Source organism: Pseudomonas sp. NPDC088885 (assembly GCF_044750025.1).
Lineage (GTDB): Bacteria > Pseudomonadota > Gammaproteobacteria > Pseudomonadales > Pseudomonadaceae > Aquipseudomonas > Aquipseudomonas rustica.
Genome location: NZ_JBIVJB010000027.1, coordinates 1177 through 57359 on the forward strand (window position 1 = coordinate 1177; position 56183 = coordinate 57359).

A 56183-nucleotide genomic window follows, 5' to 3' on the forward strand; every position below is an offset into this window, starting at 1 on the left:
CATACGCTTGGGTCATGGCTTCTACGCTCGATCTTGTGAATTTCTTGTAGTGAGCTGGCAGTCATCCTTCGGTAGAAGAAATCTTGTCCTACAACAATCATAGGCCGGGCCAAGAAGAATATTTATCTCTGTTTCGTTGCGCTGGAGACGATTTGCAGATAGAAATTCTGCATAAACATAAAAAACAGGTGGTTTTGTCTCATGCGCAAACTGGATCGTACCGACATCGGCATTCTCAATAGCCTGCAAGAGAACGCGCGCATCACCAACGCCGACCTTGCGCGTTCGGTGAATCTGTCGCCGACGCCGTGCTTCAACCGGGTGAAAGCGATGGAAGAATTAGGCCTGATTCGCGAGCAGGTGACGCTGCTGGACGCCGATCTGCTGGGGCTGCACGTGAACGTGTTTATTCACGTCAGCCTGGAGAAACAGGTGGAGTTGGCGTTGCAGCATTTCGAAGAAGCGATTTCTGATCGCCCCGAAGTGATGGAGTGCTATTTGATGGCCGGCGACCCGGATTATCTGATCCGGGTGCTGGTGCCGACGATTCAGTCGCTGGAGCGCTTCATGATGGACTTTCTGACCAAAGTGCCGGGCGTGGCGAATATCCGCTCGAGTTTTGCGTTGAAGCAGGTGCGGTATAAAACCGCGCTGCCGTTGCCGGCGAATGGGTTGACGTTGGGGGGGTGATCCCCAAATCAACCCGGATCGAATAAAAGCATCAAGGGGGCGTTATGTAGAAAGTGCGCGTGACGATTGTGGGTTCGAGTGCGTTTTCCTGGAATATGGTTATGCTGTTTTTGCCATATTGAAAAGCTTTTCCAGAACGACCTTTCCAGTTGCCATTGTCGTCGACCTTGGCAATGACTATCGGAATGTCTCCTTCAAATTCATCTATATAAACCGCTCTTGCACCCGGCTGTCCTGTTCCGGCGAATTCAGGGTCAAGTTGATGAACCGTCGAGCCTTCATCCGGGTACTCAATAGTGAATGGTACTTGTGGTTCGACATTAAACACCACGGTCGCTTTGCTGGTTGTTCCGTCCTCATAAGTCTGAAGCGCGGTCCATTTTTTTTCTCCAGCCGATAGGCCTTTAACGTCGATCATCCAATTGTGCGATGTATCAACAGTAGCGTTGCCTATCGGGTGCGAGTCTTCAGTCAGGAGTATGTGAGCCCCTACGGTGCCAGTGCCGTAGGTTGAAAAAATTGATCCCGTTGTTTCACCGTCATGAGGATGGAAGAAGGTCACCGGCAATTTCTCGACAACATTGACCTTAATGGTTGCGCTGGACTTCAACCCGTCATGCGTAATTTGTGTCGCGGTTATGAATTTTTCGCCTGGCGTGAGCTTCTTGTCTGGAATCACATACCAATACGCGTCACCTATTGGATTTAAGCGGTCGACTACTCCCTCTCCGAGGACCTCATTTCCATCCGAAAGCGTAATTTTTGCGCAGCCCTCACCATTTCCGGCGAATCCCACTCCTGGCGAAACATTGGAATCTGGATACGGAGCATAAATAGAAACCTTAATATGCCCTCTGATAACGCTAAAAGTTACGGACGTGGTTTGGATTGAACCCTCCAACTCCTGCATTACTTTGACCGTTTTTTCACCGAGTGAAGTTGCATCGTAGGTAAATAGCCAGTGTCCATAGATGTCGCTTCGACCTTGAGCTATGGATTCGCCATTTTCCGTGGCGATCAGTGTTGCATTGGCCAAAGCTTCAATTTTGAACTCGTGGCCAGAAAATACTTCCTCACCCTCTACAGGCTGCTTGATGTGCAACGGCCGGCCAGCATTACAGATGATGTTCACAATGGTTGATGAAACCTCGCCATTAATAGAGCGTTGCTGTACGGCTATTCGCTGGTCCCCGTCAGGCAGAGGGCCGATCGAGAGGTTGAAATAACCCCAGTCCGCCGTCGCGCTGGCAACGCTTTTACCGTTGATAAACGCTTCGATGATTGCCTCCGGATCGCCTTCGCCATTCACCAGAACATGAGAAAGAACCGAGTCGTTTTCGAGAGGTGAACTGATTTTGACTTCCCTTGTTGTGACGTAGAGTGTGACGGCGTGGCGGGTGACATTTCCAAGCAGGTCGGTCTGGGTTGCAACAATGTTTTTTGCGCCATTGCCAAGCAATGCGAAATCAATGTGCCAGGAACTTTCTTCTGTCACGACAGTGCGACCAATCTCAACGGTGTTTGCCGTCAGGACAACAGTCGCTCCGGTTGCGCCTTTTCCCTGAAACAGAATATCGTGGTGGACAGTTGCGTGGTTTTTGGGAAAAAGGATTGTCACTTCGTCAGCTACTGCGCTCATGAGAAAACTCCTTTTCACTCGATCGGTCGGGAGTTTTGACTCTGCGCAGTGGGCGCTTTGGCGTCTACTGTCAGAAATTACAGGTTCACGGGTGAAAACCAACCGTCTGTCGGTCAGTGCTGTCGATCAGAGTTTGTTGATCGGAATCTTCAGATAAACCACACCATTGTCCTCAGCCGCCGGCAAATTCCCCGCCCGCACATTCACCTGAATCGCCGGCAGCAACAGCGTCGGCATACCCAACCCGGCATCACGCTTCGTGCGCATCTCGACAAACGCCGCCTCATCCACCCCGTCATGCACATGAATGTTGCTTTTGCGCTGCTCGCCCACCGTGGTCTGGCACTGCGACTCGCGACCTTCAGGCGGGTAGTCGTGGCAAACGTAAAGCTTCACGCTCGCCGGGAAGGCCAGCAGTGTGTGGATCGAGTTGAACAGTTGATTGGCGTTGCCGCCGGGGAAGTCGCAGCGCGCCGTGCCGACGTCAGGCATGAACAAGGTGTCGCCGACCAGAATCTGCTCGCCATCAATCAGGTAAGCCATGTCCGCCGGTGTGTGGCCGGGAACATGCAGCGCCGTAGCTTTGAGATTGCCGATGCTGAATGACTCGTTCGGCGCGAACAGGTGATCGAACTGAGAGCCGTCGACGCAGAACTCCGGCTCCAGATTGAACAGCGCCTTGAACACGTTCTGCACTTTACTGATCGACTCGCCGATGGCGATCTTGCCGCCCAGTTCCCGGCGCAGATACGGCGCGGCGGACAGGTGATCGGCGTGGGCGTGGGTTTCCAGCAGCCACTGCACTTGCAAGTTGTGTTGGCGGACGAAGGCAATGATTTTGTCGGCTTGTGCGGTGCAGGTGCGGCCGGCGGCGCCGTCGTAGTCGAGCACCGGATCGACGATTGCGCAGTGCCCGCCGTCGGCTTCATAGACCACGTAACTGTAGGTCGAGGAGGCGGGGTCGAGGAAAGCTTCAATCAGCGCGGGCATGGACACAAACCTGTACGAGTGGGCGAAAAGTCATTCGGGGTTGCAACACTTTATGTAAAAACATAATGTTCGCAGCTTAAGTGACGTTGAAGGCATCGTGCAAATGCAATCCAGTCTGACCGAATGTGAAGTCGCCCAATTACGCGCCTCGGCCACCAAGGCCTGTGCGCTGCTCAAGGCGTTGGCCAATGAAGATCGTTTGTTGATCCTCTGTCAATTGACCCAGGGCGAACGCAATGTTGGCGAGCTGGAAACCATGACCGGCGTACGCCAGCCGACGCTGTCCCAGCAATTGGGCATTTTGCGCGACGAAGGCATGGTCGCCACTCGCCGCGAAGGCAAATACATTTTTTATGGGCTGGCCAGCCCGGAAGTGATTCAGGTGATGAAGACCCTGTCGGGGCTTTATTGCGGGGCCGTCCTAAAAAGCTGGGAACACCCATAAATGCCAGCCATCACACCAATCCCCTGTAGGAGTGAGCCTGCTCGCGATAGCGGTGTATCAGTCGATAAACATGTTGGCTGACCCACCGCGATCGCGAGCAGGCTCACTCCTACAATGGATCTGTGTGATGGCTGACGAAATCCTTGCGTGCAGCAAAAGGAACAAGCAATGAACGATCAACACTGGGGCCCATCCATCAGTGCAGACATTGTGGTTATCGGCGGCGGCACGGCGGGCATCGGCTTCGTCGCCAGCCTGCTCAAGCGTGATCCTGACCTGAAAATCACCGTGATCGAGCCGAGCTCGCAGCACTATTACCAACCGGCGTGGACGCTGGTCGGCGGCGGTGCTTACGACGCAAAAGACACCGCCAGACCCATGGCCAAGGTGATGCCGCGTCAGGTCAACTGGCTGCAAGCCACCGTCACCGGCATCGATCCCGACAAGCGCCAACTCACCCTCAATGATCAACGCACGGTCAGCTATCAAAACCTGATCGTCTGCCCCGGCCTGCGTCTGGCCTGGGAGAAAATCGAAGGCTTGCAGGAAAGCCTCGGTCAGCACGGCGTCACTTCCAATTACAGCTATCAGCACGCGCAATACACCTGGGATCAGGTGCAAAAACTGCGCGGCGGCAAAGCGCTGTTCACGCAACCGGCGATGCCGATCAAATGCGCCGGAGCGCCGCAAAAGGCGCTGTATCTGTCCTGCGATCACTGGCTTAAAAGTGGCGTGCTGAACAATATCAATGTCGAATTCAATCTCGCCGGCGCCGCGTTGTTCGGGGTGGCGACGTTCGTGCCGCCGCTGATGAAGTACATCGAAAAATACAACGCGCAACTGGCGTTCAACTCGAATCTGGTCAAGGTCGACGGCCCCGCGAAGACCGCGTGGTTCGAGATCAAGGACGCTGACGGCAACGTCACTCGCGAGGCGAAAACCTTCGATCTGCTGCACGTCGTGCCACCGCAGGTCTCGCCGGATTTCATCGCGAACAGTCCGTTGGCCGACGCCGCCGGCTGGTGCGAAGTCAATCAACACAGCCTGCAGCACCCGCGTTATCCCGAGGTGTTTGCACTCGGCGATATCTGCGGCACCAGCAACGCGAAAACCGCTGCAGCAGTGCGCAAGCAAGTCGTGGTCGTCGCGCAAAACCTGCTGGCCCAGCGCAAGCAACAACCGCTGCCGTTGAAGTACGACGGCTACGGCTCGTGCCCGCTGACGGTGGAGAAGGGCAAGGTGATCCTCGCCGAGTTCGGCTACGCCGGTAAGTTGCTGCCGACGTTTCCTCTTGATCCGACCGTGGCGCGTCGCTCTGCGTGGTTGCTCAAGGCGACGTTGCTGCCGTGGTTCTACTGGAACGGCATGCTCAAGGGCCGCGAATGGCTGACTAGTCTGTCCAAGGTCGACTGAGAAAACCCTATGTTGCTGGCAAGTCTGTTTGGCGTGGTGATGGGGTTGGTGCTCGGTTTGACCGGGGCTGGCGGCGGCATTCTGGCGGTGCCGGCGCTGGTGCTCGGGCTCGGCTGGACGATGACGCAAGCGGCGCCGGTCGCGTTGTTCGCGGTGGGCAGTGCGGCGGCGGTTGGAGCTATCGATGGATTGCGCCATGGGCTGGTGCGTTATCGCGCGGCACTGTTGATTGCGGCACTCGGTGCGGTGTTTTCGCCGCTGGGGATCTACTTCGCGCATCAATTGCCGGAGAAGATTCTGATGATCCTCTTTAGCCTGCTGATGGTCATGGTTGCTTGGCGCATGTTGCGCCGCGAGCGTCAGGAAGAAGGGCCGAGCGATCACGGGCATGGCAGTTGGGGTCAGAAGAATTGCATGCTCGATGAAGAAACCGGGCGCTTCGACTGGACCGCGAAATGCACCGCAACCCTTGCGGCGTTGGGCGCGGTTACGGGCGTAGTGTCCGGGTTGCTTGGCGTTGGCGGCGGGTTTTTGATTGTGCCGGCGTTCAAGCAACTGACCGACGTGCAGATGCGCGGGATTGTCGCCACGTCGTTGATGGTGATCAGCCTGATTTCGGCGATTGGGGTGATCGGTTCGTTTCACGCCGGGGTGCGGATTGACGGGCAGGGCGCGGCGTTTATCGTGGCCAGCATTGTCGGCATGATCATCGGCCGCAAGCTGTGCGCGCGAGTGCCGGCGCGGGCGTTGCAGGTGGGGTTTGCCAGTGTGTGTTTGGTGGTGGCGGGATATATGTTGTTGCGTGCTTGAGTATTTGAAGATCAAAAGATCGCAGCCTCGTTTCACTCGACAGCTCCTACATGGAATGCGATTTCTGTAGGAGCTGCCGAAGGCTACGATCTTTCAGGTTATTACAACACCAAGTGCGGTAGCCACAGGGAAATGGCGGGAATGTAGGTGACCAGCATCAACACCAGAAACAGCACCGCGTAGAACGGCAGCAACGCTTTTACCGTGCTTTCGATACTGACCTTGCCCACCGCCGACCCGACAAACAGCACCGCACCTACCGGCGGTGTTATCAATCCGATCCCCAGGTTCACCAGCATGATCATGCCGAACTGCACCGGGTCTACGCCAATGCCGAGAATCACCGGCATCAGAATCGGTGTGAGGATCAGAATCAGCGGGGCCATGTCCATCACGGTGCCGAGCAACAGCAGCATGACGTTGATGCACATCAGGATCACGTAGCGGTTGTCTGACAGGGTCAGGAACATCGTGGTGATCTTCGCCGGGATCTGCATCAGGGTCATGATGTAGCCGAAGCTCGCCGCGAAACCGATCAGGATCATCACGATCGAAATCGTCCGCACTGTGCGGTGCATCAGCTTCGGCAACTCACTCCATTTGTAGTCGCGGTAGATGAACATGGTCACGAAAAATGACCAGAGCACAGCGATGGCCGCTGATTCGGTTGCGGTGAAAATCCCGGATAGAATCCCGCCGAGAATGATCACCATCGCCATCAGGCCCCACAGCGCTTCACCGCAGATTTTCAGCGCCTGGCGCAGCGGAATGACTTCGCCTTTCGGGTAGTTGCGTTTACGCGCGAAAATCAGGCACAGCACCATCAGGCACGCGCTCATCAACAGGCCCGGCACCACGCCGGCCATGAACAGCGAAGCGATGGACACCGTGCCGCCGGCCGCCAACGAATAAAGCACCGAATTGTGGCTCGGGGGTGTCAGCAAGGCTTGCACCGAACCGCTGACCGTTACTGCCGTGGAGAAATCGCGCGGATAGCCTTTGCGCTCCATTTCCGGAATCAGTACCGAGCCCACCGACGCGGTGTCCGCCACTGACGAGCCGGAGATCGCGCCGAAGAATGTCGAGGCCATGATGTTGACCAGCGACAGACCGCCACGGACGAACCCCACCAGCACCCCGGCGAACGCCACCAGCCTGCGCGACATGCCGCCCTCGGCCATGATCGCCCCGGCGAGCACGAAGAACGGAATCGCCAGCAGGGAAAATTTGTTCACGCCGCCAGCGACCTGAATCATCAGCGCCTGAAAAGGAATGTCGATCCACCACGCGCCGATCAACGCCGACAGCCCGAGGGCGTAAGCGACCGGCATGCCGATCAGGATCAAGGCGATAAAACTGCCCAGCAGAATCAATGCGTCCATCAGGCAGCCCCTTCGTTTTCTTCAACCAGGTCAAAGCGCACCACGCGGCGATTGCTCTGGTCGCCGAGAAAGAGTTTTTCCAGCACAAAAATCAGCGTCAACGCGCCGCCGACCGGGATCGGCATGTAGGTAATGCCCACCCGCAGAGTGGGCAGGGCGCTCATGAACTGGTTCCAGGTCGACAGGCAGAGTTTGCTGCCCCAGATGGTCATGAACAGGCAAATGGTCGCCATCAATACCTGCGAGACAATGCTCATGGTTCTGCGCATGTCGGGCGCCAGGCGATCGGTAATCATCGCGACGGCCATGTGTGCGCCGGCGCGATAACTGGCGGCGGCACCGATGAAGGTGAAGACCATCATCAGCAGAATGGCGGTGGGTTCCGGCCAGCTGGAGCCGGTGCCGAGGACGTAACGGGCGAATACGCCCCAAGGGATGATCAGGGAAATGGTCAGCACCGATAGACCGGCGACCCAGATGCAGGTCATGTAGATCCGGTCGTTGATGCGCAGCAGCAAATTCTTCATCGGGTTCCACCGTAACCGGGCAGCCGCCGACCTTCGGCGAGGTCAGCGTTGCCGGGCCTTTCGTTGAGGGCTGGGAGGGTTACTGCACGGCTTCGATGCGTTTGATCAGATCGACGTAAGGTGCGCCGTACTTCTCGCGTATTGATGCGGTGGCCTCATAGAACGGTTTCTTGTCGACGGTGATGAACTCGACGCCGGCCGCTTTGAGTTTTTCTTCGCTGCTGGCCGACTTGGCATCCCACAAAGTGCGCTCTTGTGCTTGGGCGGCTTTCGCGGCTTTTTTCACCAGGGTCTGCTGGTCGGGGGTGAGTTTTTCCCAAGTGATTTTCGACATCACGATGGGCTCTGGCAGGATCAGGTGTCCGGTCAGGCTGTAGAACTTCGCGTTCTGGTAGTGATTATGTTCGAGCAGGGTTGGCGGGTTGTTTTCCGCGCCGTCGATCACTCCGGTCTGCAGGGCGCTGAAGATCTCGCCGGTGTCCATGGCGATGCCGTTGCCGCCCATTGCGTTGATGGTTTCGATGAACATCGGGTTGCCTTGCACGCGGATCTTCATGCCTTTGAGATCTTCGAGTGTGCGCACCGGTTTCTTGGTGTAGATATTCCGTGTGCCGCCGTCCATCCAGGCCAGGGCTACGAGGTTGAATTCCGACTGGGTGATCTTGTCGAGGATTTCATCGCCGATTTCGCCGTCGATGACTTTACGCATGTGCGCTTGGTCGCGAAATACGAAAGGCATGTTGAACACGTTCACGTCAGGCACCACCGGGCCGACGATGCCGAGGCTGACGCGAGCCATTTGAATCGCGCCGACTTGCGCCTGTTCGACCACTTCTTTTTCCGAGCCCAGCACGCCGCCGGCAAACATCTTGAAAGTCAGTTTGCCGTCGCTGTCGGCGACCAGTGTTTTGCCCAGTTGCTCTTCAGCCACCACCGTCGGATAGCCGGCCGGATGGATGTCGGCGAATTTGATTTCCAGTGCCTGAACGGCGCTGCTGAGGGTGAACGCGAAAGGGAGTGCAGCGACGAGCAACGTGCGTTTGAAGTCCATGAGGGGTGTCTCCAGTCTTGTTATTTTTGTGTTCAAGGCACAGCGGTGCAGCAGAGGCGGGTTACAGCAAATCGTTGAACAGTGGTTCCGGCAGGCCTTTGACGCCGGCGTTCAGGGCGAACACACCGCCGGCCAGAGATTGCGGATCGTGGTCGTCACCGGGGCGGATCGAGGCGACGAACAAGGTGTCCATCTGGCTGCCGCCGAACGCACACATGGTCGGTTTCTTCACCGGTACAGGCAGTGAGTAATCGAGGCGCCCGTCAGGTGTGAAGCGATGCACGAGACCGGCGTCGTTGGCGCAGATCCAGTAGCAGCCATCGGCGTCCACTGCCGCGCCGTCGGGGCGCCCGCAGTGGTTGTTCATGTCGACGAAGACACGGCGATTCGATGGCGTGCCGCTGTCGGTGTCGTAGTCGAAAGCCCAGATCAACTGCACATTCGGGTGTGAGTCGGACAAGTACAGAGTTTTGCCGTCGGGACTGAAGCCGAGGCCATTGGGGACGATGAAGCCATCAAGTTGCGCTTCGATCGTCCCGGTTGCGCCGGCACTGTAGCGATAGAGCCGTCCTTCGGGCGCATTCAGGCCCATGTTCAACACCATGCTGCCCGCCCAGAAGCGCCCCTGACGGTCGCAGCGACCATCGTTGAGGCGCATGTCCGTGCGTGCGTGTTCAACGCTGGCGAGCCGCTCGGCGTCGAGGCTGCCGTCGGTGTGCGGATGCAAATGAAAGAAGCCGCTCTCCATGCCGGCGATCCAGCCGCCACGCTGGTGCCGCGCGATGCAGGCGAGCATTTCCGGGGCTTTCCAGGCATGCACCTGGCCGGTATCGGCGCTCCAGCGTTGCAGCGCGCCGTTGGGGATATCGACCCAGTACAGCGCATTTTCCTGCGCCACCCAGACCGGGCTTTCGCCCACGGCGTTGCGGGCGTCGACGATCAATTCGGCTTGCATACTCATTCCCTTGGTTTTTATTGGGGGGGATCAAGTGAGTCGGTCAGTCGCCGAAGGGGCCCGCCGCGACGAAGGCGCCACCCTGATAAATCCGCGCCGGGTCATCGGCGGCCGGCATCGGTTGCGCCTCGACTTTCTCGCGGAATACTTCGGAGCTGTCCCGGGCTTCGAAACCGAGGTGGCTGGCGAATCGGTTGTCCCACCAGACGTCTTTGTTATCGGACATGCCGTAGACCACGGTGTGACCGACATTGGCCGTGTACAGCGAGTGCTCGAGCAGTTGCGTGAGGTCGTCGAAGCTCAGCCAGGTGTGCATCATTCGACGGTTTTGCGGCTCGGGGAACGAGGAGCCGATGCGGATGCTGACGGTCTCGATGCCATAGCGGTCGAAGTAGAAACTGGCCATGTCTTCGCCGTAGGACTTGGACAAACCGTAGTAGCCATCAGGGCGGCGCGCAGAGCTGGCGTCGAGTTGCTCGTCCTGTTTATAGAAACCGATGACGTGATTGGAACTGGCGAAAATCACTCGTTTGACGCCATGCCGGCGCGCCGCTTCGTAAATGTGAAAGACCCCGCAAATGTTGGCGCCGAGGATTTCCTCAAACGGCCGCTCCACGGACACACCGCCGAAATGCAGGATCGCGTCGACGCCTTCGACCAGTTGGTGCACGGCCTGTTTGTCGGCGAGATCGCAGAGCACGATTTCTTCGCGATCATCGACAGCGGGCGTGAGCGCGGCGATGTCGGACAGTCGCAGCACGTTGGCGTAGGGGCGCAAGCGTTCGCGCAGGACTTTGCCCAGGCCACCGGCAGCACCAGTCAGCAGCAGCCGGTTGAACGGGGCGCGGGAAGGGGTGGTAGACGTCATGGCATTCCCTTACAAATTGTTATTGGTTTGTTGTAGGTTGTCGTATGACTGCGCTGGAGTATCGGTAGGGTTTCCGGGACTTGTCAACGCGACTTTTGGTGTAGATGACGGAAGGGCCAATTGGCATTTCAATCGCCCAATGGCTGCTCTGCAATGCATTCCCCTGTAGGAGTGAGCCTGCTCGCGAAAGCGGTGTGTCAATCAACATCAATGTTGGATCTGCCGCGGCCATCGCTGGCTTGTCAGCGATGGGGCCGGTGCCGCAACTTTTGCATCGACTGACAGGACGCCTTCGCGAGCAGGCTCGCTCCCACAGGGGATTTGCGGTGGCTCGGGGCTTACAACAACGAAATCGGATAACTGATAAACACCCGGTTCTCATCGAACTCATTGGTGCTGAAGTCCCTGCGAATGGTCGCGTTGCGCCATCTCACGTTGAGGTTTTTCAGTGGGCCGCTCTGTACGGTGTAGGCCAGTTCCGACTCGCGGCCCCATTCCTTGCCGTCAGTGATCAAGCCGGTGTGGACGTTATCGCCGCTGATATAGCGGTTCATCATGGTTAGGCCGGGGATGCCCAGAACGACAAAGTTGTAGTCATGGCGCAACTGCCACGAGCGTTCCTTGGCATTGTCGTAACTGGCGTTGTAACTGTCGTTGGCCAGGGTGCCGCCGCTGGTGCCGTTGACCCGCATCCACGCATCGTCGCCGCCGAGTTTCTGCAGGCCGACATAAAAGGTGCTGCCGCCGTATCTGGCCGAGAGCATGGCGAACGCGGTCTTGTTGTCGAGTTCGCCTGCCTGAGCGCTGCCGTCTTCCTTGCCCGTGAAGAAACCAAGGTTGGCGCCGAGCGTCCAGTCGCCCATGGGCTGGCTGTGGCTGAGGTTGAAGTACTGCTGCTGGTAGATGTCGCTGAGTTCGGCGTACCACACGCCGACCAGGGTTCGCTTGTCATTGAAGCTGTATTCGCCACCGCCGAAGTTGAAACGATCGGAGGTGAAAGCGCCCCGGCCGTTCATCGACATGTCTTCCATGCTTGCGTCGTTGCGTGGGCTGTTGCCGCGGAACTGGCCGCCGTAGACGGTCAGGCCGTTGATCTCGGTGGACGTGATCTGCCCGCCACGAAAGGTTTGCGGCAGGGAGCGGCCATCGTCGGAGCGCAGGATCGGCAGGACCGGCATCCATTCACCGACCTTCAATTCGGTCTTCGACACCTTGGCTTTCATCGCCACGCCGAGCCGGCCAAAGTTGTCCGCCGGACGCCCGTCATCGTGGATCGGCAACAGCTGCGTGCCGCCGGTGCCTTTGCCGCCATCAAGCTTCTGAGAGTACAACCCGAGCACGTCGAGGCCGAAACCGACGGTGCCTTGGGTGAAACCGGATTTGGCATCGAGGATGAAGCTTTGCGTCCACTCTTCAGCCTTGCCTTGTGGGTTGGCCGGGTTGACGAAATTGCGGTTGAAGTAGGCGTTACGCAGGTTCAGCGTGGCTTTGCTGTCTTCCAGAAAGCCTTCAGCGTCGGCGCTCATGGGCATGGCGAAGGCGAGGCTGCTGCAACCTATCAGGCTCAGAGTAGATCGCGGGCGAATAACGGAAAAGCGGGAAGGGCGGGCGGAATTGCGGACAAGTGTGCTCACTGTGACGCTCCCTGTTTCATTGTTGTTTTTATTATTTGTCATACGTCGTCGTACAACATGGTTGCGGATATTTCCTATGTTTTGCGGGAATGTCAACAGCAAGTTATACGATGACTCCCGGCCATCACCCCGACTCCTTGTGGGAGCGAGCCTGCTCGCGAATTCGGACATTCATCCAACCCAGTTGTCGATTGACACACAGCCTTCGCGAGCAGGCTCGCTCCCACAGGGGGAAAAGTGTTTTAACCGTGAATTTGCGGCAAACTTCATCCACCTTCAGCACAAGGCTTTTCAATGGATCAATACGCCCCGCGCCACTGGCAGCCGCACGAGAAGCCCAGTCTGCCCGGTTCCCCTTCGACGCCGCTGCACTCCAACCCCAAGCGCCTGGCCTATGCGCTGGTCGGTTTGCTGGTGGCGCTGACCGGTGGTTTGGGCAACTCGCTGGTGGTCGCCAACCTGCCTTATCTGCAAGGCGCCCTCGGCGCGACCACGGCGGAAATGGCCTGGCTGCCGGCCGCGTATGTAATGACCAACGTGTCGATGAACCTGTTGCTGGTGAAGTTTCGCCAGCAGTTCGGTTTGCGCGCGTTCACCGAAGTATTCCTCGTGTTGTACGCGCTGGTGACCTTCGGCCACTTGTTCGTCAACGATCTCAATTCCGCAGTCGCGGTGCGGGCGGCGCACGGCATGGTCGGCGCGGCGCTGAGCTCGCTGGGCCTGTATTACATGGTGCAGGCGTTCCCGGCGAAGTGGCGAATGAAGGCGCTGGTGCTCGGCCTCGGCACGTCGCAGTTAGCCTTGCCGCTGGCGCGATTATTCTCTGAAGACTTGCTGCAAATCGCCGAATGGCGCGGCTTGTACCTGTTCGAATTGGGCATGGCGTTGCTGTCGCTGGGCTGCGTATTGATGCTCAAGTTGCCGCCCGGCGACCGCTTCAAAACTTTCGAAAAACTCGACTTCCTGACCTTCGCCATTCTCGCCAGTGGCGTCGCATTGCTGTGCGCGGTGTTGTCGTTGGGGCGGATCGACTGGTGGCTGGAGGCCGACTGGATCGGCGTCGCTCTCGCGTCGTCGATTGCGCTGATCATCACCGGTCTGGCCATCGAACATAATCGCAGCAACCCGATGCTGATGACCCGTTGGCTCGGCAGCGGGACGATGATCCGTCTCGCGCTGGCGGTGACCCTGATTCGAATGGTCACCTCCGAGCAGTCCACCGGTGCGGTGGGGTTCATGCAGAACCTGAACATGGGCTATGAGCAATTGCACAGCCTGTACGTGGTAATGCTGATTGGCAGCGTCGCGGGGTTGTTGACCAGCGCGCTGACGATCGACCCCAAACACCTGCTGATGCCGTTGATCATCTCGCTGGGTCTGATGGCCACCGGGGCGGTGATGGACAGTTCTTCCAACAACCTGACCCGCCCGGAAAACCTCTATTTCAGTCAGTTCCTGTTGGCCTTCGGCAGCACGTTTTTCCTCGGGCCGACCATGGTGCTCGGCACGCGCAACGTGTTGACCAATCCGCGCAACCTGGTGAGTTTTTCCGTCCTGTTCGGGATCTGCAATAACCTCGGCGGTTTAATCGGCGCGGCGCTTCTGGGCACCTTTCAGATCGTCCGGGAAAAATTTCATTCCAGTCACATCGTTGAGCACCTGACGCTGTCTGACCCTTTGGTGGCCGCGCGCGTGCAGAGTGGCGGCTCGGCGTATGGCTCGCTATTGGCCGACCCCAGCCTGCGCAACCTTGCGGGTATTCGTAGCCTGGCCAACGCCGCGACCCGAGAGGCCAACGTGCTGGCCTACAACGACGTGTTCATGCTGATCGCCGTGATCGCGGTGCTGACCATGATCTGGCTGTCCATTCGTGCGCTGTGGCTGATGAGCACCACTAAAGCCGTCGCCCCTGCGCCATCCACACCTTCGAGCGGTGCCACTTCTTCATGACCGAACCGACCACCACAACCACCAACGCCATTGCCGCCACGCCCGAAGGTGTGGCGCCGCCGTCATCGCCAAATACTGAGCCACGCTCGCTGCGGGTGCGGATTATTTCGTCGCTGGGCTTTGCCGCGATCGCCATCGTCGGCGTGTTGATCGTGTTGTATGCCTGGCAATTGCCGCCGTTCAGCAGCGCGGTCGAGACCACTGAAAATGCGCTGATTCGCGGGCAGGTGACGATCATCGGCCCGCAACTCGCCGGTTATGTCTATGAAGTGCCGGTGCAGGATTTTCAGTATGTGAAGGCCGGTGATTTGCTGGTGCGTCTGGATGATCGCATCTATCAGCAGCGTCTCGATCAATCGCTGGCGCAACTGGCGGTGCAGAAAGCCGCGTTGGCCAACGTCGTGCAGCAACGCAACAGCGCCGAGGCGACGATCAAGTTGCGCCAAGCGGTGCAGGCCGACAGCGAAGCGCAGTTGCGCAAAAGCGAGGCGGATCTGCGGCGTAACAAGGAACTGGTGAGCGACGGTTCGGTGTCGAAACGTGAGATGGACGTGGCGCTCGCAGCCAATGCGCAAAGCATTGCCGCGGTGGCGCAGGCCAAGGCCAATGTCGAAATCGCTCGTCAGGATTTGCAGACGGTGATCGTCAATCGTGGTTCGCTGGAGGCGTCGGTGGCCAGCGCGGAAGCGGCGGTGCAACTGGCGCGGATCGATTTGTCGAACACGCGCATTGTCGCGCCGCGTGACGGGCAGTTAGGGCAGATTGGCGTGCGCCTCGGCGCCTACGTCAACTCCGGGGCGCAGTTGATGGCGTTGGTGCCGAACCAGAAATGGGTGATCGCCAACATGAAGGAAACCCAGATGGACAACGTGCGGGTCGGGCAGCCGGTGCGTTTCACCGTCGATGCGCTGAACCACCGTAAATTCACCGGGCATGTGCAGCATATTTCACCGGGCACGGGGTCTGAATTCGCCTTGCTGCAAGCGGATAACGCGACGGGTAACTTTGTGAAGATTGCCCAGCGGGTGCCGGTGCGGATCACCATTGATCCGGATCAGCAGGAAGAGGAACGGCTAAGGCCGGGGATGTCGGTGGTGGTTAGCATCGATACCGCCGCCGGCAACACCCAACCCCACTGACACCACACAAATCAAAAACTGTGGGAGCGGGCTTGCTCGCGAAAGCGGTGTATCAGCGATATATATTTGTCTGACACACCGCCTTCGCGAGCAAGCCCGCTCCCACAGTTTGAACTGCGTTTATCCAGTGATCATCGGGGGCAGGGTGCCAAGTAGCGAGACGGCGGCTACGGCGCCAATGCCGAGCAGCCATTCAAGCATCACACTGCGTTTGAGCGTGCCGATCCGCTGTTCGCAATCTTCCATGCGCAAGCGGTTGAACAACGCCAAACCGAGCATGCCCAGCACAATCATCGCCTTGATCAACAGAATCAGCGCAAACCCGCTGAACAACGGCGTCGGCCACCACTGGCCGGTCAGCACACGGACGTTGATCAATCCGGTGATCAGCAACCCCGCCACCAGCCAATAACCAACGCCGCTGAAACGCTGCAAAACACCACGAAGCTCACTCGGCTGACGCAGGATCATCACCAGCAGCAACAACCCACCCAGCCACGCGGCCACGCAGGTCAGATGAACGATCTGGTTGAGAATCAGCAGTTGCCCGCTCAGACCATCCAGCATCGCGCCGTGTCCGACCGGTGCCAGCGTCGCCAGCAGCAAGCCACTCAAACCCAGGCGCAACGGCATGCTTGAACGCCACGGAGTGAACAGCAACGCCAGCAGCACCGCGTTGATCAGCAGGTGCCAGCGCCACACTTGACCAAAAAACGTATTGCCCAACACCAGCGCAATCGTGTCTGGATCAAACGCCGCCGCAGCCGAACCGGCCATGCTCGCGGTAATCAGCAACGCCCAGGCAATCCCGCTGACCAGCGCAACCGCGGCCAGCCAACGGGCGAGTCGCGTCAGGTGCCGATCCAGTTCCAGCGCTTCACCCTTGAGCAGCAACGGCCGGAATAGCCAGGCGCCGAACAGCATCAACACCACGGTGAAATGCAGAAAGCGGCACAGCACCAGCGCCTCGCTCATGAATTACTGGCCAACCTTGAACTGATAGGCGCCTTCGCTTTTGTGCGTGTCGACCGACACTGCGTGCCATTCGACTTTGTATTCACCGGCGGTCAGCGGCGCAGCCGGGGTGATGATCAGGGTTTTCTTGTCGCCTTCGGTGGTCAGCGGTTTGACCGCAACCGGTGCGCCGTCCTTGGTCACGGTGACTTTGGTGAACGTGGCTTCGACACCTTCGGAAAAGGTCAGGCGCAGATCGGCAGGGGCTGCGACGGTGCTGTCAGCGGCCGGGGTCTGGCTTTTCAAATGGGCGTGGGCAAATACCGAAGACGCAGCGAACAGCGAGGCGAGCAGGGCAGTGGTGGTCAGGACATTCTTGAACAGCATCGCGGATACCTCTGAGGCAGAATCGAAGAACGGCCAGTTTACTCAACCGCGTCCGGGCGCGTCTGTACGAAGTTTCGTTTTCATCTGTCGCCCGCGCGCCTGAGCGGATGCTAGTCTTCAACAACGCTGTTGTCAGGGAGCCCACATGGGCAATCACAAGATCGAAATTCGCCGCAATAACGTCGAGAAAATCCTGCTGGCGGCGGAAAAAGTCTTCGCCGAAAAAGGTTTCGGCAGCACCGCGATGGCCGACATCGCCGCCGAAGTGCAACTGCCGCGTTCCAATCTGCATTATTACTTCAGCACCAAGAGCGAACTGTACAGCGCGGTGCTGTTTGATCTGCTGGAAGTGTGGAAGCAGGACGCGCTGTGCTTCGAGATGTTCGACGATCCGCGCGTGGTGCTCAGCAGTTATATCCGCGCCAAGATGAACCACTCGCGCAGCCGGCCGTACGGCTCGAAGGTCTGGGCGAATGAAATCATCCATGGCGCGCCGACGCTGGGCGAGGCGCTGGATGTCAGCCTGTATGACTGGGCGAAGATGAAGGAGGCGAAGATTCGGCAGTGGGTCGAGGACAAGCGGATTTTGCCGGTGGAGCCGTCGGGGTTGTTGTACATGATCTGGGCGTCGACGCAGCACTATGCCGACTTTGATCATCAGGTGAATATTTTGAATGATCACCAGCCGTTGTCGGACATGCAGTTTGAGCGAGCGGTGCAGACGGTGACGAGTGTGATCTTGCGCGGGATTGGTTTGGAACCCTAGAAACAGACCCTCACCCCAGCCCTCTCCCGGAGGGAGAGGGAGCCTACGGAGGTGTCTTGCGGGTTACATCGACCTGAAAAATCCAGTCGATTATGGGTTTAAAGCAGTCCGAGCCTCTGCCTGTATCGATAATGGATTCAAAGCAGATCGTTCACGTCGGTGCAGTTCGTCAATATCCCCCAATCAGTCCCCTCTCCCTTTGGGAGAGGGCTAGGGTGAGGGGCTTTTTCAGACTGCAACGTGATACGGATTGCGCGGATCATGATTCCAGTCCAGAAACGGCTTGCCTGAATCCATCGGCACCATCTCGATACAGTCCGCCACCGGACAAGTGATCTGGCACAAATTGCAGCCCACACACTCATCATCAATCACTTCATATTTATGCGTCCCGTCCGCCTGGCGCAAACTGCCAATCGCTTGATGTGAAGTGTCCTCGCAGGCAATGTGGCAACGCCCGCAACCAATGCACGCTTCCTGATCAATCCTGGCGATCACCTGATAGTTGATATCGAGGTATTTCCAGTCCGTGGTATTGCCCACCGCGCGCCCGGAAAACTCGGAAATGCTGGCGTAGCCCTGACTATCCATCCACCGCGACAAGCCGTCCTTCATCTCCTCAACAATGCGGAAACCATGCAGCATCGCCGCCGTGCACACTTGCACCGCGCCACTGCCCAGCGCCATGAATTCTGCGGCATCACGCCAACTGCCGATGCCGCCAATCCCGCAGATCGGCAAGCCCTGCGTCTCAGGATCACGGGCAATTTCCGCGACCATGTTCAGCGCGATCGGCTTCACCGCCGAACCGCAATAACCGCCGTGGGTGCTTTTGCTGCCGACGGTGGGCAGGGCGACCATGTGCTCCAGATCGACGCTGGTGATCGAGTTGATCGTATTGATCAGCGACACCGCATCGGCGCCACCGCGATGGGCGGCGCGGGCAGCGACGCGGATGTCGGTGATGTTCGGCGTCAGTTTGACGATCACCGGCAGCGAGCAATAGGTCTTGCACCAGCGCGTCACCTGCTCGACGTACTCCGGCACCTGACCGACCGCTGCGCCCATACCACGTTCCGGCATGCCGTGTGGGCAACCGAAATTCAGTTCGATGCCGTCAGCGCCCGTGGCCTCAACCAGCGGCAGAATGTGTTTCCACGACTCTTCAACGCACGGCACCATCAGCGAAACGATGATTGCGCGATCCGGCCAGTCTTTCTTCACTTGAGTGATTTCGCGCAAGTTGATTTCCAGCGAACGGTCGGTGATCAGCTCGATGTTATTGATGCCGAGCACTTCGCGGTTGTTGCCGTAATGTGCCGAGTAACGCGACGAAACGTTGACCGCCGCCGGATCCTCGCCAAGGGTTTTCCAGACCACGCCGCCCCAGCCTGCTTCGAACGCGCGCACCACGTTGTAGGCTTTGTCGGTCGGTGGCGCGGAGGCCAGCCAAAAGGGGTTTGGCGCTTTGATGCCGGCGAAGACTATCGAGAGATCGGCCATTTACGCAGCCTCCACGTTGAGCATCAGTTGCGCGTTAATCGCCTCGGCGGCGAGTTTGCCGTGCTGCACAGCTTGCACGGTGAGGTCTTGATCGAGGCTGGTGCAGTCGCCGCCGGCATACACGCCGGGAATGCTGGTGCGCAGGTTTTCGTCGACTTGAATGCGTTCGCCCTGACGCTTGAGTTCACGGGCGAGCGGGTCGGCGAGGGCGCGGCTGTCGAAGGACTGGCCGATGGCTTTGAAGATTGCGTCGGCGGCCAGTTCGAAGGTTTCACCGGTGGTTTGCAGGCGTCCTTCGACCAGATCGGTGCGAGCGAAACGCATGCCGCGCACGTTGCCTTGATCGTCGAGCAGCACTTCTTCCGGTTGTGCCCAGGTCAGCAGACGCACCTGATTGGCCTTGGCGATGTCTTGTTCATGGCCAGTGGCGCCCATGTCCGCCGCGCCACGGCGATACACCAGATTGACATCGCGAGCGCCGAGGCGAGCCATTTGCACGGCCATGTCGATCGCGGTATTACCGGCGCCGAGGACGATGCAGCGTTCGGCCAGTGGCAGTTGCGTGAGGTCATCGGCCTGACGCAGTTCGCGGATGTAATCGGTGGCGGCGAGCAGGCCCGGGGCGTCTTCGTGGGCCAGGCCGAGTTGCTTGCTGGCGTTGAGACCGAGGCCGAGGAACACCGCGTCGAATTGGTAATGCAGTTCACTGAGGGTCAGATTCTCACCGAGTTTCTGCCCGTGGCGAATTTCGATGCCGCCGATTTGCAGGAGGAAATCCAGCTCCTTTTGCGCGTAATCGTCGACCAGTTTGTACTTGGCGATCCCGTACTCATTGAGCCCGCCAGCCTTCTCCCGCGCTTCGAAAATCACCACGTCATGACCGTGCATGGCGCTGCGATGCGCGCAGGACAAACCGGCCGGCCCGGCACCCACCACGGCGATGCGTTTACCGGTGGCTGCCGCGCGCTGGAATGGGTGTTCAGTGAAGTGTGCGTTGTCGACGGCGTAGCGTTGCAGCAGGCCGATCAGCACCGGCGCGCATTCGTGGGCGTTGTTGCGCACGCAGGCTTGCTGGCAGAGGATTTCAGTCGGGCAAACGCGTGCACAACTGCCGCCGAGGATGTTTGCCGAGAGGATTTTCTGCGCGGCGCCGGGGACGTTGTCTTGATGGATATTGCGGATGAACGAGGGGATATCGATCTCGCTCGGGCACGCATTCACGCACGGCGCGTCGTAGCAATACAGACAGCGCGAGGCTTCCAGATGCGCCTGCCGAGCGTTGAGCGGCGGCGCCAGATCAGTGAAATGCCCGGCGAGGGCGGCCGCGCTTTCGTGCGGGTGGGGGAGATGGTTCAGGGTCTCGATCACGGTTGTGTGCCTCACGGTTATTTGAGGTTCTCTGCCTCTGATGGGCAGATCGTTCCCACGCTCTGCGTGGGAATGCCTCTAGGGACGCTCCGCGTCCAATGACGCGGAGCGTCACGGGCTTCATTCCCACGCAGAGCGTGGGAACGATCATCTAAGGCCGAAGGCCGGGATATCAGCGTTTAACGGCTGTCGGCTTGTGCATCTCAGCCCGCTTACTCAGCAAATCAAACACCGCCGGATACGCCGGCCGTTCGATGTACCGTCCGGCACCGCGCTCGGCGCGCAGGTCGCCATCGGCCCAGACCAAACGACCCTGGCTGACGGTATGGCTCGGCACGCCGCGCACGGTCTTGCCTTCGAAGATGTTGAAGTCCACCTGCTGATGGTGGGTCTTGGCAGAAATGGTGCGCGTGCCTTGCGGATCCCACAGCACCAGGTCGGCATCGGCACCGACGCGAATCGCACCTTTACGCGGATAGAGATTGAAGATTTTCGCGGTGTTGGTGGAGGTGAGCGCAACGAAATCCTGCATCGATAAACGACCGGAATTAACGCCCTCATCCCAAAGCACCGCCATGCGATCTTCGATACCCGCCGTGCCATTGGGGATCTTGCTGAAGTCGTCACGCCCGGCCGCTTTTTGCTCCGCGCAGAAGCAGCAATGATCCGTCGCAGTGGTGTGCAGATTACCGTTCTGCAGCCCGTGCCACAGCGCCTCTTGATGACCGCGCGGACGGAACGGCGGGCTCATCACGTAACCCGCAGCAGTCTGCCAGTCCGGGTGTTGGTAGACGCTATCGTCGAGCAGCAAATGCCCGGCGAGCACTTCGCCGTACACGGGCTGACCCTTGCTGCGCGCATAGGTGATTTCGTCGAGGGCTTCCTTGGTCGAGACGTGCACCAGATACAACGGCGTGCCAATGGTTTCAGCGATACGAATCGCCCGGCTCGCCGCTTCCCCTTCAACCTGTGAAGGCCGCGACAGCGGATGCGCCTCCGGCCCGGTGATGCCTTGGGCCATCAACTTGCGTTGCAGGTGATAGACCAGCTCGCCGTTTTCCGCGTGCACGGTCGGTACCGCACCGAGCTCCAGACAACGCTCGAAACTCGCCACCAGCGTGTCGTCGGCGGCCATGATCGCGTTCTTGTAGGCCATGAAATGCTTGAAGCTGTTGATGCCGTGATGGCTGACCAGTTCGGCCATCTCTTCGCGCACCTGCTCGCTCCACCAGGTGATCGCGACGTGGAAGCCATAGTCGGACGCGGACTTCTCCGCCCAGCCGCGCCACTGATGGAATGCTTCCATCAATGATTGCTGTGGATTGGGAATGACGAAGTCGATGATCGACGTGGTGCCACCGGCCAGACCGGCCGCCGTGCCGCTGTAGAAATCCTCGCTGGCCACGGTGCCCATAAACGGAAGTTGCATGTGCGTGTGCGGATCGATGCCGCCGGGCATCAGGTATTGGCCGCTGCCGTCGAGCACTTCGGCGCCGGCGGGAACATCAAGGTTTTCACCGATGGCTTTGATCACGCCGTCGGCGCAATAGACGTCGGCGCGATAACTTTCATCATGGGTAACAACGGTGGCGCCACGGATCAACAGAGACATTCCGAGTTCCTCGCAGGCATGACCGACTTGTGCCGGTTCTAAATGTTTTATTGATGTACAGCAGTGCAGGGTGTATTCCTGTCAGCGCTGTCAGGAATAGAAACTAGTCGCGAATTTGCAATAGAGCAAGAATATTTTTTATAAGCTTATGTCTGTTTTAACTATATGAAAAATAACGATAAAAAGTGTAAATCACCAAAATGGTGAGGCGGCTCACCATTTTGACGCACTTGACAGGATGGAAATATGAGCAAGATTTCCTATGTGAAATCAGCCGCTTGAAGTTGAGCTGCGGTTGCACGTTCACAATGAAAATAAATGCAGTGCACCAGTTTGAGTCCTGTCTGTTCGGACAACTTGCCAAGTGTTTAGCCTGAGCACCCAGACAAGTTTCCGCGAACTCATCAGGTGAATAATTAAAACTGATAAATATCAGAAAGTTGCAATACGTTTGAAGCACGGCCCTAGCGCCAGGCGGTTCACCCGGCACGTTTATTGATGCCGCCGCTGACACCATGGCCGGTGCACGAAAGTTGTCAGTTCCTCCGGCCATCGTCCGGCTCGCGCCTTGTGTGCAAGCCGCCTGATGAGCAAAAAAATAATCAGAAGAACAGTGGAGCGGCCATGCAACAGAACAGATCGCAAGTGACCGAGCGCGACGGCTTGTTCGAACTCGAAGCCGGCAGCGACGTCCTCGACAGTCCCCGTTACAACCACGATATGGCACCGACCAAGGTGCGCGAACGAACCTGGAATAAATGGCACATCACCGCGCTGTGGGTCGGCATGTCGATCTGCGTGCCGACCTACACCCTCGGCGGCGTGCTCACGGCGTACTTCGGCTTGAGTGTGGGCGAAGCGCTGCTGGCGATTCTGTTCGCCAATATCATCGTGTTGATTCCGCTGACGCTGAACGCCTTTCCCGGCACCAAATACGGCATTCCGTTTCCCGTGTTACTGCGCTCGTCGTTCGGCATTCTCGGCTCCAACGTGCCGTGCCTGATTCGCGCGCTGGTGGCGTGCGGCTGGTTCGGCATTCAGACGATGTTTGGCGGTTTGGCGATTCACCTGTTTCTCGGCTCGATTTTCGACGGCTGGAAATCCCTTGGCGGGACGGGGGAGGTGATCGGCTTCATGGTGTTCTGGGCGCTGAACCTGTGGGTGGTGATTCGCGGCGCCGAGTCGATCAAGTGGCTGGAAACCTTGTCCGCGCCGTTGCTGGTGGCGGTCGGCATCGGCCTGCTGGTATGGGCGATGCCCAATGTGTCGATGACGGAACTGCTGGCGATCCCGCCGAAGCGTCCGGAAGGCGCCAGCGTGGTGAGTTACTTCGCCGCCGGACTGACGGCAATGGTGGGTTTCTGGGCGACGTTGTCGCTGAACATTCCGGACTTCAGTCGTTACGCCAAGAGCCAGAAAGATCAAATCCTCGGGCAGATTTTCGGCCTGCCGCTGACCATGTTTTTGTTCGCCTCGCTGGGCGTAATCATGACCGCAGCGTCAGTGAAACTGGTCGGCGTGACGGTGTCTGATCCGGTGACTTTGATCGGCCATATTCAGAGCCCGGTGTGGGTCGCGGTGGCCATGGCATTGATCATCATCGCCACACTGTCGACCAACACCGCCGCGAACATTGTCTCGCCGACCAACGATTTTCAAAACATCGCGCCCAAGGTGATCAACCGCACCAAAGCGGTGTTGCTGACCGGGTTGGTCGGGCTGTTGTTGATGGGGCATGAGCTGCTGAAAAAGCTTGGTTTGATCGTTTCCGATGTGAGCCTGGAAACTGTGTATTCCAATTGGCTGCTCGGTTATTCGAGCCTGCTCGGGCCGATCGCCGGGATCATGGTGGTGGACTATTTCCTGATCAAGAAACAGCAACTGGACCTGGCCGGGTTGTACCGCGATGACGTGTATCCGGCGTGGAACCGGGCCGGGTTTCTCGCGTTTGGTGTGCCGGTGGTGCTGACCTTGTTGTCGCTGGGTAGCGATGCGTTCAGCTGGTTTTACAGCTATGGCTGGTTCACCGGCTCGGCGTTGGGCGGGATTATTTATTACGGGTTGTGCGTGATGCGGGCGCAGCCTTCTGCCGTGAAAACAGCGGTGTAAGTCATGATCATTCCCACGCTCTGCGTGGGAATGCAGCCCGGGACGCTCTGCGTTCCAACAGCGGACGCAGAGCGTCCATGGATGAGTTCCCACGCAGAGCGTGGGAACTATCGGCATCAACACTGAGGAGATCCCCATGAACGCAGCCGTAGACGTTCTGCAATCGACCCATCAGCACATCAACCGCGATCGCCTTTGGGCCTCGCTCATGGAGCTGGCCAAGCTCGGCGCCACGGTCAAGGGCGGGGTCTGTCGCCTGGCCCTGACCGACCTCGACCGCCAGGCCCGCGACCTGTTCGTGCAATGGTGCAAGGACGCCGGGTGCAGCGTCAAGGTCGATGCCGTCGGCAACATCTTTGCCCGCCGGCCGGGGCGCAATCCCGACCTGCCGCCAGTGATGACCGGCAGCCACATCGACACGCAACCCACCGGTGGCAAGTTCGACGGCTGCTTCGGTGTGCTCGCTGGCGTCGAGGTTCTGCGCACACTCAACGACCTCGGCGTGGAAACCGAAGCGCCGCTGGAAGTGGTGGTCTGGACCAACGAAGAAGGCTCACGCTTCGCGCCATGCATGATGGGCTCCGGCGTGTTCGCCGAAAAATTCACCCTCGAAGAAACGCTGGCCAAGGTCGATGCCGAGGGCATCACGGTCGGCGAAGCACTCAATGCGATCGGCTACGCGGGCCCGCGCAAAGTCAGCGGGCATAAAGTCGGCGCCTATTTCGAAGCACACATCGAACAAGGCCCGATCCTTGAAGACGAACAGAAAACCATCGGCGTGGTGCTCGGTGCGCTGGGGCAGAAGTGGTTCGATCTGAAACTGCGCGGCGTCGAGGCCCACGCCGGCCCAACACCGATGCACCTGCGCAAAGATGCACTGGTCGGCGCCTCGGTCATCGTCGGCGCCGTCAACCGCGCCGCCCTCGGCCATCAACCGCACGCCTGCGGCACGGTCGGCTGCCTGCAAGCCTATCCCGGCTCGCGCAACGTCATTCCCGGCGAAGTGCGCATGACCCTCGATTTCCGTCATCTCGAACCGGCGCGGCTGAATTCGATGATTGCTGAAGTGAAGCAGGTCATCGAAGCGACTTGTGAGGAACATGGCCTGACTTATGAACTGACCCCAACCGCAGACTTCCCGCCGCTGTACTTCGAAAAAGGCTGCGTGGAAGCGGTGCGCGGCGCGGCCAAGGGCTTGGGCCTGTCGCACATGGACATCGTCAGCGGCGCCGGCCACGACGCAATCTTCCTCGCCGAACTTGGCCCTGCCGGAATGATTTTCGTGCCGTGTGAAGGCGGGATCAGCCACAACGAAATCGAAAACGCCGCGCCGGATGATCTGGCGGCCGGGTGCGCGGTGTTGTTGCGGGCGATGCTCGCGGCTTCGGCGGCGGTGGCAGCAGGTAAAGCCGCCGCATAAACATCAACAGATCGCAGCCCTGTGTAGGAGCTGCCGCAGGCTGCGATCTTTTGCTGACACGCAAATGTCATGAAAATGTGCGACGTTGCCGCCCATGAAAATCATCACCTCCGGCGCGTCCTATCTGGACATCGACGCCTACGCCTGCTGCATCGCCTACGCCGAATTACTCAATCTGCAAGGCATCCCCGCCCGCGCCGTCAGCAGTGCAAAACCCAACGCCAGCGTCTCGAAAACCGTGCTTGCTTGGGGTCGCGCTTTTCAAACGCATGAACCATCGCTGACTGACGAATTCATCTTGGTCGACGTATCCGACTATCACCATTTCGATCCACTGGTCGTGCTCGATCAGGTCGTGGAAGTCATCGACCATCATCCAGGTTACGAAGATTACTGGGCAAAGAAACTCGGTTCGGCCGCCGACATCCGCCCGATCGGCGCTGCGGCAACTCAGGTCTTTCAGCGTTGGCAGACCTCAGACTTGCTAGCAAAAATCAGCGAACAAAGCGCCGCACTGCTGGCCACCGCGATCCTCGACAACACCCTGAACTTCACCAGCCAGATGACGACCGCAGCGGACATCGACGCCTACGCCGAACTCGCATTTCGGGCGAAACTCGCGACCGACTGGCCCGAGAAATACTTCCTCGAATGCCAGACCAGCATCGAATCAGACCTTGCCAATGCCTTGGCAGCCGACCTGAAACGGCTGAAACCCGAAAGTAATCTGCCGCAAGTCTTCGCACAAATGACCGTGTGGGATGCCGATGCGTTGCTGCAAAAGCATCGGCCAGCGATCCGCCAGTGGATGGCGGAGCAGGGCGATGACTGGATGCTGAATGTCATCAGCATCCGCGACCGGAATAGTTGTTTGCTGGCAGACCCGGTGTTGAGCCAACGCAAACTCAATCGCCTGCTGACACTGGACTGGCACGCCGGCATGGCCGTCCACGCACCCTCAATCCTGCGCAAGGAACTACTCAAACTGGGCCTACACACAAACCTGTAGGAGCCGAGCTTGCTCGCGAAGGCGGTGTGTCAGGCAAATCACATCTGCCTGACACAATGCCTTCGCGAGCAAGCTCAGCTCCTACAAGGGTTAGCGATTAATCCAGTGTGAGGTTTTTTGTTCGGCGGTCATTGCCCTGCGGATTGCCGATATCCAGCAACCGTCTCTCCACCAACACATTCTCCAGCGCCTGACGCTCGAACGGCGCCATTTGGTGTTCGCGCTTTTTCAGCTCCAGCAGAATGGGGCTGGACCAGGTGCGGTAGGTCTGTTCGATCGTGCGACGCGACGTCATCAGTCTCTCCTTGATCAAGAGCCCAGGGGCTCAGTCCGATGAGGGAGTAACGTTAGACGACAAACCCGAGACGCGCGAATGGCTGGCTTTTCTGTGGGAGCGGGCTTGCTCGCGAAAGCGGTGGTTCAGTCGGCACAACTGCTGAATGACATACCGCTTTCGCGAGCAAGCCCGCTCCCACAGGGGGTTTGTGGTGGGTTTTGGTCAGTCGTCAACGTTCATCAGTTGCTGCACGCCTTCCCACGCTTCGGCGCGCATGCGTTCGATGTCCAGGCCGGGGATTACGCCGTTGTCGACCACAATCCGGCCGCCGACCAGGCTGTATTTCACCGTGATCGGTTCACCCGCAACCACCGGGGCGACGGCGCTGTCGTGGAAGCCGTAGAACCGTGGGTGATCGAGACTGTAGACCACCAGATCCGCCGCTTGCCCGATTTCGAGCGTGCCAACCGCGCCGAGTCCCAACACCTGCGCGCCACCCGCCGTGCCCCAGTGAATGACGTCTTCAGCGGTGGTCGCCGAGGCGCCTTGTTCGGCGCGGTGGATCAGCCACGCGGTGTTGGCCTCACCGACCATGCTTCCGGATTCATTCGACGCTACGCCATCCACGCCCAGGGAAATCGGCACACCTGCCTCGTACATCTGCGGCACTGGCGCGACGCCGCTGCCCAGCCGCGCATTGCTCACCGGGCAATGCGAGACCCCGGTGCCGGTCTGCGCGAGCATGCGGATTTCGCCCGGTTGCAGGTGTACGGCGTGGGCGAACCAAACGTCGGGGCCGAGCCATTCGTGTTCGGCGACGAATTCCACCGGCAGGCAGTTGTATTTTTCGCGGCAGAAATTCACGTAGTTCTGCGTTTCCGACAGGTGCGTATGCAGGCGCAAACCGAGGCCGCGTGCGGTGTGGGCGAGTTCGCGTAACAGGGTTGGCGGCAGCGAGAACGTTGGCGTGGTTGGCGCGACAACCACGCGGCGCATCGCGTCTGGAGTGTCCTGGTGATACAGCGATTTCAGCCGTTCGATGTCGCCGACCATTTGCTCAAGGCTCTCCGGTTGCAGCGCGGTTTTCGAGAAGCCCGGGTGGGCGCTCGCCGACTCCAGCGCGCCGCCTCGGCACAACACAAAACGCAGGCCAAATTCATCGGCCATGTCGAACAGTACGTCGCCGGTCTCGGTGCTGCCGTGGGCGTGGTAGAGGTAGTGGTGATCGGCGCAGGTGGTGACGCCGGACAGCAGCAACTCGACCATGCCCAACCGTGCGGCGATCCGCGCCAGTTGCGGGGTAAAGCGGTTGAGGCGCGGGTAGGGCACGCTGGCCAGCCAGCCTTGCAGATCCTGATTCAAGCCTTCGGGCACGGCTTTGAGCAGGTTCTGGAACAGGTGATGGTGGGTGTTGATCCAGCCGGGATAGACCACGCAGTTGCGCGCGTCGATCAGCCGTTCGCCGGGTTGTGGTTCAAGGTTCGCGGCCATTTCGGCGATGCGACCGTTGACCACGCGGACGTCCACGGCCCCGGCCCGCGCGCGAGGGCCGCGCAGGCCGGTCATCACCGCGACCGGGTTTTTGATCAGGATGTTCTGAAGTTGAGTCATGGGCAGCTCCAAACTAAAGGATGTGCGAGGCGGATTTACTGGCGGTGGTTTCCGGCACGCTGACGCCATTCAGCGCGGCGTTGAGCAGCACCGACACCAGGCAAGCGATAACCACGCTGCTGTGCAGGAACGGCTGCGACCACTCGGGGAGTTGTTTGAACAAGGTGGGTGCGAGCACCGGTACCAGCGCGGCGGCGATGGTGAAACCGACGATCAAGACGTTGTAGCGATTGCGCTCGTAATCGACTTTGGCGAGGGTCTGAATGCCCGCCGCCGCAACCACGCCGAACATGGCAATGCCAGCGCCACCGAGAGCGGCGGTCGGCATCGAAGCGATGATCGCGCCGGCCTTCGGCACCAAGGCAATCGAGCACATCAGCAAGCCGCTGACCGCGACCACCCAACGGCTGCGCACGCCGGTGAGGATCACCAGGCCGACGTTTTCCATGAAGGCGATAAACGGGAACGCGGCGAACATCCCGGCGATGGTGCTGGCCAGGCCATTGGCGCGCAGACCGTTGATGACCTGTTTGTCCTCGACCGGTTTTTCGACAATGTCGCCGATGGCCACGAACAGCCCCATCGACTCGACCATCTGCACGATCATCACCACCACCATGGTCGCGATGGGGATCAGGCTGAAGGTTGGCAGGCCGAAATAGAACGGGTAGGGCACGGTCAGCCACGGCGCATCTTCGACGCTGTGAAAACTGCCCATGCCCAGACCGTAGGCCAGTCCGGCGCCAACCAGCATCCCGATCAACACCGCCATGTTGCGCAGCATCGGGCTGCCATAGCGGTTGACCAACAGGATCGTCAGCAACACCACCACCGCCACACCAAGGAACGCCGGCGCGCCGAAGTTGCTCGCGTTGCGCCCGCCGCCGACCCATTCGTAGGCAATCGGGAACAGCTGTAAACCGATCACGGTGACGATGCAACCGGTGACCACGGGCGGAAAAAACCGCCGTAATCGACCGACGAAGGGCGCCATCAGCATGGTGAAAATCCCCGCGCCGATCACGGCCCCGCAGACCCCGGCGAACCCAACCTCCGGGTTGCTGCCGATGGCGATCACCGGGCCAACGCTGCTGAAAGCCACGCCTTGCAGAATTGGCAGGCGCACGCCGAATTTCCAGAAGCCGACGGTTTGCAGGAGGGTGGCAATGCCGGAACAGAACAGCGTGGTACTGATCAGCACCACCGTGTCGGCGTGGGACATTTTCAGGGCACTGGCGACAATCAACGGCACGGCGATGGCGCCGATGTACGAGACGGCCATGTGTTGCAGGCCGAGGGTGAGCATCTGTCGTACCGGCAAAACGCGGTCGACGGGGTGCACGGTGGATGCGGTTTTTGATGGGGATGTGGCTGACGACATGGGGAAACACCTCTGGCTGTTTTTATGCGGTAGAGAGGGGTATTCGTCTGATGCCTGCTGCAGATCCCCTGTAGGAGTGAACCTTTGTGGCGAGGGGATTTAGCGAAACGTCGCACCGCCCCGATCGGCTGCGCAGCAGTCGCAAATCCAGCACATGCGGTTTTTCTGGTAAACCGCGAGTACAGGTTTTGGGGGCGCTTCGCACCCCATCGGGGATAAATCCCCTCGCCACAAATTAACTGCCTCCCCGCAGGTAAATTGCCTCAGCAAAAGAAAATTGCCTCAGCACAGAACCTCAACACAGGGATCACTCCACAGATTTACAGGGCCGATTTTGGCATCAGTCATTCGTACACATGTGCCCGAAGCCGCCATCCACCGGCTTCGATGCCTTGTTTCAGCCTGCCAGGCAGGCGGCGAAGCCTTGGTTTAGGGCCGCGCGATCCAGGTCGCGGCCGATGAACACGATCTTGCTCGAGCGGGGCTCCGTGCCCCACGCGGTTGAGGCGCGAAATTCCACCAGGCTGTGCACGCCTTGCAGCACGTAGCGCTGGTCTTCATTGGCCACGGCGAGCACGCCTTTCATGCGGTACAGGTTGTCGGCCTGGGAGGAGCGCAGCTCGCTGATCCAGCGATGGAACGCCATCAGGTTGACCGCGCCGTCCACAGCGATGCCCACCGATGACACGCTTGGGTCGTGTTGGTGATCCTGCTCTTCAATAGAGTGCTCAGCGTGATGCTCATGGTCGTGGTGATCGTGATCGGGCTGATCCGCGCCGATTTCCATCAGCTTCTGCGTGCATTCAAACGCGCCGATGCCGAGGATCTTCGTCAGGTCGATTTGCGCGTGGGTCGAGGTCACCAGATCTGCCGTGGCATTCAAGCCACGGATCTTGCCGCGCAAGGTTTCCACTTCTTCAGCGCTGACCAGATCGACCTTGTTGATGACGATCCGGTCGGCGCAAACGATCTGATCCACCGCCTGATTGTCGACGCCGTCGAGTTGCAGATCCTCCAGGTGCTGGGCGATGTGCTTGGCGTCGACCATGGTCACGATGGCGTCGAGTTCGACTTCATCGGCGATCGGGTCATTGATGAAAAAGCTCTGCGCCACCGGGTACGGATCGGCCAGGCCGCTGGTTTCGATGAGGATGTGATCGAGGCGCACCGGGCGCGCGACCAGTTCGCGGACGATGCGCACCAAGTCCTCGCGAACTTCGGCGGTACAGCACACGCAGCCGTTGACCATCTCGTAGATTTCTTCGGTCTCGGAACTGAGGACGAGATCGCCGTCGATGCCGACTTCACCGAATTCGTTTTCGATCACGGCGATTTTGCGACCGTGGTTTTCTTTGAGGATGTAGTTGAGCAGGGTGGTTTTACCGGCACCGAGGAAACCGGTGAGGATGGTCACGGGGATTTTGGTGTTGCGGGTTGGGGCGTTGAATGGGGTGTTCATTTGAAGCTCCTTTGATTGACCGGTGCACACTGAATTCGGGGTGATTAAATTTTTGATGTTTAACCCTTGTGGCGAGGGGATTTATCCCCGATGGGCTGCGAAGCGGCCCCAAATCCTGCCACCGCGCTGTATCAGGCAGACCGCGGTTGCCGGTTTTACGACTGCTTCGCAGCCGAGCGGGGATAAATCCCCTCGCCACAGTTATTGATTTCCACAGTTGGATCCGGGTGTTCACGCCAGCGTCGTGCGACGCCGGCATCGAGGCCGAACAGGTCGAGCACGCGGCCGAGGCTGTGGTCGACCATTTGTGCAAGATTCGCCGGGCGGGCGTAGAACGCGGGCACCGGCGGGGCGATGATTCCGCCCATCTCGGTGACGGCGGTCATGTTGCGCAGGTGGGCGAGGGTCAGCGGGGTTTCGCGGGCCATCAACACCAGCGTGCGGCGCTCCTTGAGCGTGACGTCGGCAGCACGGCCGATCAGCCCCGAAGACGTTCCGGTGGCAATCTCCGCCAGCGTCCTCATCGAACACGGCGCCACCACCATGCCGAGGCAGCGAAACGATCCGCTGGCAATCCCGGCGGCGACGTCATCGACGCGGTGGTAATGACTGGCCAATGCAGTGACGTCGGCGAGTTTGAAGTCGGTTTCGTGGGCCATGGTCAGCAGCGCCGCGCGACTGATGATCAGGTGGCTTTCGATGTCCAGCTCGGTGAGCAATTGCAGCAAGCGCACGCCGTAGATGAAGCCGGACGCGCCGCTGATGCCGACCACCATCCGTTGCCGGTTCACGATTCCAGTCCTTTGAGCAAAACCCGCGCGCGTTCCAGTACATCCTGATCCAGCTGCGCCTTGATCCCGTCAAACCCGGAACCGCGAGTCGCATCCAGGCCCATCCGCGAAGTGGTGCCGTTGACCGACGACGAAGGATCAAGCGGACTGCCCGGCAAGCCATCGATGGTGAAAATATCCAGGTGCGGCTGGAAGTGTGTGGCCAGTGCCCACAGCACCTGGCTGTCATCGCTGATGTCGATATCGCTGTCCACCGCGATCACGGTTTTCAGGTACGGATCCCAGCCGAGCAACGCCAGCATGATCTGCCGCGCCTCGCCGTCGCGGCTCTGATCCAGCGCCACGTAGCAGTGAAAATGCGTGCCGGAATTCGGATAATGCACGGCGGTGACAGCGGGGAAACGTGCCTTGAGTTTTTCGCTCATCTCCGCTTCGCGCGGCAGGCGGGCGAGGGTCAAATGCTCGGCGTAGCGGCCACCCATCACGTCGACCAGCCAGGCGTCCTTGCGCTTTAACAGGGTGTCGACACGCAGCACATTGTTGGTCGAGCGATCCGAGGAATAACCGCTGAATTCACCGAACGGGCCTTCCTCGGCATAGGCCGCCGGGTCAATCGCGCCTTCCAGAACAAACTCGGCATACGCTGGTACACCGATGCCGTAGCGTGGAGTTTTCACCAGTTCCAGCGGCGCACCAAACAGCCCGCCAGCGACGGCGCGTTCATCGGCGCCATAGGGCAAGCGTGCAGCGGCGGCGAGCATGAACAGTGGGTGCGCGCCAACCACCATGGCCACACGCAATTCTTCGCCACGTTCGCGGGCGGTTTGCAGCATCCGCCACAAATGACCGCGTGAATGCAGGCTGGTGGCGAGGGCCTGGCGGGCGTGGCGCATCGAGCGGTGATAGCTCATGTTGGCGATGCCGGTCAGCGGGTCTTCGGCAACGATGATGGCGTTGGTGATGTACGGCCCGCGATCGCTGTCGAAATGCTTGAGCATCGGCAGCAGCGCCAGATCCAGCGCTTCGCCTTCGAAGACTTCATCGAGAATCGGGCCGCTTTCTACATAATGCGGAGCGATGGGTTGGTTGGCGCGGGTTTGAAAGGTTTCGTGCAGTTGCGCCGGGGTGACGCCGAACAGCCGGGCGATGCGGGTGCGGGAGGCGAACAGATTAGACGCCACCGGCACGCCGAGGTGGCCGACGTTTTCGCAGATCAGCAGCGGATCGCGGCCTTGGGCGGCGAGGGCATCGACCAGGGCGGTGACGTCCTGATCGGCAGAAATCGGTTGAGTGACGGTCAACACATCGTCCGGGTACTCACGGCGATAGGCGTCGATGAACACGTGAAAGTCCTGAGAATCGCCGAGCGTCGAACGGGTCATGGTGTCACCTCGTAAAAAGCAGGCACGCAGGGGTGAGAGGGCGTTCGCGCGGCCAGCCGTTGGCCTGCCGGTCGAACGAACGCCGGGTCATCTTCGTGCCTGTAAAGTCGCTGTGTGCTCTGTGTACAGATCCCTTGTGGCGAGGGCCTTTGTGGCGAGGGGATTTATCCCCGTTGGGCTGCGAAGCGGCCCCAAAACCCGCAATTGCGCTGTGTCAGGAAAACCTCATTTACAGGTTTTGCGACTGCTGCGCAGCCGAACGGGGCGGTGCGACGTTTCGCTAAATCCCCTCGCCACAGGGTTTCCTTGTTACCCCAAGGATCTGCGTTATCTAGAGGTACGTGGTGGTCAGGCGAATGTCGGCCTCGGCCAGATCCTTCGGCGGTGGCGTCGGTTCGATCCCGCACAACCTTGCGATGTTGTTGCCCAGGTAGTCTTCGAGATGATCCTCATCAATCCCCAAACCCTGCGGCGCCGGCGAGCACAACACCTCCAGTTCCCTCAGCCACATCCCCGGCTCATTCGGAGGCGAATCGGTGCCGAACACGATCTTGTTGCGCGGCAGTTCCTTGGCGAATTCGACGATCCGCGACTGGAAGCACCAGCCCGATTCGCAGTACACGTTCGGCGTGTCCATCGCCATCCAGAACGCTTCGAACGAGTAGTTGCCGCCGGTCTGGATACCGAAGTGGCCGATGATGAAATTGACCATCGGGAACTCGCGGATGATCGGGTAGAACATCGTCGGAATCGTGTACGGGCCGTCGCCGGTGTGGATCAGCACGACGATGTTGTACTTGGCGCAGACCTTCATCGCCGGACGCAGCCAGTCGAGTGCGCGATCCGGGCGATAGCCGTGCATGTTGGCGTGCAGTTTGAGCATCTTGAAGCCGTATTCCTTGATGTGGAATTCCAGCTCCGCTGCACCGTTTTCCGGTCCCCAGCGCGGGTTGAAGTTGAAGTTGCCGATGAAGCGATCCGGGTACTTCATGCACAGTTCGGCGATGTACGACATGTAGTCGCGTACGCCTTCGCGGCCCCGGCGGTTGCCGTCGCGATAACCGGTGTTGCCCGGTGGCGGCTGGATGAAACCCATGTCGATGCGGCGTGGTTTGCCGTTGATCATGTACGGGCCGTCCATCAGCTTGAGCATGCGCTCGCCGGTGAACGGTTCGCCAGTGTGGCGCCAGGCCTCGTCGACCAGATTTGTTGGGTGCAGATGGGTGTCGATGATCATCGGTTCAGCTCCTGGCCAGTTGAGTGGTGACGGGGCGCTTGAGTTGCGCCTCTGCTTCGGAAACGGAACGTGGTGGCGGGGTTGGCTCAAGGCCGATCATCCGCGCGGTGTTGTTGCCCAAGTAGTCTTCGAGGGTGTCCTCGTCGAGGTTCAGGCCTTGCGGCGGTTCGTGGCAGAGCACTTCGAGCAGGCGCAGCCACATGCCCGGTTCGTTCGGCGGTGTGTCGGTGCCGAAGAGGATCTTGTGCGTCGGCAAGACCTTGGCGAATTCGACGATCCGCGATTGCAGGCACCAGCCGGATTCGCAGTAGACGTTGGGCAATTCCATCGCCCATTGCATCGGTTCGAACACGTAGACGCCACCGGTCTGCACGCCGAAGTGGGCCATGATGAAATTGACGTTAGGGAATTCCTTGATCATCGGCACCCATTCCGACGGGATGCTGTAAGGCCCGTCGCCGGTGTGCAGCTTGACCGGAATGCCCAGCTCGGCGCACTTCTCGAAGCATGGGCGCACCCAGTCGAGTGCGCGGTCAGGACGGTAGGCGTGCATGTTGGCCTGCATCTGCACCATGCCGAAACCGTGTTCCTTGACGTAGCGCTCGATCGCCTCGACGCCGTTTTCCACGCCGCAGCGCGGGTTGTAGACGAAGCAGCCGATGAAACGATCCGGGTAGGTCTGCACCATTTTCAGGGTGTAGGCCATGTAGGCATCGATGGATTCACGGCCGGTCAGGTCGCCGTCGGTCCAGGTGTAAATCGTGTTGCCTTGCGGCGGCTGGATGAAGGCTTTGTCAATGCGGCGAGGCTTGCCGTTGACCATGTACGGGCCATCCATCATCTCCAGCAGACGCTCGCCGGTGAACGGGTCACCGTCATGCCTCCAGGCGAGGTCCACCAGATCGGTGGGATAGCAGCTGATATCGATGATCATTGCAGTCGATCTCCTGATAGCGGGGAAGGGAGCCTTGCGGCTCTCGGCATCCACGTCCCGGGCAATCGGCCGTTTCTATGCGCAAGACTCGCGCATTCCCTCGCCTGTTCGCATCCGGCCCGGGTGGGTGGCTGCTGAGGGCGAGTATTGGAAAGGGGGGAGGGGTTCGTACAATATTAATTGGGAGGGGTGGTGATATGCGTTCGATATGGCTGCATCAAGATCAAAAGATCGCAGCCTGCGGCAGCTCCTACAGGGATCGGTGTAGGAGCTGCCGCAGGCTGCGATCTTTTGATCTTCATGGATGTGCCGGCCTCTTCGCGAGCAAGCCCGCTCCCACCGGGGGTACGCATTCCAATCTGGGAGCGGGCTTGCTCGCGAAGGCGTCAGGACTGTGTTTGCAAAGCCAACAGTTTGATCGCCTCAACCACCGGCGCCACACGCTCCGCCTGCCCATGCGGCCACACCGCGTAAAGGTTGTAATGCGCCGCAATCTGCGCCTCGTTCAGCGCCACCAACCGCCCACTGCGCAACGCATCAGCCGCGAGTAATCCACGCACCAGCCCCGCGCCAACGCCAGCCTCGGCAGCCGCAATCAAATTCGCCGCATTATCAAAAATCACCCGTGCCGGTGGCTCGGTCGGGGTCATTCCGGCCGCATCCAGCCACGGAATCCACGACCTTCGCGTATACCCCAACAACGGCAACTCCAAAATCTGCGCCGGGCTCAACGGCACCTGCAATCCATAGCGTTCCAGCAAATCCGGCGAAGCCACCGCCAACACCCGATCGCCACAAATCTGCGTCATCTCGCAGTCGTCCCAATCGCCATAGCCATAGCGCAACGCCAGATCGACCCGCTCAAACGTGCCGCGATCACTGCGCGGCATCGACAGCAACGTCACCTCGTAATCCGGCAGCCCATCGAGCAACTGCGGCAGGCGCGGATTGAGCCAGCTCTGCGCCAGTTCACTGTCGACATCGAGGGTCAAACGTTGCGCGACGCTGCGGTTTTTCACCGACGAGATCGCCCGGTCAATCTGCGCCAGACCGTCCGACAACACACTGGCAAACAACTGCCCGGCATCGGTCAGGTTGCTGCCACCCCCCTCACGCACGAACAACGGCTGGCCAATGAAATCTTCCAGCGCACGGATCTGCTGGCTGATCGCGCTGTGGGTCAGATCCAGTTTGCGCGCAGCACTGGAGAAACTGCCGCTGCGCGCGGCGTGGATAAACGCGCTCATGGACTGCACCGACGGGTATCGCTTGTACATGTTGTTAGTCCTGCTTACAGCGGTTGGCAGAAATCGTCGCTGGCCGCGTGTTGCTCAGGGTTCCAATAATCGGTGACCAGGCCTGCACAAAGACGGGCCGCTCTTTTGGAGCCTGACAATGATTGCATTCACGGTTAACGGCGAACGACGCGAGCTGGATGAAGCGTCCTCCTCCATGCCCTTGTTATGGGTCTTGCGTGATCAACTGAAACTCACCGGCACCAAGTTCGGCTGCGGCATGGGCCTGTGCGGTGCCTGCACCGTGCACCTGGACGGCGTCGCGGTGCGTTCCTGCCAACTGCCAGCGGCCGCCGTCGCGGGCCACAGCATCACCACCATCGAAGGTTTGTCGCCGACGGAGAACCATCCGCTGCAACTGGCCTGGGTCGCCGAAGATGTGCCGCAATGCGGCTACTGTCAATCCGGGCAGATCATGTCCGCCGCCGCGCTGCTCAACACCGGTGCGGCAGTGACCGACGATTCGATCCGCAACGCCATGTCCGGAAATATCTGCCGCTGCGGCACTTACGGGCGCATCAACAAAGCGATCAAACGTGCGGCGAATGCGCCGAAGGAGGCGTGATGAGCCTCATCGACGACACCCGCATCGAACTGCCGCGCCGGGTTTTTCTCAAGCAAGCGGCGACCGTCGCTTCCGGACTGGCGATTGCCCTGTATCTGCCCGGCGGCATCGCAGCCACCGATCCAAAAGCCATGGCGCCGGCCAACGAATTTGAGCCGAATGCCTGGGTGCGGATCTTTCCCGACGGCACGGTGAAACTGGTGGTGCACAAGCACGATTCCGGCACCGGCACGCAAACGGCATTGGCCGCGTGTGTGGCGGAAGAGCTGGACGTCAACCCGATGACCGTGCAGGTGATTACCCCGGAAGACCCGTTTTTCGAAACCTACATTCATCCGGTCTGGAAAGTCTTCTCCACGGGCGGCAGCACCAGCGTTTCCCTCGAATACGATCGCTTGCGCATGGCCGGTGCCACGGCGCGGGCGCTGTTGATTACAGCAGCGGCGAAACAGTGGAAAGTCAGCCCCGACAGTTGCACCACCGAGGAAGGTCGCGTCGTTCACACGTCGAGTAAGCGTAGCCTCGGTTATGGCGAACTGGTCGGGGTCGCGGCGAATCTGCCAGCGCCGACCCACGTCACGCTGAAAGACCCGGCGCAGTTCAAATACATCGGCAAGCTGCGGCACAAACGCGATGCAGCGGCCAAGGTGTGCGGGCGGTTCAAGTACAGCATCGACGTGCAATTGCCGGACATGCTGGTGGCGGTGATTCAGCGTGCGCCCGTTGTTGGCGCGAAGGTCGTCAGCGTCGATTCAGCGGCGGCTCTGCAAGTGCCGGGCGTACGCAAGGTGTTGGCGATTCCCGGGCGTCCGGATGTGCTCGGCGGCAATCTGGAAGGCGTCGCCGTGTTGGCGGATACGTTCTGGGCCGCGCAGCATGGCCGCAAAGTACTGGAGATCAAGTGGAGCGATTCACCTTTGGCCGGGTTCGACAGCGAGCAGTTGTTCAGCGCTCAAGCCAAAGCCATCGGCGATCCGCAAGCGCAAACCGTCAAAGCCATGACCCAAGGTGATGTCGCCGGGCAATGGGCGGGCGCGGCGAAGCTGATCGAAGCCGATTACACCATGCCCTACAAGGTGCAAAACCCGCTGGAACCGATCTGCATCACCGCGCAGGTCAAGGACAAGGCGATCACCTATTGGGGCGGCGTGCAGGTGCCGTCGTCGGCACTGGAAGCGGCGCAAACCGTGTGCGGGATCGACAAGGCCAACGTCACCATTCATGAGTTGGTGTCGGGCGGCAGCTTCGGTGCGCGGGAGGCGAAATACTGGTTGTTTGAAGTCGCGTATCTGGCGCAGAAAACCGGCGTGCCGGTGAAACTGCTCAACAGCCGTGAAGATGAAATGCACGCGCTGTTCAATCACCCGGCAACCTTGCATCGGGTCAAAGGTGCGCTGGATGCTCAAGGCAAACTCAGCGCGCTGCAATTGCACGCGGTATCGCCGGCCTCCCCGGAACAGTGGGAACCGGGTTATTTCGAACGCCCGGACAAGATGGATTACAGCACCACCGAAGCGATCACCGCGTGGGACTTCGCCTACCGTCCACCGCATCTGGAATTGAATTGGGTCAAGCACGAAAGCGACGTGCCGAGCGGCTGGTATCGCTCGGTGAGTTTTATTCCCAACGTGTTTGCTGTGGAAAGTTTCATGGATGAGCTGGCGCATGCCGCCGGTACAGATCCATTGGCATTCCGCTTGGCCAATATGCAAGAGCGACCACGGCATGTGGCGGTGCTCAAGCAGGCAGCCGAGCGCGCCGGATGGGGTCAGCCGTTGCCACCGGGCACGGCGCTGGGGATTGCGACCAATCAGGGTTACACCAGTTTTATTGCGGTGGTCGCGCGCGTCGCGACAGTCGACGGCAAGCCGAAAGTCGAGAAGCTCACCTGCGTGGTTGATTGCGGTTTGGCGGTGTCGCCGGGCGGTGTTGAAGAGCAGATCTACGGCGGCCTGATGTGGGGCTTCGGTCACGCGTTGTTCGATCGGCTCGACATCAAACAGGGCAGGGTGGTGCAGAGTAATTTCCACGACTATCGCGTCACGCGCATGTCCGACATGCCGGCCACCGACATCCTCGTGCTCGACGGTGAGCCCAGCAAACCCGGTGGCGTCGGCGAGTTGGGCAGTCCGTCGGTGGTGCCGGCCATCGCCAATGCGTTGTTCGCGCTGACCGGCGTGCGCCAGCGTTCGACGCCACTGAGCCTGGGATAAATCGCCATGGACTTGCGCTTGCTGCGGTACTTCATGGCGTTGGCCGATGAGTTGCATTTCGGTCGCGCTGCCGAACGCCTGCATATCTGCCAGCCGCCGCTGAGCCAGCAGATTCGTTTGCTGGAAGAGGAACTGGGCACGCCGCTGTTCGAGCGCAGCCATCATCGGGTTGAACTGACAGCGGCGGGGCAGATGCTCAAGGAGCAGGCGCCGCTGGTGTTCGAGCAGCTTGAGCGGGCGCTGGATCTGACCCGGCAGACCGGACGCGGCCAGCTCGGTGAACTGGAAATCGGCATGATCAGTTCGGTGATGGTCGGCGTGCTGCCCAAGGCTTTGCACCTGTTTCGCGAGCGTTATCCGCAGGTCAATTGGCGCCTGCACGAAATGACCCCGGCGGCGCAGGTCAAGGCGTTGAAGGAGAAACGCATTGATGCCTGCGTGTTTCGCGTCGGTTATGACGATCCGCTGTTGCGCAATGAACTGCTGATTTACGAGCCGATTCACGTGGTGATGCCGGCGGATCATCCGTTGGCGCAGCGCGAGGTGCTGGCCCCGGCGGATCTGGCGCAGGAGCCGTTTGTGGCGCTGGAGCTGAAGCAGTCGCGGTTCGCCAATTTTCTCTATCAGTGCTGCATTCAGGCCGGGTTTACCCCGCAGATACGGCAGCAGGTGATTGAGGTGCAGACGTTGCTGAGCCTGGTGCGAGCCGGGTTTGGCGTGGCGCTGTTGCCGGCGTCCATTGAACAGTTGGCGCCGGCGGGGCTGGTGTTTCGACGCCTGACCCCGGCGTTGCCGGAAGTGCCGTTGTATGCAACGTATCGGGCCGACGATGCCTCCCCCGTCCTGAAACTCTTCCTCGATACCCTGCGAGAACTCAAGGCACAAAACTCCAACTGACCCCTTGTGGGAGCGACACGAATCTTTAGCACACCACGAAACCTGTGGGAGCGGGCTTGCTCGCGAAGGCGTCGTGTCAGCCGACGCATGCTTTAAATGACACACCGCTTTCGCGAGCAAGCCCGCTCCCACAGGTTTTTCTGCCGCACACAACATCCCGGACACACCATAGATCCCCGTGGGAGTGATCCTGCTCGCGATAGCGGAGGATCAGTCAATATTTTCGGCACGGACAGTCAGCCATCGCGAGCAGGCTCACTCCTACAGGTTTTTCTGCCGTACACAAAGTCCCGAATATGCCAAAGATCCTTGTGGGAGCGGGCTTGCTCGCGAAGGCGTCGTGTCAGGCGACGCATGCTTTAAATGACACATCGCTTTCGCGAGCAAGCCCGCTCCCACATTTTTTAGCTGCCGCACACGACACCCGGACACACCATAGATCCCTGTGGGAGTGTGCCTGCTCGCGATAGCGGAGGATCAGTCAATATTTTCGGCACGGACAGTCAGCCATCGCGAGCAGGCTCACTCCTACAGGTTTTTCTGTCGCACACAAAGTCCCGAATATGCAAAGGATCCTTGTGGGAGCGGGCTTGCTCGCGAAGGCGTCGTGTCAGGCGACGCATGCGGTGCATGACCCACCGCTTTCGCGAGCAAGCCCGCTCCCACATTTTTTAGCTGCTGCACACAACACCCGGACACACCATAGATCCCTGTGGGAGTGAGCTTGCTCGCGAAGGCGTCGTGTCAGCCGATGCATGCTTTGAATGACACACCGCTTTGGCGAGCAAGCTCGTTCCCACAGTGAACTGCGGTGTTCCCGGAGAAATTGTTGGTCGGCACGATCACGTGTGGCTGCGGTCGTACTCTTCACATGGCGCATCACTTGTGGAGATCCAATGAGCCAGGAAGTCCTGACCACCGAAACCAATCGCCGCCAGTTGCAGCAAATCATCGCCGGGTTGTCCGACGGGGTGATTCTGCTGGAGCGGGATCAGAGCATCCTCTGGGCCAACGAGGCCGCGCTGGCCATGCATGGCGTCAGCCGGATCGGTGAGCTGGGCCACAACGCCGCCGAGTACGCGCAGCGTTTCAACCTGCGTTATCGCAACAACCACACGTTGGCGCCCGAGAATTATCCGATCAGTCGCGTGGCCCGCTGCGAGGCGTTCAATGATGTGCTGATCGAAGTGAATGCGGCGGATGACCCGGAACGCATCTGGGTACACAGCGTGCGCAGCATGATCCTTACCGATCGCGAAGGGCAGCCCGAGTCGCTGGTGTTGATCATGAGCGACGTCACCGACTGGGCCAACGCCGAGCAGCGTTTCGAAAAAACCTTCAATGCCAACCCGGCGCCGGCGGTGATCTGCCGAATCAGCGACTTGCGCTATATCAAGGTCAATCCGGGGTTTCTGGAGATGACCGGCTATACCCGCGAGCAAGTCATCGGCACGTCAGCGTATGAAATCGACATCTACGAGCAGGCAGAAAAACGCGATCTGGCCATTCAGCGCCTGCGTGATGTAGAGACCATTCCGCAGATGCAGGCTGAATTGCGCTTGCCCGATGGCAGCAGCAAACAGGTGATCGTCGCCGGGCAACCGCTGGTGCTCAACGACGAAGATTGCATGCTGTTTTCCTTTGTCGACATGGAGCTGCGGCACAAGGCCGAGGTGGCGCTGCGTCAGAGTGAGGAGCGGTTTGCCAAAGCGTTTCGCCTGACGCCGGTGCCGATTCTGATCTGCACGGCGGAGGAGCAGCGGGTGCTCGACGTCAATCAGGCGTTTCTCGATACGCTGACATTTGACAGTGATGATGTGCTCGGTAAAACCGTGACGCAGATTGGTTTTATCGATGACAACGGTGCGCGGTCTCGTCTGCTCGCGGCGCTTGAGAACAGCGGCCGAGTGGATCGGGTGGACGTGCGGGTGCGCACCAAGGACGCTGATTTGCTCGAGTGTGCGCTGTCGGCCGACACCGTGAATATTCATGATGTGCCGTGTTATTTGCTGGTGCTGATGGACATCACCGAGCGCAAGCGCACCGAGCTTGAGCTGGTGGCGGCGATTGAAGAGGTGATGAAGGATGCTTCGTGGTTCAGTCGTACGCTGATCGAGAAGCTGGCGAATGTGAAGAAGGTCAATTCGCCGCAATTGCCGAGTGTGTCGTTTACCGATCTGACCGCGCGGGAGCGGGATGTGTTGGGGCTGATTTGTGAGGGTTTGGCGGACAAGGAGATCGCCGCGCGGCTGAAGCTGGCGCCGAATACCGTGCGCAATCATGTGGCGACGGTGTATTCGAAGCTGGATGTTCATAGTCGCAGTGAGGCGATTGTCTGGGCGCGTGAGCGCGGGTTGTTTTCGGGGGAATGGCGCGGGCAGCGGTAGGGTGCAAATGCACTAGTTGATCCGGTGCAAATTGAGGTTCTGGTGGGGGCGGGTGGTTCTTAGTCTGGTGGGGTGCGGTGCGTGTCTTTTTTGGCGTGACCGTGTCCCTTCGAAGTAGCTAAAGGAACAGCCTCAATGATGAATCTTGCGCAGTTGCGCGCTCAGCTTGAGCAGAGTTTTTCGCCGCTGGCGTGTGAGTGTCTGGTGGATGGTGATCATTCGCTGACGGTTAAGCTTTATCACCCGGTGTCTGGGCAGGTGGATTTGGTTGTCAGTGGGTTGAAACTGGATGTGCTGCGCACGGCGGAGTCGGTGGCGGGGTTGATTGAAGAATTGCGTTATGAGTTGGAGAGTAATTCTTTGCGCTCGTCTCGAGATCCCGACTTGGCCTGAGCCCGTGTAGGTGCTGCCGAAGGCTGCGATCTTTTGATCTTTTGATCTTTTGATCTTTTGATTATTTGGCTTTGGGGTACATATCCGTTGCTGCAGTTACGGCTGCTAATGGTTTCGCCCTTACGGCGAGTCCCTTTGGCAAACGCCCCAAAGGAACCAAAGGTCTGTGCCCTGACGTCCGGCCCTCGCTAAGGCTCGGGTTCCTTCGCTCCGGGTTCATCCGGGGGCATCGCCTACGGTTTGCTTCGCTGCACCTCCTCTCGATGCTTTCCCCGTATGAATCCCTCCACTCAGCCTCCCGACGGGCTCTAAGATCAAAAGCAGGCGAGCTGACACTCGGCCTATTGAGTGGTGAAGAGCGTGGAGTGTTTGGATTTGGATTTGTGGTGTTCTTGCCCCTCACCCCAGCCCTCTCCCGAGGGAGAGGGGGCCGATTGGTGGGCTTTTCGGGATTTGTGTTCGGCGCGGTATTTCACGTCGGCGTAACTTGCTCAAACACCTCGGTCAGTCCCCTCTCCCTCTGGGAGAGGGCTAGGGTGAGGGGCTTTCAGAATATACGCGGCAGCCGAGCTTGCGCTCATCCTGTGTAGGAGCTGCCGAAGGCTGCGATCTTTTGATTTTGCTGTTGTAGAAGTTGAGCCTGCTCGCGATGGCGCTCTTTCAGGCAATCCAATCGCGATCCCCACCCCAAAATCGACAGCCCCATTCCCCCAATCCAGCCATTTCACTGGCGCTTGCACTCACCTCGGCTATAAAGAATGAGTGGTCAGGTCTCTCGTGGTCGGTTGGGTCGCGGGAGTTTGTCGCTCATTTTTCGCGGGTCGTCCTATGAACAGTCTTGGGAAACGCGTGTTGCCGTTGGTTATTTTTGGTGTGTTGGCCGGTTGTGCCAGTCCTCCGCCGCCTCCGCCCGTGGCGCCGCCTCCGCCGCCGGAACGCACTTGTCAGATTCAGGAAAGCACCGAGGTGGTCGGTGACATGTACATCGACGAGCAGGTGACTCGCCACATCACCACCACCCGTTGCGTCACCCAATAGATCCATTGCTTGAAAAAACTGTAGGAGCTGCCGAAGGCTGCGATCTTTTGATCTTGATCCACGAAAATCAAGAGATCGCAGCCTGCGGCAGCTCCTACAGGGGCAGGATCCGTTCAGGGTTTGAGCGGGATCAGGAGAGGAAACCGCCATCCACGTTCAGCGCAACGCCGGTGGTGTAGCTCGATGCGTCGCTGGCCAGATACAGCACCGCACCGGCCATTTCGCTCGGATCGGCCACGCGCTTGAGCGGAATCTGCGTCAGCGCTTGTTTGAGAATCGCGTCGTTCTTCACCAGCGCCGAGGCGAATTTGGTGTCGGTCAGGCCCGGCAGGAGAGCGTTGCAGCGGATGCCGAACTGCGCGCATTCCTTGGCGAAGACCTTGGTCATGTTGATCACCGCAGCCTTGGTCACCGAGTAGATGCCCTGGAAGATCCCCGGCGAAATACCGTTGATCGACGCAACGTTGATGATGCTGCCGCCACCGTTTTCGCGCATCAGCTTGCCGGCTTCAACCGACATGAAGAAGTAACCACGAATGTTCACGTCGACGGTCTTCTGGAACGCGCCGAGATCGGTGTCGAGCACGTTGCAGAATTGCGGATTGGTCGCGGCGTTGTTGACCAGAATATCGAGGCGACCGAACTGTTCTTTGATGCCGGCGAACACTTGGGCAATCTGTTCCATCTCACCGATGTGGCAGGCCACTGCAGTGGCTTTGCCGCCGGCCGCGATGATCGCGTCGGCGACGTGCTGGCAGCCGTCGAGTTTGCGGCTCGAGACGATGACGTGGGCGCCTTGCTGGGCCAACAGTTTGGCGATGGCTTCGCCGATGCCACGGCTGGCGCCGGAGACGAAAGCGATTTTGCCGTCGAGGTCGAACAACTGAGTCTTGGACATAGGGGTTCCTTGGTGTGGGCCGTCAGAGGCTCGATTTCGCGATGACTTGCAGGCTCATCTGCTCCAGCAGTTTGTTCATGTGAATGAACTGCGCGAAGCGTTTGTCCTGGGTCTGGCCGTGGTAGAAGCGGTAGTAGATCTGCTGCACGATGCCGGCCAGGCGGAACAGGCCGTAGGTGTAGTAGAAGTCGAAATTGTCGATCTGGATGCCCGAGCGTTCGGCGTAGTAATCGACGAACTCGCGGCGGGTCAACATGCCCGGTGCGTGGCTTGGCTGGCGGCGCATCAGTTGCACCGGCGCCGGGTCGTCGGCCTGAATCCAATAGGCGAGGGTGTTGCCCAGATCCATCAGCGGATCGCCGAGGGTGGTCAGTTCCCAATCGAGCACGCCGATGATCTGCATCGGGTTGTTCGGGTCGAGGATGACGTTGTCGAAGCGATAGTCGTTATGGACGATGCTCGAGGTCGGATGGTCGGCCGGCATCTTGTCGTTGAGCCAGGCTTTCACCGCTTCCCAGTGCGGTGCGTCCGGGGTCAGGGCTTTTTCGTAGCGCTCGCTCCAGCCTTTGATCTGGCGGGCGACGTAGCCTTCCGGTTTGCCCAGATCGCCGAGGCCGCAGGCGTTGTAGTCAACACGGTGCAACTCGACGAAACGGTCGATAAAGCTCTTGCACAGCGCTTCGGTTTTTGCCGAGTCGAGGCCCAGTTCCGGCGGCAGTTCCGAGCGCAGAATGATGCCGTTGACGCGCTCCATCACGTAGAACTCGGCGCCGATCACCGACTCGTCGGTGCAGTGCACGTAGGCTTTCGGGCAATACGGAAAACCGTCGCGCAGCTGATTGAGGATGCGAAATTCGCGGCCCATGTCGTGGGCGGATTTGGCCTTGTGGCCGAACGGCGGACGGCGCAGGACGAATTCCTGTTCCGGGTATTCCAGCAGGTAGGTCAGGTTCGACGCGCCGCCGGGAAACTGGCTGATCGCAGGCGTGCCGCTCAGGCCCGGAATATGCGCCTTGAGGTACGGATCGATCAGGCTGGCATCAAGTTCTTCGCCAGAGCGGATACGGGTGGACTGGTCAGTAAGCGCCATGCTTATCCCTTCTGCTTATTTTGGAGGCCAGACATCATTGGCTAATCTAATGGCGCGCCCGATTGCTCACAAGCGCGGTGCGGTCTTATAGGTTAGCGTGTTGCCGGATAATCAGCGTTCCGAATAGGCACAAGAGCCCACCGTGTTGCCGGATAATCAGCGTTCCGAATAGGCACAAGAGCCCACCGTGTTGCCGGATAATCAGCGTTCCGGATAGGCACAATAGCCCACCGTGTAGGAGCTGCCGAAGGCTGCGATCTTTTGATCTTACTTTTATAAGATCAACAGATCGCAGCCTTCGGCAGCTCCTACAGGTCAGTCAGATCAGTCAGATCAGTCAGGTCAGTCAGATCAGTCAGGTCATTCAGGTCAGTCAGATCAGTGCACGCGCTGGTTGCTGAGTTTTGGCGGGAGAGCGATCGGGGTGAGCACCGGTTGCCCGGAGAAAAACGCGACGAGGTTTTTGCCCACCAGTTCGACCGTGCCTTGGGTGGCCTCTGGCGACAGGCCGGCAACGTGAGGCGTGAGCAACACATTGCTGAGGGATTTCAACGCATCCGGCACTTGCGGTTCGTGATCGAACACATCCAGTGCCGCACCGGCAATTTTTCGTTGTTCAAGGGCCGTGATCAGGTCTGCTGTGGCAATCACACTGGCCCGCGCAATGTTGACGATAAAACCCTTCGGCCCCAGTGCATCAAGCACTGCACGCGTCACCATATGCTGCGTACCAATACCGCCCGGCGTCGCGATGATCAGAAAGTCCGAAGCGCGTGCCAGTTCGGTCGGCGTCGAGCAAAACGCGTAAGGCACCTCGCTGCGCACCTGACGGCTGTGGTAGCTGATTTCCATGTCGAAACCGAGGTGCGCGCGCTTGGCAATCGCCAAACCCACTGCACCCAATCCGAGAATCCCCAAGCGCTTCCCGGCCAGGGACGGCCGCATGATCTTCGGCCATTCACCACGACGTACCGCCGCGTCGCAACGCGGAATATCCCGCACCAGCGCCAGCAGCATCGCCATCGCATGGTCGGCCACGGACGAGGCGTTAACCCCGGCGCCATTGGTCACGGTAATCCCGCGATCACTGGCGGCTTGCAGATCAACCTGCTCATAACCGGCCCCGATCACGGTGATGATTTTCAGCGCGGGCAGGGCGGCGATCTCGTCAGCCGTCAGACCCAGCGGGCCACGGGTTAGCACCGCATCGATGCGACTGCCGTGAGTGGCAATAGCCTGCGCGCGTTCGGCGGGCGTCGGCGCGAGGATCAGGTGAAAACCCTGATTTTCCAGAATCGGCAAATAGTCGTTGATGGTTTCAACCAGTACCAGAACGGTTGCGGGCATTGCGCGGCTCCTGTGATCGTCGGCGTCGAGGGCATCAAATTATGCTTCAGAGTGCTGATTCCAGAGCGGTTTGGCAATGGTTGAACGTTGCCCCGCATCAGCCAGTGTAGGAGCTGATGCAGGGCTCGCCTGAACGCTTCGTCAGAAGCTTACGTCGGCGCTGTTTATTACCCGGGCGAAGGCGCCACCGAGGGTGGCGTTGTGGTGCTCGATGATCGCCTGCGCTGATAGGGCAGGAGTGTCCATGCAAGTGTGGGCGTCGGCGATCAACACGGGTTTGAAGCCCAGGTCGGCAGCGGCGCGGCAAGTGCTATCGATGCAGAATTGAGTCTTCATGCCGACGAGGTAGAGATTCTCGATTTTTCTGGATTGCAGTTGCTGCGCCAAGTCAGTGCCATAGAAGGCGTTGGGTCTGGACTTGTTAAAGAGGGTTGCGGTTTCAGCGTTGAGCTCAAGCTCGGGCAGCAATTGCCAGAACGGACTGCCAGCGGCAATCGGCGAACCTTGCGGGCCGGTGTGGCGCACCGCAAAGATCGGCACCTGCTGTTGTCTCGCCTTGGCGATCAGTTGCTGGATGTTGGCGAGAATTTGCTCGCCGTGATGAGGTTGTTCCGGGCCATGAAACAGACCGACCTGCATATCGATGATCAACAGTGCTGCAGACATGATGTCTCTCCTTGAGTGCTACAAATGCCGCACGGATGGGAGAAACAACAAGGCCCCGTCCATTGCTGGCGGGGCCTTGGGTTTGCTGCGCTGGGGTTACCTCAGGCGCAAACACCACGACCCGCCGATGGCGGTCGTGGTGGTACGGGTGAGGTGCAGCGCACAAAGGTTCATGGGGCTGATCATGCTGTGCGGGTTGCGCGCCTGTCAATTGGCGTATTGAGCGATGCCGTTGCCGAACGACCAGTTCTCTTTTTTCACCTCGACCAGATTGATGAAAACGTCTTCGAGGCGAATCGACAGGTGCGTGTTGAGGTTCTGCGCGATGGTTTGGTACAGCGTTTTTTTCTGCTCCAGCGTTCGGCCTTCGTTGAGCGTGATCTGGATGATCACCAATTGGTCGGAGCGCTGGATGCCGAGGTACTCGGAGTCAAAGATAAAGTGATTGGCGTCGTGCTCGTTGAGGATCTGGAAGTTGTCATGATCCGGGACGTTGATGGCGCTGCGCATGGCGCTGTAAATCTGCTCGCCGATGCGTTTGGCAAAGGTCGGATCGGGGTGTTTTTTGATTTCGATGCGGACTAATGGCATGGGTAGGCTCCGAGGGAGTAGTGGGGCCTTCCTCACGCTAGATGAAATGGTGGGGATTGAAAGTATTTCGCTCGCCGATCCGACGCCTTCGCGAGCAAGCCCGCTCCCACAGTGGATCGCATTCCAACTGTGGGAGCGGGCTTGCTCGCGAAGAGGCCGGTATGACCAACACAAAAGCCTGCCTCTTGCACGGTGCTCGCGCCACAATCTGTCGGACATTTCGCTACAGGTTGTCAGCCAATAAACACAACTCGGTAATTCGCGTTTATAGACACCTGAAGTTACGTACGATTGCCCACAAATCGTTGCGTCGTTGCCTACGCCTAAGACAGAATCCGCCGGCTTGTGCGCCATGGGGCGGGTCGGTAACGTTGATCGGGTCACTGATTTCCAGTGATCGGGCTTAGCGGCTCGGTATGCATCCACGGTTGTACAAGTCCTATCAAGTCAGGCTTTCGCCTGCGCTCGATGGTGGCTGTGCGCGCCGGGTTGTGAATGCTTACCGGACCGCTAACTTGCGCACAGCTGACTCCCTCTTGCTTGAAGGCACTCATCGCAGGAAGTTGCTGGGGATTGCGCAGGTTGTGATGCTTGGCGAACTAGCCGTCAATCAGTTGCTCGATAATCTGGTGCAGGTCGAACAAATCTTGGTTGCTGCGGACTGGCTGGCTTGCCGCGTACTCTAAAGCGAATGGGGACAGGTCTATTTCTTGAAAATAGAGCTGTCCTCTTTTCTCCTGTTCTTTTCTAATTCCAAGTTATATCGGTAACAGCAATACCATTGATCAGGCCTGCATCTCCTATGAATAGGTAAAAATAATCGCACCCGCTACCGTGTTCGAAAGTTACTGTATGTGGAATTTCAAATGCATCCATTACAAGGTTTTCTCCGTGAAGAACATCACCTCCTGAGGTATGAAAAGAAACTGCATTTTGGCTATATGCAGATGCTCGATAAGTAATTGTTACTTTTTTTGCTGTCACTCCAAATGCATAGCGGCTCATTGTTAAATTACCAGTGGCCAGTAATTGCCCAAGTTCAGGCATGGACTCGATTATGTAAATGTCGGCATTTGTCGCTGCATTAGTCATCTTGGACACGGTCAGTGTAAGCCCGCTGGGAAGTTTCATTGGTGCACCAAAAGTTACTTTTCCTCGCGGGGCTAAATCCCAACTCTCAGATCCCGACACTGTCTTGATAACTGTAAATCCTCGCGATGCAGAAACTTGACCTGCACCATACAAACCTTTGGCGGTAAAACTATGAGCTACGGCGCTCAACCCTGAAACTCGCAATGTCCAGATCCCTGTAGTTGGATCGACTAACGCTTCATCTTTAACATCAGTGCCATCCAATATCTGTACTTTTTGTCCTTTGCTTGCAGTGCCAGACAGAATTACCGAAGTTTCATAAGTGGTTGCACCTTCCGGAATTTCAATCCCGCTCGGAGAACCTTTGACCGAACTGATCGTCGGTTTCACGTCCTCCACACCCTTGACCCTATAACGCTTCACCGGCGCCACAATCGCATCCGTCTCGACCTGGCTGGAAGTCAGTGCTGCCTTGAAATGCAATTCCAGGTTGCTACCGTCGGCCAAATCCTTGAAGAAGTCGTAATACACACCCTGGTTATATTTACCTGCACTGATCCAACCCGCGTTAACCGCTGCGCCCGGCACTTTCCAGACCACAAGGGTGTGCTCAGCACCCTGAGTATTCGTTCCAATAAGCACCAGCCATACCGGCTGTCCCACTTGGATGAACGCCCACACCCCGGCACTAATTGTGGCCCCCGCCGTGAGTTTACTGATATCAAGTTCATCGCCGTCAGCTTGCAAGATAGAAAGTTTGTCCAGCTCGGCCATCGGCAGTGGCATGATCGTCACACTCAACGGCAGGGAGGCAGTGTTGACGCTACCTTCAGTCACTACGTACGTAATATTCAGCGTTGTCGAACCGTTACCGATGTTCGCGGCGATGGCTTGCGATTCAATCAAAAACTCGACGCTGCCACTGGTGGAACCCGGTTTGGCGGGAATGTCAGGCGAACCTGCACCGGGTTTGCCTTCCACATTCAGTTTGATGTTCTGTGCAGTGTTCATCCCCTCGTAGGACACAATCACAATCGTACCGTCTTTGGCGTCGAGTGGTGCCAGCGTCACACTCGAGCCGGTGCCTGTCGCCTGTGGCAGGCGCACGACGGGCAGCGGATTTTGCAGTGCATTGCCGACACTGAACTCCAACTCATTCGAATAGCTTTCCTTGCCCGTCTCCGCTCGCAATATCCGATACCAGGTCTTAACCTTTTTGCCTCGGTTGGGCTCGATGTTTCTGGCCACGAAATCGGGAGGGAGGTGGAAGAGCACGTCCTTTCCCGCCGACAGCGAGTTAAGCGTAATCGAGTCTTCTGTCTTGCCACTTACATTGCCGACCCAGGTGTAGGTGACCACATCATTGGGTTTGGTCGGATTGACGGCTGATTTCGGCGCGGTCAATTGGCTGGTGCCTTGGGGCAAGTCGTTGGGCTCCAGCGCGCCATTCCGTTCGCCTAGCACCGACGGTGCGACCAGCTCGAGTGACGGCTCGCCGACGTTCAGTGGTGCCGCCTTGTGCGACTTGCGGCGTAGAATCTCGCCGTTTTCTTTTTCGCTCAGCAGGGTATATGACATTACGACACCGCCACCTTCGAGCGTTTTGAGATGAGTGCCCTCGACGGGGATCAAGAAGCCTCGTGGGTCGTCGACTTCACTATTACTCGGGAAGTACCAATCCAGTTCCGGGTCGTAGGTGGTTCCGTCAGGTCGTTTACCGATCCAACTGAGTTCGATTGCCGTGCCGACTCGAATCTGCGGATCGAATGGAATCCGGATGTAAGCTTTTGGCAAGTTGGGATTGATCGCGCCCTGATGGGCGTCCTCGGCAATCGGTGCAGCCAGGCGCACGGTGTCGCCGTCGATCTGCACAAACTGGTTTTTCGAACGCAGGGGTTCGGTGCTGCCGCTGCGCTCCAAAGCGTAGGAAAAAATTACTTGGGTTTGTACCAGTTGGCGTGCATCGTCGTTGTTCACCTTCACTTCATAGGTGTGAGGCAAGTTGTCGATGGTCTGGGACGGGGCATCGGCCTCAATCGATTCTCCATCGAGGCTGGTGCCGCGCATTTTCACCAGGATGATGTCACCCCGTTTGAATTCTGGCTCTCTGGCCCAGACCTGAATCGTCAGGTCTTTGGTGCCTAACTGATCAAGGTCGATTTTGTTATTGAAGGCGTCTTTGGCGATGGGGGCGGGCAGCCGTACGGTGCTGATCGAGACCGTGATGCGGGTCTCGGTGCACCAGTCTTCCGTTTGGTTGCCGACGATATCCGTCACCAGAAAGGTCACCGCCAGACCGGCGTAGTCGGTATCGCCAGCCTCTTCGATGGTGGCTTTATCCACCCGAATGATGATCGGGTGATTGGCCGCATCGCTGATCTGCTCGGCGGTCACCGGTGGGGAGGTTCGCAAAATCCCGCCCCAGCTCAGCGTTATCACATCGCCCACGGCGGCATCTGGATAAGGCACACCGCTACCGGACTGAGCACGAATGACAATCGGCACGCCAGCCTCGGCGTTGTCTTGGTCGACGCCGCCACTGACGATTTCCGGCGGGATGTGCATGAACAGGTTGGAGTGACCGGGCTCCGGATCAATGTCCTGCCCGCCCGGGATTTCGAGTTTCACGTAGATTCGGGTGGGTGGCGTCTGGGTTTCGGCCCCCTGATTCAGCCGGGTGACGCGGTACGTCAGGGTATGCGAGCCCGTCTGCAAATGGCGGGGGGCTACAAACAGCGTCACGCGTTGCCCGACATCGGCGTCTTTGGCGAGGGTGAGTTGATCAACGACATTGTTGCCATCCAGCAACAACTCGACCTTATCCCCTTTACCCATACTGGACCATGGATGAAGAAATATCTGCAAGCCCTTATCAGGAAATACCAGCCATGCCGCCGCGCGATTGATCCCCCATTCCCCGGAAGGCAATGGCGGTTGGGTGCGGGAGGGAATCTCCAACTCGCGCAGGATCAGCGTGGATATTCCTCTTGGCGGTTGGACAAGCATGGCGATCACTCCTGTGCGCGTTGGACAACGGAGTGATTTATGGCTGGAAAGGGTAGGGCTGTCACCTGTCAGATCTGACAGGTGCGGCGTGGTTTCGGATGGGCGGTTGGCGTGTCGAGGGCTGGTTTATCTCAGTCGTTGCTGAGTATGAGGCTGCCTACGTAACTCCAGGATTTTGCCTACGAGGCCGCCGGATCCGTCCGCTATCAGGCAAGCGAGGAAGACGGAATCATAGGGCAGCAAAGGAGGCTATCCAGGATGGACGAGCACTCCAAGCGGTAACAGCCAATGGCCAGGGAAGGTTCATGCATATTGATGACCGCGCAAACGTGGAGCTTGAAAAGCTTCATATGGAAACACAGAAGTTGCGGGCCGAGAAAGGCAAGCTCAAGGCGGAGGAGCGAAAGCTGAAGTGGGAAGCCGCTTTATATCCCGTCGCGGTAGGCACCGGTGTTCTGACCGCGTTCGTTGCCGCTGTAGGTCTTTTTTTCAAACTGTGATGCTTGCATTACCGTTCAGGACGTCAACATGAAAACAGAAACTCGTGAAGCTCTAATGGAACGCTTGCGTCGGGAGGATGCCGCTTTTGCAGAGGATGGATTGAACCTGTCTAAAGCCGAGATCCGATTGCTGGTCACTCTCTTCAGTATTGGCGCACTGTTTGCGCTGGTCTGTATTTCAATCGGTATCGCAGTGAGCCGATGGCTATTTCTTTGAGTCAGTCAGGTCGAGTCTTCACGGTGTTAGGGCGTGTCATAAAACGACATTGGGCATGCTGATTAGCGACAGTGTTTTCACCAAAAACGACACCCCGCTGATCTGCTCCGCACAACCATTCCTCAGCTAAGTCTTTGCTTCTGCTCATTTATCACGGAGAATCGCGCCCCTGTTTCGGCCGGAGCATGTCTGTCGGTTTTTTCCGACGCGTCCTGACCGAGTGGCAAGTGACCGGAATGCGGAGATCCGACCGGATGAATGATCAGGCCAATAGCGTCGAAGAGCGCTTTGATGCAGCAGCACCCGCTGAACTTTCGAGCTGGAATCGCCAGGACACCACCTGGATGTTGGGGTTGTTTGGGACGGCCATTGGCGCCGGTACCCTGTATTTGCCGATCAACGCAGGCTTGGGTGGCTTCTGGCCGCTGGTGGTGCTTGCGCTGTTGGCGTTCCCGATGACGTTCTACGCACACCGTGGTCTGACCCGATTTGTGCTGTCCGGTCGCGAAGGCGCTGACATCACTGAAGTGGTCGAACAGCATTTCGGCATCAAGGCTGGTGCGCTGATCACGCTGCTGTACTTCTTCGCGATCTTCCCGATCCTGCTGATCTACAGCGTGGGCCTGACCAATACGGTCGCCAGTTTCCTTGAGCATCAATTGCACATCACGCCGCCGCCGCGTGCGCTGCTGTCGTTCGTGCTGATTCTTGGTTTGCTGGCAGTGGTGCGTTGCGGCCAGGACGCTATCGTCAAGGCGATGAGCCTGATGGTCTATCCGTTTATCGTCGCGTTGCTGTTTCTGGGGGTGTACCTGATTCCGCACTGGAACGGCGGCATCCTCACCACTGTTTCGCAGGTACCGCCAGCGTCGGCGCTGCTGCACACGCTGTGGCTGGCGATTCCGGTGATGGTGTTCTCGTTCAACCACTCGCCGATCATTTCGGCGTTTGCGGTGGATCAGAAGCGTCAGTATGGCGTGCATGCCGATGAGCGCAGCTCGCAGATCCTGTTCCGCGCCCATGCGTTGATGGTGCTGATGGTGTTGTTCTTCGTCTTCAGTTGCGTGCTGACGCTGTCGCCGGAGCAATTGGCGGAGGCCAAAGAGCAGAACCTGTCGATCCTGTCGTACCTGGCCAACCACTTCAACAATCCGACCATTGAGTTTGCAGCGCCGCTGATTGCATTTGTGGCGATCTCGAAGTCGTTCCTCGGTCACTACATCGGTGCCAGCGAAGGCCTGAAAGGCTTGATCGTGAAGAGCGGCAAACGTCCGGGCGCCAAGGCACTGGATCGCATCGTGGCGGCGTTCATGCTAGTGATCTGCTGGATCATCGCAACGCTGAACCCGAGCATTCTGGGCATGATCGAAACCGTTGGCGGGCCGGTGATTGCGGCGATTCTGTTCCTGATGCCGATGTACGCGATTCGCAAAGTACCGGCGATGGCGCGCTATCGTGGTCAGGCGTCGAACGTGTTTGTCACGGCGGTCGGTCTGGTGGCGATTTCGGCGTTGGTTTACAAGCTGACGATGTAGCCCGGGCTCCATCAATAAAACCGCTGTGTCTGCCCAAGCACAGCGGTTTTTTTTTCGCCAGCGCCTGGCTTGCCACCGGTTTCTGTAGGAGCCGAGCTTGCTCGCGAAGGCGGTATATCAGCCAACACCGTTGTTGAATGTCCAACCGCTTTCGCGAGCAAGCTCAGCTCCCACAGGGATGGGTTGTGGTGGCGGGCATAAAAAAACGCCGCTCATCTGACGATGGGCGGCGTTTTTTATTGCGTTGTAACGTTAGGCTTGAACGACCGGGATGTTGGCGTTCGCAGCAGCTTCACGGAACTCGGCGATCTGGTCGAAGGACAGGTAGCGGTAGATATCGGCCGCCATGCTGTCGATCTTGCCAGCGTATTCCATGTACTCCTCGACGGTCGGCAGGCGACCCAGGATCGAAGCCACGGACGCCAGCTCGGCCGAAGCCAGGTAGACGTTCGCGCCGTCGCCCAGACGGTTCGGGAAGTTACGGGTCGAAGTCGACACAACAGTCGCATTCGGCTCTACACGTGCCTGGTTACCCATGCACAGCGAGCAGCCTGGCATTTCCATGCGTGCGCCAGCCTTGCCGTAGATGCCGTAGTAGCCTTCTTCGGTCAGTTGGTGAGCGTCCATTTTGGTCGGCGGCGACAGCCACAGACGGGTTGGCAGCTGACCCTTGACCTGATCCAGCAACTTACCGGCAGCGCGGAAGTGACCGATGTTGGTCATGCACGAACCGATGAACACTTCGTCGATCTTCTCGCCA

General features: G+C 58.9%; 48 protein-coding genes and 1 pseudogene. 20 read left to right on the forward strand and 29 right to left on the reverse strand.

The window, feature by feature from the left end:
- The first annotated feature begins 201 nt into the window (after positions 1–201).
- Positions 202–690, forward strand: a complete 489-nt coding sequence (gene bkdR / locus ACIP1X_RS13740; protein WP_400752791.1) for a Bkd operon transcriptional regulator BkdR — start codon at positions 202–204, stop codon at positions 688–690.
- Positions 691–721: 31 nt separating this feature from the next.
- Here the strand turns inward: bkdR and ACIP1X_RS13745 are convergent, their stop codons facing one another.
- Positions 722–2329: a hypothetical protein gene (locus ACIP1X_RS13745; RefSeq protein WP_400752793.1), complete on the reverse strand. Its 1608-nt coding sequence runs from the start codon at positions 2327–2329 to the stop codon at positions 722–724.
- A gap of 126 nt (positions 2330–2455) precedes the next feature.
- Positions 2456–3319 (reverse strand): MBL fold metallo-hydrolase, encoded by an 864-nt coding sequence (locus tag ACIP1X_RS13750; protein WP_159814686.1) that lies wholly within the window; start codon positions 3317–3319, stop codon positions 2456–2458.
- Positions 3320–3422: 103 nt separating this feature from the next.
- On the opposite strand from ACIP1X_RS13750, the gene ACIP1X_RS13755 reads away from it, so the two are divergent.
- The 3 genes from ACIP1X_RS13755 to ACIP1X_RS13765 all read left to right on the forward strand — a co-directional run bounded on the left by ACIP1X_RS13755 (position 3423) and on the right by ACIP1X_RS13765 (position 5987).
- The gene (locus ACIP1X_RS13755; RefSeq protein WP_053121433.1) at positions 3423–3764 is read left to right on the forward strand and encodes a helix-turn-helix transcriptional regulator; all 342 of its coding nucleotides are present in this window, start codon (positions 3423–3425) and stop codon (positions 3762–3764) included.
- Between the two features lie 168 nt (positions 3765–3932).
- Positions 3933–5177, forward strand: a complete 1245-nt coding sequence (locus tag ACIP1X_RS13760) for an FAD-dependent oxidoreductase (protein ID WP_400752796.1) — start codon at positions 3933–3935, stop codon at positions 5175–5177.
- A gap of 9 nt (positions 5178–5186) precedes the next feature.
- Positions 5187–5987: a sulfite exporter TauE/SafE family protein gene (locus tag ACIP1X_RS13765; RefSeq protein WP_053121429.1), complete on the forward strand. Its 801-nt coding sequence runs from the start codon at positions 5187–5189 to the stop codon at positions 5985–5987.
- A gap of 101 nt (positions 5988–6088) precedes the next feature.
- Here the strand turns inward: ACIP1X_RS13765 and ACIP1X_RS13770 are convergent, their stop codons facing one another.
- The 6 genes from ACIP1X_RS13770 to ACIP1X_RS13795 form a co-directional block, all read right to left on the reverse strand.
- On the reverse strand, positions 6089–7369 hold the full coding sequence (locus ACIP1X_RS13770) for a TRAP transporter large permease (protein ID WP_053121428.1): 1281 nt from the start codon (positions 7367–7369) through the stop codon (positions 6089–6091).
- The gene (locus ACIP1X_RS13775; RefSeq protein ID WP_053121425.1) at positions 7369–7896 is read right to left on the reverse strand and encodes a TRAP transporter small permease; all 528 of its coding nucleotides are present in this window, start codon (positions 7894–7896) and stop codon (positions 7369–7371) included. Before ACIP1X_RS13775 ends, ACIP1X_RS13770 begins: the two co-directional genes overlap by 1 nt.
- 79 nt (positions 7897–7975) lie before the next feature.
- Positions 7976–8947 (reverse strand): TRAP transporter substrate-binding protein, encoded by a 972-nt coding sequence (locus tag ACIP1X_RS13780; protein ID WP_053121423.1) that lies wholly within the window; start codon positions 8945–8947, stop codon positions 7976–7978.
- Between the two features lie 61 nt (positions 8948–9008).
- Positions 9009–9902, reverse strand: a complete 894-nt coding sequence (locus ACIP1X_RS13785) for an SMP-30/gluconolactonase/LRE family protein (protein WP_400752799.1) — start codon at positions 9900–9902, stop codon at positions 9009–9011.
- A 43-nt stretch (positions 9903–9945) separates the two neighbouring features.
- On the reverse strand, positions 9946–10770 hold the full coding sequence (locus ACIP1X_RS13790) for an NAD(P)-dependent oxidoreductase (RefSeq protein ID WP_053121420.1): 825 nt from the start codon (positions 10768–10770) through the stop codon (positions 9946–9948).
- 338 nt (positions 10771–11108) lie between these two features.
- The gene (locus tag ACIP1X_RS13795; RefSeq protein ID WP_400752801.1) at positions 11109–12404 is read right to left on the reverse strand and encodes an OprD family porin; all 1296 of its coding nucleotides are present in this window, start codon (positions 12402–12404) and stop codon (positions 11109–11111) included.
- Positions 12405–12698: 294 nt separating this feature from the next.
- Between ACIP1X_RS13795 and ACIP1X_RS13800 the strand changes: the two genes are divergently transcribed.
- Together ACIP1X_RS13800 and ACIP1X_RS13805 are read left to right on the forward strand one after the other, a co-directional pair.
- A complete protein-coding gene (locus ACIP1X_RS13800; protein ID WP_212544631.1) occupies positions 12699–14354 on the forward strand; it encodes an MFS transporter in 1656 nt (551 codons plus the stop codon).
- The gene (locus tag ACIP1X_RS13805) at positions 14351–15493 is read left to right on the forward strand and encodes an HlyD family secretion protein (protein ID WP_053121414.1); all 1143 of its coding nucleotides are present in this window, start codon (positions 14351–14353) and stop codon (positions 15491–15493) included. Before ACIP1X_RS13800 ends, ACIP1X_RS13805 begins: the two co-directional genes overlap by 4 nt.
- A gap of 120 nt (positions 15494–15613) precedes the next feature.
- On the opposite strand, the gene copD is transcribed toward ACIP1X_RS13805, so the two are convergent.
- Both copD and copC read right to left on the reverse strand, forming a co-directional pair.
- Positions 15614–16468 (reverse strand): copper homeostasis membrane protein CopD, encoded by an 855-nt coding sequence (copD, locus tag ACIP1X_RS13810; RefSeq protein ID WP_400752803.1) that lies wholly within the window; start codon positions 16466–16468, stop codon positions 15614–15616.
- 3 nt (positions 16469–16471) lie between these two features.
- Positions 16472–16834 (reverse strand): copper homeostasis periplasmic binding protein CopC, encoded by a 363-nt coding sequence (copC, locus tag ACIP1X_RS13815; protein ID WP_212544628.1) that lies wholly within the window; start codon positions 16832–16834, stop codon positions 16472–16474.
- 145 nt (positions 16835–16979) lie between these two features.
- On the opposite strand from copC, the gene ACIP1X_RS13820 reads away from it, so the two are divergent.
- Entirely contained in the window at positions 16980–17600 is a 621-nt protein-coding gene (locus tag ACIP1X_RS13820; protein WP_212544627.1) for a TetR/AcrR family transcriptional regulator, read from the forward strand.
- Positions 17601–17828: 228 nt separating this feature from the next.
- Here the strand turns inward: ACIP1X_RS13820 and preA are convergent, their stop codons facing one another.
- From preA to hydA, 3 genes are all read right to left on the reverse strand, one after another.
- Complete coding sequence (gene preA / locus ACIP1X_RS13825) at positions 17829–19103, reverse strand: NAD-dependent dihydropyrimidine dehydrogenase subunit PreA (protein ID WP_053121404.1); 1275 nt, start codon at positions 19101–19103, stop codon at positions 17829–17831.
- Positions 19104–20471 (reverse strand): NAD(P)-dependent oxidoreductase, encoded by a 1368-nt coding sequence (locus ACIP1X_RS13830; RefSeq protein ID WP_400752806.1) that lies wholly within the window; start codon positions 20469–20471, stop codon positions 19104–19106.
- Between the two features lie 172 nt (positions 20472–20643).
- Positions 20644–22083, reverse strand: a complete 1440-nt coding sequence (hydA, locus tag ACIP1X_RS13835) for a dihydropyrimidinase (protein WP_134176651.1) — start codon at positions 22081–22083, stop codon at positions 20644–20646.
- A 624-nt stretch (positions 22084–22707) separates the two neighbouring features.
- Between hydA and ACIP1X_RS13840 the strand changes: the two genes are divergently transcribed.
- The 3 genes from ACIP1X_RS13840 (at position 22708) to ACIP1X_RS13850 (ending at position 26621) form a co-directional block, all read left to right on the forward strand.
- Positions 22708–24192, forward strand: a complete 1485-nt coding sequence (locus ACIP1X_RS13840; protein ID WP_159814675.1) for an NCS1 family nucleobase:cation symporter-1 — start codon at positions 22708–22710, stop codon at positions 24190–24192.
- A gap of 136 nt (positions 24193–24328) precedes the next feature.
- The gene (locus ACIP1X_RS13845; RefSeq protein WP_400752809.1) at positions 24329–25612 is read left to right on the forward strand and encodes a Zn-dependent hydrolase; all 1284 of its coding nucleotides are present in this window, start codon (positions 24329–24331) and stop codon (positions 25610–25612) included.
- A 94-nt stretch (positions 25613–25706) separates the two neighbouring features.
- On the forward strand, positions 25707–26621 hold the full coding sequence (locus ACIP1X_RS13850) for a DHH family protein (RefSeq protein ID WP_400752811.1): 915 nt from the start codon (positions 25707–25709) through the stop codon (positions 26619–26621).
- Between the two features lie 97 nt (positions 26622–26718).
- On the opposite strand, the gene ACIP1X_RS13855 is transcribed toward ACIP1X_RS13850, so the two are convergent.
- The 9 genes from ACIP1X_RS13855 to ACIP1X_RS13895 all read right to left on the reverse strand — a co-directional run bounded on the left by ACIP1X_RS13855 (position 26719) and on the right by ACIP1X_RS13895 (position 36970).
- Positions 26719–26916 carry a hypothetical protein gene (locus ACIP1X_RS13855; RefSeq protein ID WP_053121391.1) on the reverse strand — a complete coding sequence of 66 codons (198 nt, stop codon included), beginning with the start codon at positions 26914–26916 and terminating at the stop codon, positions 26719–26721.
- Between the two features lie 204 nt (positions 26917–27120).
- A complete protein-coding gene (locus tag ACIP1X_RS13860; protein WP_400752813.1) occupies positions 27121–28509 on the reverse strand; it encodes an amidohydrolase family protein in 1389 nt (462 codons plus the stop codon).
- Between the two features lie 13 nt (positions 28510–28522).
- Positions 28523–29890, reverse strand: a complete 1368-nt coding sequence (locus ACIP1X_RS13865) for a nucleobase:cation symporter-2 family protein (protein ID WP_159814670.1) — start codon at positions 29888–29890, stop codon at positions 28523–28525.
- A gap of 397 nt (positions 29891–30287) precedes the next feature.
- Positions 30288–31349 carry a CobW family GTP-binding protein gene (locus ACIP1X_RS13870; RefSeq protein ID WP_400752816.1) on the reverse strand — a complete coding sequence of 354 codons (1062 nt, stop codon included), beginning with the start codon at positions 31347–31349 and terminating at the stop codon, positions 30288–30290.
- A gap of 155 nt (positions 31350–31504) precedes the next feature.
- Complete coding sequence (locus ACIP1X_RS13875) at positions 31505–32125, reverse strand: UbiX family flavin prenyltransferase (protein ID WP_400752846.1); 621 nt, start codon at positions 32123–32125, stop codon at positions 31505–31507.
- Between the two features lie 11 nt (positions 32126–32136).
- Positions 32137–33522: a UbiD family decarboxylase gene (locus tag ACIP1X_RS13880; protein ID WP_400752819.1), complete on the reverse strand. Its 1386-nt coding sequence runs from the start codon at positions 33520–33522 to the stop codon at positions 32137–32139.
- 331 nt (positions 33523–33853) lie between these two features.
- Positions 33854–34759: an amidohydrolase family protein gene (locus tag ACIP1X_RS13885; protein ID WP_008081961.1), complete on the reverse strand. Its 906-nt coding sequence runs from the start codon at positions 34757–34759 to the stop codon at positions 33854–33856.
- Between the two features lie 4 nt (positions 34760–34763).
- The gene (locus ACIP1X_RS13890) at positions 34764–35693 is read right to left on the reverse strand and encodes an amidohydrolase family protein (RefSeq protein ID WP_008081962.1); all 930 of its coding nucleotides are present in this window, start codon (positions 35691–35693) and stop codon (positions 34764–34766) included.
- Between the two features lie 386 nt (positions 35694–36079).
- The gene (locus tag ACIP1X_RS13895; protein ID WP_400752822.1) at positions 36080–36970 is read right to left on the reverse strand and encodes a LysR substrate-binding domain-containing protein; all 891 of its coding nucleotides are present in this window, start codon (positions 36968–36970) and stop codon (positions 36080–36082) included.
- Positions 36971–37088: 118 nt separating this feature from the next.
- On the opposite strand from ACIP1X_RS13895, the gene ACIP1X_RS13900 reads away from it, so the two are divergent.
- The 6 genes from ACIP1X_RS13900 to ACIP1X_RS13925 all read left to right on the forward strand — a co-directional run bounded on the left by ACIP1X_RS13900 (position 37089) and on the right by ACIP1X_RS13925 (position 44481).
- Positions 37089–37553 (forward strand): (2Fe-2S)-binding protein, encoded by a 465-nt coding sequence (locus tag ACIP1X_RS13900; RefSeq protein WP_159815707.1) that lies wholly within the window; start codon positions 37089–37091, stop codon positions 37551–37553.
- Positions 37553–39766, forward strand: coding sequence for a molybdopterin cofactor-binding domain-containing protein (locus ACIP1X_RS13905; protein WP_400752825.1), 2214 nt, complete (start codon positions 37553–37555; stop codon positions 39764–39766). The genes ACIP1X_RS13900 and ACIP1X_RS13905 overlap by 1 nt, the downstream gene beginning before the upstream one ends.
- Before the next feature lie 6 nt (positions 39767–39772).
- Positions 39773–40663: a LysR substrate-binding domain-containing protein gene (locus ACIP1X_RS13910; RefSeq protein WP_212544614.1), complete on the forward strand. Its 891-nt coding sequence runs from the start codon at positions 39773–39775 to the stop codon at positions 40661–40663.
- Positions 40664–41559: 896 nt separating this feature from the next.
- Positions 41560–43050: a helix-turn-helix transcriptional regulator gene (locus ACIP1X_RS13915; protein WP_400752827.1), complete on the forward strand. Its 1491-nt coding sequence runs from the start codon at positions 41560–41562 to the stop codon at positions 43048–43050.
- A gap of 135 nt (positions 43051–43185) precedes the next feature.
- Positions 43186–43443 carry a DUF1652 domain-containing protein gene (locus tag ACIP1X_RS13920; RefSeq protein WP_053121368.1) on the forward strand — a complete coding sequence of 86 codons (258 nt, stop codon included), beginning with the start codon at positions 43186–43188 and terminating at the stop codon, positions 43441–43443.
- A gap of 828 nt (positions 43444–44271) precedes the next feature.
- Complete coding sequence (locus tag ACIP1X_RS13925) at positions 44272–44481, forward strand: hypothetical protein (RefSeq protein ID WP_053121366.1); 210 nt, start codon at positions 44272–44274, stop codon at positions 44479–44481.
- A gap of 130 nt (positions 44482–44611) precedes the next feature.
- On the opposite strand, the gene ACIP1X_RS13930 is transcribed toward ACIP1X_RS13925, so the two are convergent.
- The 5 genes from ACIP1X_RS13930 to ACIP1X_RS13950 all read right to left on the reverse strand — a co-directional run bounded on the left by ACIP1X_RS13930 (position 44612) and on the right by ACIP1X_RS13950 (position 49073).
- A complete protein-coding gene (locus ACIP1X_RS13930; protein WP_007911074.1) occupies positions 44612–45379 on the reverse strand; it encodes an SDR family oxidoreductase in 768 nt (255 codons plus the stop codon).
- Positions 45380–45401: 22 nt separating this feature from the next.
- Entirely contained in the window at positions 45402–46469 is a 1068-nt protein-coding gene (locus ACIP1X_RS13935) for a phosphotransferase family protein (RefSeq protein WP_212551668.1), read from the reverse strand.
- Between the two features lie 378 nt (positions 46470–46847).
- Positions 46848–47816, reverse strand: coding sequence for a 2-hydroxyacid dehydrogenase (locus ACIP1X_RS13940; protein ID WP_159815703.1), 969 nt, complete (start codon positions 47814–47816; stop codon positions 46848–46850).
- Positions 47817–47957: 141 nt separating this feature from the next.
- Entirely contained in the window at positions 47958–48482 is a 525-nt protein-coding gene (locus tag ACIP1X_RS13945) for a cysteine hydrolase family protein (RefSeq protein ID WP_400752830.1), read from the reverse strand.
- Positions 48483–48689: 207 nt separating this feature from the next.
- Positions 48690–49073: a tautomerase family protein gene (locus ACIP1X_RS13950; protein WP_400752833.1), complete on the reverse strand. Its 384-nt coding sequence runs from the start codon at positions 49071–49073 to the stop codon at positions 48690–48692.
- Between the two features lie 536 nt (positions 49074–49609).
- Here ACIP1X_RS13950 and ACIP1X_RS13955 point away from each other — a divergent pair.
- Positions 49610–49759 (forward strand): annotated as a pseudogene (locus tag ACIP1X_RS13955) (DUF6124 family protein); the annotation flags it as partial.
- Positions 49760–49820: 61 nt separating this feature from the next.
- On the opposite strand, the gene ACIP1X_RS13960 reads toward ACIP1X_RS13955, so the two are convergent.
- Positions 49821–53171 (reverse strand): hypothetical protein, encoded by a 3351-nt coding sequence (locus ACIP1X_RS13960; RefSeq protein WP_400752836.1) that lies wholly within the window; start codon positions 53169–53171, stop codon positions 49821–49823.
- Positions 53172–53476: 305 nt separating this feature from the next.
- On the opposite strand from ACIP1X_RS13960, the gene ACIP1X_RS13965 reads away from it, so the two are divergent.
- From ACIP1X_RS13965 to ACIP1X_RS13975, 3 genes are all read left to right on the forward strand, one after another.
- A complete protein-coding gene (locus ACIP1X_RS13965) occupies positions 53477–53671 on the forward strand; it encodes a hypothetical protein (protein ID WP_400752839.1) in 195 nt (64 codons plus the stop codon).
- A gap of 28 nt (positions 53672–53699) precedes the next feature.
- Positions 53700–53888 (forward strand): hypothetical protein, encoded by a 189-nt coding sequence (locus ACIP1X_RS13970; protein WP_400752841.1) that lies wholly within the window; start codon positions 53700–53702, stop codon positions 53886–53888.
- Between the two features lie 254 nt (positions 53889–54142).
- Positions 54143–55423, forward strand: coding sequence for an HAAAP family serine/threonine permease (locus ACIP1X_RS13975; RefSeq protein ID WP_212544609.1), 1281 nt, complete (start codon positions 54143–54145; stop codon positions 55421–55423).
- Between the two features lie 252 nt (positions 55424–55675).
- Here the strand turns inward: ACIP1X_RS13975 and ACIP1X_RS13980 are convergent.
- The coding region (locus tag ACIP1X_RS13980; RefSeq protein WP_400752844.1) for an aconitase family protein at positions 55676–56183 on the reverse strand (508 nt) is incomplete at its 5' end.

Bases quoted from the DNA above. Each gene is read 5' to 3' on its own strand.
- bkdR (WP_400752791.1), top strand. From the start codon at position 202: ATGCGCAAACTGGATCGTACCGACATCGGCATTCTCAATAGCCTGCAA.
- ACIP1X_RS13745 (WP_400752793.1), bottom strand. From the start codon at position 2,329: ATGAGCGCAGTAGCTGACGAAGTGACAATCCTTTTTCCCAAAAACCAC.
- ACIP1X_RS13750 (WP_159814686.1), bottom strand. From the start codon at position 3,319: ATGCCCGCGCTGATTGAAGCTTTCCTCGACCCCGCCTCCTCGACCTAC.
- ACIP1X_RS13755 (WP_053121433.1), top strand. From the start codon at position 3,423: ATGCAATCCAGTCTGACCGAATGTGAAGTCGCCCAATTACGCGCCTCG.
- ACIP1X_RS13760 (WP_400752796.1), top strand. From the start codon at position 3,933: ATGAACGATCAACACTGGGGCCCATCCATCAGTGCAGACATTGTGGTT.
- ACIP1X_RS13765 (WP_053121429.1), top strand. From the start codon at position 5,187: ATGTTGCTGGCAAGTCTGTTTGGCGTGGTGATGGGGTTGGTGCTCGGT.
- ACIP1X_RS13770 (WP_053121428.1), bottom strand. From the start codon at position 7,369: ATGGACGCATTGATTCTGCTGGGCAGTTTTATCGCCTTGATCCTGATC.
- ACIP1X_RS13775 (WP_053121425.1), bottom strand. From the start codon at position 7,896: ATGAAGAATTTGCTGCTGCGCATCAACGACCGGATCTACATGACCTGC.
- ACIP1X_RS13780 (WP_053121423.1), bottom strand. From the start codon at position 8,947: ATGGACTTCAAACGCACGTTGCTCGTCGCTGCACTCCCTTTCGCGTTC.
- ACIP1X_RS13785 (WP_400752799.1), bottom strand. From the start codon at position 9,902: ATGCAAGCCGAATTGATCGTCGACGCCCGCAACGCCGTGGGCGAAAGC.
- ACIP1X_RS13790 (WP_053121420.1), bottom strand. From the start codon at position 10,770: ATGACGTCTACCACCCCTTCCCGCGCCCCGTTCAACCGGCTGCTGCTG.
- ACIP1X_RS13800 (WP_212544631.1), top strand. From the start codon at position 12,699: ATGGATCAATACGCCCCGCGCCACTGGCAGCCGCACGAGAAGCCCAGT.
- ACIP1X_RS13805 (WP_053121414.1), top strand. From the start codon at position 14,351: ATGACCGAACCGACCACCACAACCACCAACGCCATTGCCGCCACGCCC.
- copD (WP_400752803.1), bottom strand. From the start codon at position 16,468: ATGAGCGAGGCGCTGGTGCTGTGCCGCTTTCTGCATTTCACCGTGGTG.
- copC (WP_212544628.1), bottom strand. From the start codon at position 16,834: ATGCTGTTCAAGAATGTCCTGACCACCACTGCCCTGCTCGCCTCGCTG.
- ACIP1X_RS13820 (WP_212544627.1), top strand. From the start codon at position 16,980: ATGGGCAATCACAAGATCGAAATTCGCCGCAATAACGTCGAGAAAATC.
- preA (WP_053121404.1), bottom strand. From the start codon at position 19,103: ATGGCCGATCTCTCGATAGTCTTCGCCGGCATCAAAGCGCCAAACCCC.
- hydA (WP_134176651.1), bottom strand. From the start codon at position 22,083: ATGTCTCTGTTGATCCGTGGCGCCACCGTTGTTACCCATGATGAAAGT.
- ACIP1X_RS13840 (WP_159814675.1), top strand. From the start codon at position 22,708: ATGCAACAGAACAGATCGCAAGTGACCGAGCGCGACGGCTTGTTCGAA.
- ACIP1X_RS13845 (WP_400752809.1), top strand. From the start codon at position 24,329: ATGAACGCAGCCGTAGACGTTCTGCAATCGACCCATCAGCACATCAAC.
- ACIP1X_RS13850 (WP_400752811.1), top strand. From the start codon at position 25,707: ATGAAAATCATCACCTCCGGCGCGTCCTATCTGGACATCGACGCCTAC.
- ACIP1X_RS13855 (WP_053121391.1), bottom strand. From the start codon at position 26,916: ATGACGTCGCGTCGCACGATCGAACAGACCTACCGCACCTGGTCCAGC.
- ACIP1X_RS13860 (WP_400752813.1), bottom strand. From the start codon at position 28,509: ATGACTCAACTTCAGAACATCCTGATCAAAAACCCGGTCGCGGTGATG.
- ACIP1X_RS13865 (WP_159814670.1), bottom strand. From the start codon at position 29,890: ATGTCGTCAGCCACATCCCCATCAAAAACCGCATCCACCGTGCACCCC.
- ACIP1X_RS13870 (WP_400752816.1), bottom strand. From the start codon at position 31,349: ATGAACACCCCATTCAACGCCCCAACCCGCAACACCAAAATCCCCGTG.
- ACIP1X_RS13875 (WP_400752846.1), bottom strand. From the start codon at position 32,125: ATGGTGGTCGGCATCAGCGGCGCGTCCGGCTTCATCTACGGCGTGCGC.
- ACIP1X_RS13880 (WP_400752819.1), bottom strand. From the start codon at position 33,522: ATGACCCGTTCGACGCTCGGCGATTCTCAGGACTTTCACGTGTTCATC.
- ACIP1X_RS13885 (WP_008081961.1), bottom strand. From the start codon at position 34,759: ATGATCATCGACACCCATCTGCACCCAACAAATCTGGTCGACGAGGCC.
- ACIP1X_RS13890 (WP_008081962.1), bottom strand. From the start codon at position 35,693: ATGATCATCGATATCAGCTGCTATCCCACCGATCTGGTGGACCTCGCC.
- ACIP1X_RS13895 (WP_400752822.1), bottom strand. From the start codon at position 36,970: ATGTACAAGCGATACCCGTCGGTGCAGTCCATGAGCGCGTTTATCCAC.
- ACIP1X_RS13900 (WP_159815707.1), top strand. From the start codon at position 37,089: ATGATTGCATTCACGGTTAACGGCGAACGACGCGAGCTGGATGAAGCG.
- ACIP1X_RS13905 (WP_400752825.1), top strand. From the start codon at position 37,553: ATGAGCCTCATCGACGACACCCGCATCGAACTGCCGCGCCGGGTTTTT.
- ACIP1X_RS13910 (WP_212544614.1), top strand. From the start codon at position 39,773: ATGGACTTGCGCTTGCTGCGGTACTTCATGGCGTTGGCCGATGAGTTG.
- ACIP1X_RS13915 (WP_400752827.1), top strand. From the start codon at position 41,560: ATGAGCCAGGAAGTCCTGACCACCGAAACCAATCGCCGCCAGTTGCAG.
- ACIP1X_RS13920 (WP_053121368.1), top strand. From the start codon at position 43,186: ATGATGAATCTTGCGCAGTTGCGCGCTCAGCTTGAGCAGAGTTTTTCG.
- ACIP1X_RS13925 (WP_053121366.1), top strand. From the start codon at position 44,272: ATGAACAGTCTTGGGAAACGCGTGTTGCCGTTGGTTATTTTTGGTGTG.
- ACIP1X_RS13930 (WP_007911074.1), bottom strand. From the start codon at position 45,379: ATGTCCAAGACTCAGTTGTTCGACCTCGACGGCAAAATCGCTTTCGTC.
- ACIP1X_RS13935 (WP_212551668.1), bottom strand. From the start codon at position 46,469: ATGGCGCTTACTGACCAGTCCACCCGTATCCGCTCTGGCGAAGAACTT.
- ACIP1X_RS13940 (WP_159815703.1), bottom strand. From the start codon at position 47,816: ATGCCCGCAACCGTTCTGGTACTGGTTGAAACCATCAACGACTATTTG.
- ACIP1X_RS13945 (WP_400752830.1), bottom strand. From the start codon at position 48,482: ATGTCTGCAGCACTGTTGATCATCGATATGCAGGTCGGTCTGTTTCAT.
- ACIP1X_RS13950 (WP_400752833.1), bottom strand. From the start codon at position 49,073: ATGCCATTAGTCCGCATCGAAATCAAAAAACACCCCGATCCGACCTTT.
- ACIP1X_RS13960 (WP_400752836.1), bottom strand. From the start codon at position 53,171: ATGCTTGTCCAACCGCCAAGAGGAATATCCACGCTGATCCTGCGCGAG.
- ACIP1X_RS13965 (WP_400752839.1), top strand. From the start codon at position 53,477: ATGCATATTGATGACCGCGCAAACGTGGAGCTTGAAAAGCTTCATATG.
- ACIP1X_RS13970 (WP_400752841.1), top strand. From the start codon at position 53,700: ATGAAAACAGAAACTCGTGAAGCTCTAATGGAACGCTTGCGTCGGGAG.
- ACIP1X_RS13975 (WP_212544609.1), top strand. From the start codon at position 54,143: ATGAATGATCAGGCCAATAGCGTCGAAGAGCGCTTTGATGCAGCAGCA.